The following is a 46,931-nucleotide window of genomic DNA, read 5'->3' on the forward strand; positions in this document are numbered from 1 at the left end:
AAGAAAGCAAGAAAGCAAGAAAGCAAGAAAGCAAGAAAGCAAGAAAAGTAAAACAAAAAAGATGGCATAAGCCATCTTTTAAGGAATTATTTCATAGAATCAATTGATCCTAAAACTTCATCTATTTTAGATTCTACTGTGCTTTGAACAGCATTTCTTCCAGCTCCAAGATATGCTCTTGGATCAAATTCTTTTGGTTTATCTCCAAAAGTTTTTCTTACAGCAGCTGTGAAAGCTAATCTTAAGTCTGTATCCATGTTTATTTTACATACAGCCATTCCAGAAGCTTTTCTTAACATATCAACTGGAATTCCTTTAGCTCCAGCAATGTCTCCACCATATTGGTTACAAGTTTCAACTGCTTTTGGATCAACAGCTGAAGCTCCGTGAAGAACTATTGGGAAACCTGGTAATTTAGCTTGGATTTCTTCTAATATATCAAATCTTAATTGTGGTTTGAAATCTAATGGGAATTTGAATGCTCCGTGAGATGTTCCTATAGCGATTGCTAATGAATCAACTCCAGTTCTGTTAACAAAGTCAACTGCTTGTTCTGGATCAGTGTAGATATGTTCTGCAGCAACTACATCATCTTCTACTCCTGCTAAAACTCCTAGTTCAGCTTCAACAACAACTCCTCTAGCGTGAGCGTATTCAACAACTTCTTTAGTTAATTTAACATTTTCTTCATAGTCATAGTGAGAACCATCAAACATTACTGATGTAAATCCAGCATCTATAACTTCTTTAACAGCATCTAAACTTGGACCGTGGTCTAAGTGTAATGCAACATCTATACCAGTTTCTTCTATAGCAGCATCAACCATTGCTTTAAGGTATGCAGCTCCAGCATATTTTATAGCTCCTGTAGAACATTGAAGTATAACAGCAGAATTTTTAGCTTTAGCTCCTCTTAAAACTCCTTGAATGATTTCTAGGTTGTTGATATTGAAAGCACCTATTGCGTATCCGCCTTCGTAAGCTTTTTTGAACATTTCTTTTGTAGTAACTAATGCCATGATTTTACCACCTTTCATTTATTTACTGGAGAAATATTAATATCTCTCCAAGATATCATTTTTGTTAGTGGACTTGTTACGTCCCACCGGGACTAATCCCTTTATGTTAATTATACTAAATGTACAAGCTATTTTCTATATGTAAATCAAAAAAAATGATATTTTTAGAAAATATTTTTAAGTCGTATCTCTTGAAGCTTTAACATTGTCTCAGCAGAAAACTTTATAAGGTGTATGGAGGCAAGGGAATCTTCCTCATCTGTAGTCTCTATATATTGAGTTAATTTAATTGCTTCAGAGCTTATATTATCAAATTCGGTGTGATTTATATATAAGGATAAAGGGGTGGAACTTTGAGTTACAGAGTCTATAAGCTCAATAGCTTTAGTGTATCCACCTTCCCAATCTTCGTTATTAATTAATTCTTCTAAATTTTCACTAATATCGATTATTTCCATGCAAGCCTTATTTAATTTAATGTGAGAGTAAAACATAAAACTTATTAATGCTAAAAATAGTCCTAAGGATGTTAATATATTTTTCATGTATTCTCACCATCCAATTTTTCAAATTCTCCTTTTGCTTGGTATTGAAGTTTACCAGAGCTATCCATTATTATTATAAATACTTCATCCATACTTAGATTTTTTGATGAGACTTTGTCTTGAAGCCATTTAACGTCTTTATGTAATTTTTTTAAAGAGTCTTTATTTACTTTTCCATTGTATAATAAAACTAAAGGTAAATGACTATTTTCATTATTTTCTTTAGACATTATAGACAACTGACCATTACTTTCTAATATAGCATATTTAATTGAAGATATATCAAAGTTTCCTGTTAATCTTAACTCTTCAAGAAGGTCTTCTATATGAATTCTTTGACTTTTTAATGCTTTTTCATTAATTTTACCATCTCTTATAAGAACAGAAGGGTCACCATCTATTAGTTTTCTCATAAATTTACTTCTTATCTGAAGTTCTGTAAAAAAGACTTCTAAAATAAGTAAGGTTATTATAGGAATTATTCCTAAAATTAATGGTAGTCTTACGTCTTGCATTGGAACAGTAGCCAAATCAGAAATTACAATAGTTATTACAAGTTCGTAAGGCTGTAATTCTCCTATCTGTCGTTTTCCCATTAATCGAATAACTAAAACTACTAAAATATACAATATACAAGTTCTAATTAAAACTATAAACATAAAAAAACACCTCCAAAATAATTTATCCAAATAAAGATAATTATATGTAGTAGTTATCAAGTTTAAGGTTTGTTATATAATAGTAATGAATAGTTAAATGTTTGGAGGGTTATGTGACATGAGTAAAATTCAATTAAATTTATGTAATGGTCTTAAGGTAGAAGTTGATAGAGGAATAGAATTCACTGAAATTATAAATAAATATTATAAAGAGAGTAATTTACCTATAATGCTAGGAAGATTAAATAAAAAGTATATAGAGTTAAGTAGGAAAGTTGAGGAGTCTGGAGATTTTGAGGTTATTTATAACAATAACCCTATTGGAACAATGGCTTATGGAAGAACTGTAACTTTTTTATTTATAAAAGCAGCTTTAGATATTTTCCCAGAATCAAAAATAACTATGGAACATTCAATTAGTAAGGGGATATTTGGGGAAATCCACAAGGAGGAAGTTTTAACGGAAGAGGATGTTAATAAGATTAAAATTAGAATGCAGGAACTAATTGATAGAAAAATTCCTATAAGTAAAAATAAATTTTTAAAGGAAGATGCTATAGAAATTTTTAAGGACTATGGAATGATTGACAAGGTAAAATTACTTAATCATATGAATCTAGAGACAGTTAAGTTATATGAGCTAGATGGAAGATATGATTATTTCTATGGTCATATGGCAGTTAACACTAAAGAAATAAAGGTTTTTGATGTTACTTATTATGATAAAGGTTTTATTCTAAGGTATCCAGATGATAAGAAACCATTAGAGATACAGGAGTTTAAGGAACATAAAAAACTATCAAATATATTTTATGAAAATGAAACATGGCTTGATATTTTAGGTGTTGGAGAAGTAGGCTCTTTAAATGATAAGATTGAATCTAGTGAGATTATAGATATTATACAGGTTTCAGAGGCGCTGCATGAGAAGAAGATAGCTAATATAGCAGATATGATTTCAGAAAGAAAAGATGTAAAAGTTATTTTGATAGCAGGACCAAGTTCTTCGGGAAAAACAACTTTTTCAAAGAGATTAGGAGTTCAATTAAGGGTAAATGGATTTATACCTACTCCAATATCTTTGGATGATTATTTTGTAGATAGAGAGAAAAACCCTATAGGGGAAGATGGAAAACCTGATTTTGAATCCATAAATTCTTTAGATTTAGATTTATTTAACAAGCATTTAGAGTTACTATTAAAAGGTAAAAAAGTTGAGATACCTAGTTTTAACTTTGTTAAGGGGAAAAGAGAATGGCATGGGCATGAAATTGTATTACCTCAAAATGGTTTGTTAATAATAGAAGGTATACATGGATTAAATGATCAATTAACAGCTTCTATTTCAGAGGTGAATAAATTTAAAATTTATATAAGTGCATTGACACAACTGAACCTAGATAATCATAATAGAATTGCAACCACAGATGTTAGAAAAATTAGAAGGATAGTTAGAGATTATCTAACTAGAGGGTATGGTGGAGAGGACACTCTTTTAATGTGGAATTCTATAAAAAGAGGAGAAGAAAAGAATATATTTGTATTCCAAGAAGATGCAGATGTTATGTTTAATTCAACTCTTGTATATGAGCTTTGTGTGCTTAGAAAGTATGCGCTTTTTGAACTAGATAAGATAAAGGAAGAAAGTGATGTTTATTACGAGGCTCAAAGATTAAAGTCCTTTTTAGGATTCTTTAAAGACATAGAGACAGAAATGGTGCCAGGTAATTCTATATTAAGAGAGTTTATAGGGGGAAGTTGTTTTTATAAATATTAGTTTAACAAAAAGATAAAAAGGTGGTAATTATGAAAAAATATGGAGTGTTTGATATAATTGGGCCTATTATGATAGGGCCCTCTTCCTCCCATACAGCAGGAGCTGCTAGAATTGGGAGAATTGCAAGAGTTATAGCTGGGGAGGAATTAAAGGCGGTTAAGTTTATCCTTCATGGATCTTTTGGGAAAACTTATAAAGGTCATGGAACTGATAGAGCTCTTACTGCAGGGATATTAGGAATGAATCCTGGAGATATACGTCTAAGGGATGCTTTGGGTATAGCAGAGGATTTAGGTATAAAGATAGAGTTTGAAGAAGGGGATTTAGGAGATGTACACCCTAATACTGTAAAATGTATAATGAATGGAGTAAGTGGCACTAACTATTCTATAACAGGCTCTTCTATAGGTGGGGGAAGTATAGTTATAAAAGCTATAAATGACCAAGAAGTTGATTTTACAGGAAGTTATCCTACCTTAATTGTAAATCATAAGGATGTACCAGGAGCAGTATCTAAGGTAACATCACTTTTGTATGAAGATACAATAAATATTGCTTTTATGAAGGTTTTTAGAAGCCAAAAGGGTAAGGAAGCAACTATGATATTTGAAGTTGACAATGAAATTTCAGATAAGGTTTTAAATGGAATAAAAAATATAGACTACATATCAAAAGTTATAAGGATAAATCCTATTAAGGAAGGAGAATAAAAATTGTTAGCAAAAACAGGTGAGGAACTTCTAAATATATGCACTGAAAAAGGTATTTCACTAAGTGAATATGCTATTCTTTATGAAATGGAATCCTCAGAATTAACTAGAGAAGAAGTAATTAAAATGATGGAGAAAAGTTATGATGTCATGCTGGAAGCTTGCAGACAAGGAATGGAAGAAGAAGTTTTCTCTGTAAGTGGGTTAATTGGTGGAGATGGATATAAAATAAATAAATACTTAAATAGTGGAAAATCCCTTACAGGAAATGTTATTATAAAAGCAATGGCAAGAGCTATGTCCTGTGCAGAAGTAAATGCTTCTATGGGAAAAATAGTAGCATGTCCTACAGCTGGATCTTGTGGTATATTGCCAGCTGTTATTATTACAGCCGTAGAGCAGTTAGAGCTTGATTATGAAGGTGCTATAAAGGGATTGTTTGCAGCTTCCGCTTTAGGTATTATAATAGCTCAAAATGCAACTTTAGCAGGTGCAGAGGGTGGATGTCAGGCAGAGTGTGGTTCAGCATCTGCTATGGGGGCTGCTGCGGTAGTAGAAATGATGGGTGGAACTCCAGAAATGAGCCTAAATGCTGCGGCTATAGTTTTTAAAAATATCATGGGACTAGTATGTGATCCAGTTGCTGGGTTAGTGGAGGTTCCATGTGCAAAAAGAAATGTAGCGGGAGCTGTTAGTGCACTATCAACAGCTGATTTAGTTATGGCAGGAGTAAACAGTAAGATTCCATTTGATGATGTTTTAAGTGCTATGTATGATGTTGGGAAAAATATGCCTAGTGAACTTAAGGAAACTGCTATGGGGGGAATAGCTATTACAAAAACAGGAAAAAAATTAAAAGAACAAGTTTTCGGGAAATAAGCTTAAAGGGTTTAAGGAGATATGAAAATGAATTATGTTGAAGAAGTTAAAAAGTTTGATTTAATTAAAAATACTAAGGTTTATGAATTAGCTAAGATTGAGGTTTTACTTAAGTTAGATAAGGTTTATATCTGGACTAAAGATGGGCATATAGCTGTTTTATCTTCAAATGCAGGAGAAAAATCTATATACATTTATACTGATAGAGAATTGATAACTTCAGATTATAGTAATTATGAAGAGTTTTCCTTATCTAAGTTTATAATTGTGCTTAAAAATAGAGACAATAATTTTAATAGTTGTTTTATTAATAAAGATACAGAAAGTTCTTCTATTTTATCAGAAAATATTCAATATCTTATAAATAGATATGAAGAGATATATACAAACACAAGTTTTAGAAATACTAATTCTTTAGAGCTTAAGGAAAGAACTTATATAGTTGCTAGAGAAGCTACAGATGAAAATAATATAGAGGTTTTAATAAGAAACTCAGGTAATGATAAATACATATACATATATACTGAGGCTGATTTAGCTAAAAACAAGGTACATATGGAACAATTAAGTGTGTCAAAACTTGTGGGGCTAAATAATGAAAAACTAGGGAAATTAATAACTAATCTTAATAGTAACGGTGTTAATAAGGTTATAGTTAATTTTGGAACAAACAATGGTATGGTTGTTGGTATTGAAGAGATAATTAGCTTATTAGCTTAAAACAAGGTTACAGCAATTGCACTATAAATAATTAAATGGTATATTAGATATAGATTAAATTTTAATATTTAGCTAGGGGGGCTGGTGTTGCCAGCTGAGATAGAAAACAAGATTTTCTGACTCTTATAACCTGATCTGGGTAAATCCAGCGTAGGGAAGCATTAGTTTTGTACTAAAATTAGTGTAGCTCTTGCTACACTTTTATTTTTTCTTTTTTATTTATGTACAAAAATATGGCGGATATAAGTCTCCTTGGCTAATTTTTAGGGGGATTAACAATGGAAAAAAGAATTAATGTATCAAGCACTTCAAAAATAGCAATAAGCGGAGTATTAATAGCAATAGGTACAACAACAAGTACTTTATTAACAATTCCTATATTAGGCGCTAAAATGGCTCCGGTTCAGCATTTTATAAATGTGGTTTCAGCAGTATTATTAGGTCCTTATTATGCAGTATTAAATGCTTTTTCAATATCCTTACTTAGAAATGCCCTAGGAACAGGTACCTTATTAGCATTTCCAGGAAGTATGGTTGGAGCATTTTTAGCAGCATTAATGTATAAGTACTTTAAGAATATATATGCATCAGCATTGGGAGAAGTAGTAGGTACTGGTTTATTAGGAGCATTACTAGCTTATCCAATATATGCTTATATTTTAGGTAAACAAGCTGCATTGACCTTTTTCATAGTACCTTTTTCAATTAGTTGTGTAGGAGGAGCTATAATAGCATTAATATTTTTAAATATACCTGCCATAAAAAATTTATTAATTAAAGGAAGGGAGTAAATATTATGTTTAAAGCTTTAACTATTGCAGGTTCTGATTCTTGTGGAGGAGCAGGTATTCAAGCTGATATAAAATCATTTTCTGCAAATGGAGTTTATGGAATGAGTGTAATTACGGCTATAACAGCTCAAAGCACTCAAGGAGTTTTTGGAATTCAAGATATAAGCCCAGAAATTATATCAAAGCAAATAGAGGTGCTTTTTGATGATATTCATATTGATGCTATAAAAATAGGAATGGTTTCAAAAATAGAATCTATAAAAGCTATAGCTGAGTCTTTTAGAAAAGTAGATAAACTTCCAGTAATAGTATTGGATCCAGTTATGATTTCAAAAACTGGTTTTAAACTATTATCAGAGGATGCTAAGGATACTTTAATTAAAGAATTGTTTCCTTTCGCTACATTAATAACACCTAACTTACCAGAGGCTGAAGAGATTTTAGGGGTTGAAATTAAGGATATGGAGAGCATGAAGGAAGCTGCTACTAAATTATATGAATTAGGTCCAAAATATGTTTTGGTAAAAGGTGGTCATTTAGAAAGTGAAGCTGACGATTTATTGTTTGATGGAAAGAACTTTACTATATTTAAAGGTAGAAGGGTAAATACCATACATACACATGGAACAGGATGTACCTTATCTTCTGCCATTGCAGCAAATTTAGCTAAGGGTATGAATGTAGTTGAAGCCGTTGAAGAAGGAAAAAGATATATAACGGTTGCTATAGAAAATGGATTTGAGCTTGGAAAAGGTGTAGGACCAACTCATCATTTTTACGAATTATATGAAAAAAGTGGATTAAATAAAAAATAATTAATAAATGTACCTATAAATTTAGTATTATAGGTACATTTATTTTTTCTTAAATACTAATAATAAGTTATTATAGGAGGTGAATAGTATATGGAAACTTTAAAAAATTGGAGCAAGTGGAAAGATACTCTTGGCAAAGCTGTTGACTTAGGAGAAACTGTAGGAATGTCAGATGGAACAATAACTAATATTGCTGAAAAGGTTGGAAGCTTTTTAGCAAATAATGTTGATCCCAAAACAGATGAAGAAAGACTTCTTAAAGAGTTATGGGATTCTGCAGATTCAAATGACAAAGAAGTTTTAGCAAAACTTATAGTAAGAATTACTGATAAATAATTTTTATATTTTAAGGAGCGTTACATATATAAATTGTAATTGCTCTTTTTTTGTTGATAAATTTAAGAGGATTTAAATTAAAATCTTAAAAGTCGATTTTTTTATTAAAATAAGGCAAAAATGATTTAATGAAGCACTGGGTGACGTGCTACAGGATTAATGTTAAAATAAATCTAATGAAGCCTCAGAGAGACTTCTAAAGTATAAAGGTTAAGAATGAATTTAGTGTTGGGTGAAGGTATGTTTGAGAAAAATAGGATAGAAGAAGTTTTAAATAAGGTTTACGGATATAATAGTTTTAGAACTGGGCAGTGGGAACTAATAAATAACATATTAAATGGAAGAGATACTTTTGGAATACTTCCAACGGGAGCTGGAAAGTCTATATGCTATCAGATTCCTGCGCTTATTTTTGAAGGTATAACCATAGTAATTTCTCCGCTAATATCTCTTATGAAAAATCAGGTGGACTCTTTGAGAGCTGTTGGAGTGGACAGCATTTATATAAACTCTTCTATGAGTATAGATGAAATTAGAAAAGTTGAGATAGATGTAACAAAAGGTAAATATAAAATAATATATATAGCTCCAGAAAGATTGTATTCTAACTATACTATTAAACTGTTTAATAGCCTAAAGGTTTCTCAAGTTGTGATAGATGAAGCACACTGTGTATCACAATGGGGACATGATTTTCGAAAAAGTTATAAAGACATATCACCTTTTATTAAAAGTTTAAGTTCAGATCCTGTAATATCAGCTTTTACAGCAACTGCAACAAGAGAGGTTAGGGAAGATTCAGTTAATCTTTTAGAATTAAGGAATCCATATATTTATATAGGTAGTTTCAATAGAGAAAACTTAATTATAAATATACATAAAGAAATAGATAAATTAGAGTTTATAAAAGATTGTATAAGAGATATAGACGAAAGTTCAATTATATATTGTTTAACTAAAAAAGAAGTTGATGGATTATACATATATTTAAAAGATTTAGGGTTCTCTGTTTGTAAATATCATGGTGGTATGAGTGATAGTGAAAGAAATAGGAATCAAGATGAGTTCCTGATGGATAATTATAATACTATGATAGCAACTAACGCATTTGGTATGGGGATAGATAAATCTAATATAAGGAATATAATACATTTTTCAATTCCTAAAAATATAGAAAGCTATTATCAAGAAATAGGACGAGGTGGAAGAGACGGTGAAAGATGCAATTGTAACTTACTATATTCTAGAGAGGATATTTATTCAGTAGAATATTTGATTAATACAACTAGCCTTATTAATAGGAGAGAGATTGAACTTAGAAAACTTAATGAGTTATTGTCTTTATGTGAATATGATGGATGTTATAAGTCTTTTATATTAAATTATTTTGGGGAAAAAGATATAAAAAGTTATTGTAATAGCTGTTCAAATTGTTTTAATAATGATGAGCTAATAGACTTTACCCTTGAGGCTCAAAAGATACTTTCGTGTGTGTATAGAACTAAAGAAAGTTATGGTATATCTGTACTTGTAGATATTTTAAGAGGGGTTAGGGGACCTAAAATAGTTCAAAATCAGCTGATTAATGTATCTACTTTTGGAATAATGAAGGAATATTCTAGTGGCTATATAAAAGATATAATAAATAAACTACTTGAAGAGAAATATGTTTTATTAAAAGAAGGGACTTATTCAATTTTAAAGCTTAATGACGAATCCGTAAAGATATTAAAGGGCATTCAAAAAGTAATGCTTAAAATAGAAAAAAGAGAGCTTACCGTATGTCAGGATGAAGAATTGTTTAAGGTACTTAGACTATATAGAAAAGATAAGGCTAAGTTAGAAAATGTAAAGCCATACATATTATTTAGTGATAAAACATTAATTGAAATAGCTAATAGAAAACCAAAAAGTTTTGAACAACTACTAGAAATTCAAGGTATTGGGGAGAGAAAAATAAAAAACTATGGTAGAGATATTTTAAATATTGTTAATAGAAGAGAAATTCATTAAAAAGGAGAATTTAAATGGATAAAGATTTAACAGTTGGATTTATAGGCACTGGTGTAATGGGAAGAAGTATGGCAAGTAATATTCTAAATGGAGGATATAAGCTTCTAGTTAATAATAGAACTAAAGAGAGTGCAGATACTTTAGTTGAAAAAGGTGCTGTATGGAAAGAAAGTATAGCTGATTTAGCTAAAGATGCGGATGTAATTATTACTATAGTTGGATATCCAAATGATGTAGAAAATATTTATTTTAGAGAAGATGGAATATTAAATAATTGTAAAAAAGGTACTATAGTAATTGATATGACAACCTCTAAACCAAGTTTAGCTCAAAGGATTTTTAATGAAGCTAAAGAAAAAGATATATCTGCATTAGATTCTCCAGTTTCAGGAGGAGATATAGGCGCAAGAGATGGGAAATTAACCATAATGGTAGGTGGCGAGAAAGAAGTTTTTGAAAAAGTTTCACCACTATTTAAGCTTATGGGAACTAGCGTAAACTTATTAGGTGCAGCAGGAGCTGGTCAACATACAAAGATGAGTAATCAGATAGCTATTGCATCTAATATGATAGGTGTTTGTGAAGCTATGGTTTATGCTAAAAGAGCAGGGTTAGATCCGGAAAAAGTTTTAATGACTATAGGTGGTGGAGCTGCTGCCAGTTGGTCATTAAGTAATTTAGCCCCAAGAATGATTAAAGGAGACTTTGAGCCAGGATTTTATGTTAAACATTTTGTTAAGGATATGAAGATAGCCTTAGAAGAGGCTGAAAATATGGGAATAAAGCTTTTAGGTCTTGAACTTGCAAAATCTTTATATGATGAATTGGTGGAAGATAAAAAAGAAAATAAGGGTACTCAGGTTTTATATCAGTTACTAGATAAATAAATAAAACACCTTATAAACGTTAGTTTATAAGGTGTTTTTGTTTTGTACGATTATTTTATAAAATTTTTTTGTAATAAGATGTTTATATAGGTGAATATATTTAAACAAAGGAGGGGATGTCTTATGAACTTCAAAGAAATGATACAAAGTGATAGAGAAAAGCATAATAAGAAAAAGTTTCAGGGAACATTTCTAGATTATTTGGAATTGGTTAAAGAAAATCCAGATATAGCTAAATTGGCTCATAAAAGAATGTATGATATAATCCTAAATCAAGGGTTTGAGATTTTAAAGCCAGAAGATAATCCTAGGATAAAAAAGCTATATGGTAGTGAAGGAATAAAAAGATTCAACTTTTTTAAAGATAGCTTTTTTGGAATTGATAGGGTTGTTATGAAACTTATGAATTATTTAAATTCAGCATCAATGAAAGGCGAAGAAGCAAGACAAGTGTTGTATTTAGTAGGACCAGTAGGAGCTGGTAAGTCGTCTTTGGTTGAATCTTTAAAAAATGCTTTAGAAACAGCTGATCCAATATATGTTTTAGATGGATGTCCGATGCAAGAAGAGCCACTTCATTTAATTCCTAAACATATTAGAGGGGATTTTGAGGACAATTTAGGAGTTCAAATTGAAGGGGATTTATGTCCTGTATGTAAGTATCGATTGATAAATGAATTTAAAGGTAAATATGAGGAGTTTCCTGTAGTAACTAAAGATTTTTCTATTAGAAGCAGAAAAGGTGTAGGGGTAGTACCACCAGTAGATCCAAATAATCAGGATACATCTATTTTAACAGGTTCAGTAGATATATCTAAAATGGATATGTATCCAGAAGATGACCCTAGAATATTCTCACTAAATGGAGCTTTTAATGTTGGGAATAGAGGTATGGTGGAATTTATAGAAGTATTCAAAAATGATGTTGAATATTTACACACAATTATAACAGCAACACAAGAAAAGTCTGTGCCATCACCAGGAAAGGGGTCAATGATATATTTTGATGGACTTATAATAGCTCACTCAAATGAAGCAGAGTGGAATAAGTTTAAATCAGATCATACTAATGAAGCTATACTGGATAGAATCGTAAAGATTGAAGTTCCATACTGTTTAGAACTTAATGAAGAGGTAAAGATATATGAAAAAATCTTAGGGAAGAGTAATTTTAAAGCCCATATTGCTCCACATACTATAGAAATGGCTGCGATGTTTGCTATATTATCTAGATTAACAGCATCTGCTAAAGTTGATCCTATAACAAAACTAAAAATATATAATGGTGATGACATAGTAGAAAAAGGAAGTACCAAGAGAATTGATATAGGCGAACTTAGAGAAGAAGCAGGTCCTATGGAAGGTATGAAGGGAATATCAACAAGATTTATAGTTAAAGCTATCGATAATGCTTTATCTAATTCAGAGTATAACTGTATAAACCCGTTGTCAATTATGGAAAGTATGATTAAGTCTGTAAAAGAAATGGATGTTTCTCAAGAGGAGAAAAAGAGATTATTAGGTTATATTCAAGATAATATTAGAAAGGAATATAATAAAACATTAGAAAAAGAAATAACTAAGGCATTTATCCATTCATTTAGAGAACAGGCAGAAAGCTTGTTTAATAATTATATAGATAATGCTGAGGCCTATGTTAATAAGAGTAAACTTAAAGATTTGGCAACAGGAGAGGAATTAAATCCAGATGAAGGTTTCATGAGAAATATAGAAGAACAAATATCTATATCAGATGCTTCAGCTAAGGGATTTAGATCAGATGTAACTTCTTATATGTTCTATGTAGTGAGAAATGGTGGGAAAATAGATTATACTTCTTATGAGCCATTAAAAGAAGCTATAGAAAAGAAATTGATGGCATCAGTTAAAGACTTATCTAGAATAATAACTAAATCTAGGGTTAGAGATAGGGAGCAAGATGAGAAGTATAGTTCTATGGTAGAAGAAATGAAATCCAATGGATATTGTGCACATTGCTGTGATGTTGTACTAAAATACGCAGCAAACAACCTATGGAAGGACTGATATAATGTGTGCAATATTTAGAGATAATGCTGAGACACCAGTTGAACATGATAGAGCTATAGAAGATAGAAGAAGACATCGACAATTAGTTGAGAAATCTATAAAAGAGAATTTAGGGGATATTCTATCTGAAGAAAGTATTATAGGGGAAAGTAAAAATAAGAAATTTAAAATACCTATTAGAGGGATAAAGGAATATCAATTTATATATGGAAAAAACAACAAAGGTGTAGCAACAGGGAACGGACAGGAGAAAAGGGGACAAAAAGTAGGACAGGATGATGGCTCAGGTAAAGGGAAAAGCGGAAATGGAAAAGCCGGTAATGGTGAAGGGGAAGATGTATACGAAACAGAAATCACTTTAGAAGAACTCCTTGACTATATAATAGAAGATTTAGATTTGCCAAATCTTGATAGAAAGAAATATTCAGAAATAATTACAGAAAGTGCTGGAAGAAAAAGAGGTTATCAAAGATATGGTATAAATCCTAGATTAGCTAAAAAAAAGACAGTTGTTTCTAAAATTGCTAGGCAGCAAGGGAAAAAAAGAGCACTAAGAGAATTAGGCGAAAATGGAGAAATGGAAAGATTTCCATTTAGGGAAGAGGATTTAAGATATTATAGAGTAAAGAAAAAACCTAAAAAAGAAAGTAATGCAGTATTGATATTCATAATGGATGTATCAGGGTCTATGGATGTAGCTAAAAAATACTTAGCTAGAAGTTTCTTCTTTGTTCTTTCAAGATTTATAAGAAGAAAATATAATAATATTGCATTTGAATTTATCTCTCATACCACATCTGCTAAAAGAGTTAATGAATATGAATTTTTCCATAAAGCAGAATCAGGAGGAACTTATATTTCCTCTGGACTTAACCTAGCGCTTCAGTTAATAAATGAAAAGTATCCACCAGATATGTGGAATATATATCCCTTTTATGCATCTGATGGTGATAACTGGAGTGAAGATAATGAGAGGGCTATAAAAGCAGTTAATGAATTAAGTGATATATCTAATATGGTTGGATATGCTGAATTATTACCATCCACCTATTCTACAACTATGTATTATAGATTTGAAAAGGAGATAAATAGAAAAAACTTTTTATCTGTATTAGTAAAAGAGAAAAAGGATTTATGGCAGGCTTTAAAGCTTATGTTAAAGAAGGAGCTTAAGGAGGAATCTTATGGATTATAACTTAAGAGATTTAGAAAAATGGAATGAAATTATTGAAAAGAAAGCAAGTGAATTAGGATTAGATTATTATCCACAAGAATTTGATGTAATAGGTCATAATGATATGATTGGGTATGAGGCATATGTTGGAATGCCATCTAGATACCCACATTGGAGTTTTGGAAAGTCCTATGAAAAGACAAAAACTTTATATTCATTAAACTTAACAGGTCTTGCATATGAGATGGTTATTAATTCTAATCCTTGCTTAGGATATCTTATGAGAGAAAATACTTTGCTCCTTCAAATTCTGACTATGGCTCATGTATATGGTCATAATGACTTTTTTAAGAATAACAGATTGTTTAAAGATGGAACTAAGGCCAATTATACAATAGAAATGTTTAAAATAGATGCTGAAACCATAAGAGGGTTTATTAGTCATCCATCAATAGGATATGAAAAAGTTGAAAGAATAATAGATGCGGCTCATGCTATTAGATTTCAGATTTCTAGAGTCATAGGCGAGAAAACAGTTAGTAGGCAAGAAGCTCAAAAAGCCTTAATAGATGACTATAATAAAAAAGTTGAGAATAAAGGTATATTGGATTTAGATGTAAAAATAGATGTACCTAATATAAGTAAAATTCCATTAGAACCTGAAGATGACCTAATGGGATTTTTGATACAATATGGTGATCTACAAGAATGGGAAAGAACTATATTGAAAATAATCAAGAGAGAAACAGAGTATTTTATGCCACAGATAGAAACTAAGACAATGAATGAGGGATGGGCAAGTTTTTGGCATTACAATATACTAAAAGAACTAGATTTACCTCAAGGACTACACTTAGAATTTTTAAAAAGGCATAATGATGTTGTTGCACCTATGGTAGGTGGATTAAATCCATATTATATTGGATTTAAAATGTTTCAAGCAATAGATGAAGCTTATGGTAGAGACAAGATATTTGAAGTAAGAGCATTGGAAAGAGATGCATCCTTTATAAGAAGATATTTAACTGAAGATTTATGTAGAGAATTAAATCTGTTTGAATATGGGAAAAAAGGTTTTGATTATGTTATTGAGAATGTTCCAGATGAAATAGGTTGGAAGAGTATTAGAGATCTCTTAGCACATCATACTGGCGTAGGGTCAATTCCATATATAAGAGTTTTAGATTACAATACTAAAGATGGAACATTGACCATAGAACATGTTTTTGATGGAAGAGAACTTGAAATAAGTTATGCAAAAGAAACATTAAAATATATTCAAGAACTTTGGGGAAGAAAAGTTATTTTAAATACTAAAAGTAAAGATGATAATACTATAGTTATTACTTGTGATGAGGATAAAAAAATATCTATAAGATAAGGAAAAGACCATCTAGAATTTTCTAGATGGTCTTATTTAGATAGAAGTAACAATGAATAAACAAATGAATACTTTATTATATGAAGAAATAAAAAATACATATGATTAGGAAGTAAGGATTAAGGAGTGAGACAGAAGATGTATATAAATTACTTAAAGAAAAAAAACTTATATAATATTATGATATTTACATTTCCAATCATTACATTGTTTTTGAATTTAAATAATTATATTTTAAATATAATTATATTTTCTTTAGCCATAATACCATTAGCTATAAGGCTTGGAAATATTACATCAGACCTTTCAGGTACTATTGGAGAGAAAAAAGGAGGATTAATTGCAGCAACCATAGGGAATATGCCGGAAATAATGATGGGAGTATGGTCTATAAAAGTTGGACTTATATCTATGGCAAAGGCAGCTCTTATAGGATCTATAATTAATAACATGCTTTTGGTTTTAGGTATCTCGGTTATATTAGGCGGTGTTAAATATAAAGAGCAAAATTTTAATAAAAATATTGCAAAAACTAACTTTAATATGCTCCTTTTAGCAATGGCTTCTTTCACAATTATATTTTCAATTAGTAATTATACCAGTTTAAGTGAAACTACATTAAATGCAATAGGTTTTAAAATTTCAATAATATTAATAGGCATATATCTTTTAGGATTAATATTTTCGCTATATACACATAAAAATTTATTTATATTAGGAGATGTAGATGAGGAAATAGAGGAAATCAGATGGCAGGATTCTTATAAAAATTTAGCATATATAATAATCATTTCAGTTTTGTTGTATTTCATTTCAGAAAAGTTGATAACTAACATAAGTTTGTTTACAGAAGAAAAAAATATTTCGCCTGAGTTTATAGGAATAATGCTTTTACCTATACTAGGGAACATAGGAGAGAATATTTCAGCAATAATGTGTGCCATAAAAAATAAAGTAAATGCATCATTAGAAATAGCTATAGGATCCTCGATACAAATAGCATTGTTTGCAACACCAGTATTAATTACTTTTGGATATTTTTTAGGTATAAATATGAATATGATTTTTTCATCAATACAGATGGTAATGTTATTTATAGCGGTAATAATGAGCTATATAGTTTTTGTGGATGGAAAAACATATTGGTTTGAAGGATGTATACTAGTAGCTATATATGTCATTGTTACTATTTGCTATTTTTATGTTGCATGAAACAGATAGCTTAGTAATATAATTGAATGAAAGCAGTTGTAAGGGTGATGGTATGGGATATAATAAAATTATGAGCTCATATTATTCAGAGCTAACTAATTTAGTTTTTTTATTAGAAAAATATGTTAATTCATATAGATTACTTATAGGTGGAGCAGGTGAATTAAATGGAATTGCTCTAGCAAAAAAGAAAGAAGTAAAAGATGCGTTAAAGAGAGTAGATAAAGTTGGAGATTTAATAGATGATTTAATAGATATTTTAGAATGTTGTCAAAATACTTATTTAAACTATGTTAGATTAAAAAGTGACGTATTAATAGTAAAAACTGAAAAGGACTTAATATTAACTGAAATAGATAATGAATTATTATTCCAAAATAATACAAGGGGAATTATACCTGGAGAAAATATAAGAAGAAAAGGACCAGGAAGAATAGATATTGATGTAAATGTTGAGAACAATGACAGTTTTCCACTAGGATTCCTTGAAAATATTGGAGACAATACTTAAACATATAAAAAAAATGTGTTTTTCAAAGAAAAACACATTTTTTATAACTTATTAAAGTTTTTTTAATTTAAAAGTACTAATCATTAGATAAGAAAGTGCTATCATAAAGATTATAGGTATAATCTGAGTTGTAGGTGAATTAACAGTAATTAAATCAAATAATGCAATTACTGATCCAGCTATAGTTATAGGAATTCCTGTAAACACTCCATCAAAAGTAGATAGATTATATCTTGCTAATCTAAAAGCACCACAAACCGGGAATACAATAACTAACATGTATCCAATTAAGCCAACAGGACCTAAATTTTGAAAATCATACATTACAAAAGTTAAAAATGCGGGTGCAACACCAAATGAAACTAAATCAGCTAAAGAATCTAATTCTTTACCTAATTCAGATGATACTTGAAGAAAACGAGCAATTCTTCCATCATATCTATCTACTAAGCCTGCAATGATAATAAATATAGCGGCAAAAGAATAATTATTATTATATGTAGCTAATAATGATAGTACACCAAAACCAAGATTAGCAAATGTGAATATATTAGGTATACTGCTTTTTCTCATATGATCACTCCTAAAAATTTTAAAATATCAATACCATGGATATTATACTCTATAAAGTTAGAAAAATTAAGAGGTAAATCACTATAAAAGATAAATTTAAGGCAAATATAAGGTTATTTACATAATTTGAAAGTGAATATATTAACACTTTGTAATACAATATAAATAAATGGATAAAATAAAAAGAATTATAAATTTAAAACATACAAAATATCTAATATTTGGATTTTAGAACCAGTATACTCGACAACATTTGGTAATAGTGTTATAATTCTTTTGATTCTATTGGAAATATAAGAGGAGGGAACTTCATGAAAAAGGTAAAATTTATTTATAATCCCTTTTCAGGAGAAAATATTATTCTTTCAGAATTAGACAAAGTAATTTCAATTCATCAAGAATTTGGATATCAAGTTTTGCCATTTAGAATAGAAAAAGGAGTAACTATAGAAGAAGCTTTAGATGAAATAGATGATTCCTATTACTATATATTGGTAGCTGGTGGAGACGGAACTGTCGATTCTCTAGTTAATGCAATGAAAAATAGAAATATAAATATTCCTATTGGAGTATTACCAGTAGGAACTGCAAATGACTTTGCAAAATTTTTAGGAATGCCTCATGATGTAAGCACTTGTGTAAGGCAAATATTGTCATCTGAACCTAAAGGTGTAGATATTGGTCAAATAAATGATAAGTATTTTGTCAATGTAGCAAGTACTGGATTATTTACAGATGTTTCTCAGAAAACGGATGTAAATCTAAAAAATACTATAGGTAAGTTAGCTTACTATTTAAAGGGGCTAGAGCAATTGCCTAATTTCAGAAAACTTAAAGTGAATTTGAAATCAAAAGAAGCTGAATATGATGGGCATATGTATTTATTATTGGTATTTAATGGACAAACTGCTGGTAATTTCAAGCTTGCTACTAGGGCAGATGTTATGGATGGATTTTTAGATGTTATCATGTTTAAAGCCACACCTATAAAAGAGTTAATACCACTTTTTATAAACGTGTTAAAAGGAGAACATTTAGATAACAACAATGTACTTTATTTTAAGACAAATGATTTAATGGTTTATTCTGACGAAGATATAGTTACTGATATAGATGGTGAAAAAGGTCCTGATTTTCCTTTAAGGATAAGATGTATTAATGAAGGAATAAAAGTTTTAGGCATAAAATAGAAATTAATTTAATAATTATAAGTAGCATTAATAAGTGTTAGGGGTGTTTATGAGAAGAGAGTTCTTACACTATTTCATATTGTTACTTATAATTTTTTCATTTTGTGGCATATTAACGTCTTTAAAGAAATATTGTCCTAAAAAACTCAAGAATTATGTTTTAATAGCTAGTGTTTTAGGTATGGTTTCATTTGGAGTCCAATTTTATATGTCTTTGGCTATAACTCAAGGGTATATAAATTATTTAAAACCATTAGTTTTTGTAAGTAATTTGGTGGATATATTTTTAATTCTGATAAGTCTTTATATTTTTCTAAGAAAAGAAGGATTAGAGTTTAAGTGGGCATATCTTTATATGTTTTTAATGAGCATAAGTTTTGTTATAGCCATGGTATTTATAAAATCTATTGTAAAAGTAGATAAAATATATGGATATAAGATAATATTAGCTAATGATTTCTTATATAGGATAGTTTTTATAGCAATATTAGTTATGTTATCAGTAGTTATGATAATTTATATGGGGTATAGATATACATTAAAGGTGCCGTTTATTTTATTACTATTTTCTACTCTAATAATGATTGTAGAAAATGTTGCATATATGGCAGAAATAAGTATATTTCCTTATCCATTAATATCAGAACTGATGATAGTTATTTTATTTCTTTATGCAATGTATAGAAGTCGAAAAATTAATTAGAAAAAAACAGTATGATTTAAGTATATAAAATAAGATCATACTGTTTTTTAGTTATCTTTTTATAGATTTCTTTTTTATAGGGTTTTTAGGTGGAACTGGTGGAATTAGATACTTTGGACCATTTCCTATTAAATCTTCTCTTCCAGCTTTGATTAAAGCATTTTTTACTAATTTATAATTTTTAGGAACCCTATATTGAATAAGAGCTCTTTGCATATCTTTTTCTTCTTGAGTTTTAGGTGTATAAACTTTCTCACCAGTTAATGGATTTACCCCTGTATAGTATATTGTTGTAGAAAGTGAGCCAGGAGTTGGGTAGAAATCTTGAATTTGTTCAGGGTTATATCCCATTTCTTTTACATAAAGAGCTAATTCTATAGCTGCATTTAAGTCAGAACCAGGATGAGAGCTCATTAAATAAGGAACTAAAAATTGCTTTTTACCAATAGCTTTATTTATACTAAAATATTTATTAACGAACTTGTCATAAACATCTCTGCCTGGTTTTCCCATTTGAGTTAATACTCTTGGAGATACGTGTTCAGGAGCAACTTTTAGCTGACCACTTATATGATGTTCACACAATTCTTTAAAAAACTCACCATTTTTGTCTTCTATTAAATAATCATATCTTATTCCTGAACGAATAAATACCTTTTTCATTCCAGGTAAATTTCTAACTTTTCTTAGGACTCCTAAGTATTCTTTATGATCAACAATTAAATTCTTACATGGTTTTGGGAACATACATTGTTTGTTTTTACATGTTCCATGTTCTTCTTGAAGTTTACAGGACTTATGTCTAAAATTAGCAGTAGGTCCTCCAATATCATGGATATATCCTTTGAAGTCATCTAAAGTAGTAAGAAGTTTCGCTTCATCTACAATAGAGTCTCCACTTCTGTTTTGAATGATTCTTCCTTGGTGGAAAGTTAAGGCGCAAAAGGAGCAAGAACCATAACATCCTCTATGAGAAGTTATAGAGAACTTAACCTCAGTTATAGCAGGAATACCGCCTAAAGAGTCATACATTGGATGTGGTATTCTTGTAAAAGGAAGATTATATGTTAAATCCATCTCTTCTTGAGTTAAAGGAAGCTGAGGAGGATTTTGAACTAAATATCTATCCCCGTGAGGTTGAACTATAGTTTTCCCTCTAATTGGATCTTGTTCTAGAGATTCAAGTTTGTAACTTTCCCCATAAGCAGACTTATTACTAGCACAGTCTTCAAAAGAAGGTGTTTCAACATAATTTCTTAAGTTAGAAATATCCTTAGTTAAATAGCAGGTTCCTTTAACATCATTTATTTTAGAGATATCCATTCCATAGCTAAGTAGATCTGCTATTTGAATTATAGTTTTTTCTCCCATTCCGTATATAAGAAGATTAGCCTTAGAATCTAACAATATGCTTCTTCTAACCTTATTGTCCCAATAGTCATAATGAGCAAATCTTCTAAGTGAAGCCTCAATACCACCTATTACAATTGGTATATCCTTAAAAGCCTCTCTAATTCTATTACAATAAACAATTACAGCTCTATCAGGTCTATATCCAGATTTACCACCAGGGGAATAAAAATCATCACTTCTTTTTCTTTTGGCAGCAGTATAATGATTAACCATAGAATCTATATTACCTGAATTAACTAAGAAACCATATTTAGGTCTACCTAATTTTTTAAAATCATCAGCATTATTCCATTTAGGTTGAGGGATTATCCCTACAGAGTAACCTTGGGATTCGAGGGTTCTTCCGATAATAGCAGTACCAAAAGAAGGGTGATCAACATAGGCATCTCCAGTAACTATAATAAAATCTAATTGTTTTATATTATTTTTCTTTAAATCTTCCGTAGAAACAGGTAAAAATTTCTTATGTAAATTCATTAATTAAACTACCTTTCGTTTTAAGTTTTATAATTAATATATAATAACACAAGAAGTTAAAGATTATCAACTTTAAAGCAACGAAATGAAAAGTTTTTAGTTGCTTTTTTAGAAGAAAAGAATATAATAAAGTAGGGAATTAAATATTATATTTTTGTGAGGCTCCTACATAGACACACGCTACTGCCCAGAAACATCGAGAGATGCCAACGGGTCAGGAGGTATTATCGAAAGAAGGTATTACCTAATGTAGCTAGAGAATTAACTCTTAAGCTTTGTAGTGCTAAAACTCAGAATTAAAGTTAATATCTTTAATTGAATTTTAGAGCCTTTTAGGCTCTTTTTATTTTTTAAATTTTAAGGTGGTGAAAGAAAAGATGGAGGCTGGACCTCAAGGTGATACGTATAATAATTTGATAATTTTACAAAAACTTGAAGGGATGGTTCTCTTAAATTTTCTTTAACTGAATCCATTCCTTCAAAAAGGAAAAACTAAATAAGGAGGAATGGATATGATAAAACTAAACGTATTTCTTTATAGTTCCATAATAGATAGAAAGGTTTATGATGAATTTGGAGATGTTTTAGGTGTACTAAAAGATGTTTATGTAACTGCTGAAGAGGGATATCCAAGAGCAATTGGTTATAGGGTTAAAAGAGGCAGTGTTATGTATGAATATGAATTCAGAACAATAGAATTTTATCTAAATGACTCTAACAAGGTTTTAATAAAAACTAAAGGAAGTAAGGAAATACTTCCTAGAAGTTATAGCTTTTTATTATCACAAAACTTGCTAGATAAAAGCATAGTGGATGTTAATGGTAAAAAGGTAGTTAGGGTTAATGACTTAAGAATTGCAGAGATAGCTGGAGAGTATAGAGTAATAGCTGTTGAAACTGGTTCTTCAGCCTTATATAGAAGAAAAGGATTAGAATCAGTAGCAAGGATTATTACAAAGTTTATGAAGAAAGAAATGGAAGATCAAGTCATCATGTGGGATGATGTTGAGTCTCTAGAATTAATTAAGGATTCTTTACAAATTTCTGTACCATATAAAAAACTGTCTACTCTACATCCAGCAGATTTAGCAGATATCTTAGAGACATTGGACTCTAAGAATAGAAGAAAGATATTTGAAACGTTAGATGAGGATTTAGTAGCGGATACATTGGAAGAAATGGAACCAGAATATAAAGGTACAGCAATTAAAGAACTCTCAGAGTTAAAACAAGCTGAGATCTTAGAGAATCTACCTAACGATGAAATAGCAGATATTTTAGACGAGTTAGATGATGAATCTAGAGAAAAAATCCTATTCAACCTAGAAAAAGAAGATGCAGATGAGGTTAAAGAGTTACTATCTTATGAAGATGAAACAGCAGGTAGTATAATGAATAAGGACTTTATTGCATTAAATATAGATATATCTGTAAAAGAGACTATTGAAATATTTAAAGAAACAGAACCGGATGAAGAGGTTATGTATTCAGTTTACATTATAGATAGCGAAGAAAGGCTTTTGGGGAGTGTTTCTTTAAAAGATTTAGTTATGAATGATTCTGATGTTAAATTAAAAGATATAATGAATGATAAAATTCAAACTGCAAATTATAAGGAATCTTTATCTGAACTTGTGGATAAGGTAACTAAATACGATCTTTTATCTATTCCAGTTTTGGACGAAGAAAATAGGTTGTTAGGAGTCGTATTAACTCACGATGTTGTAGATGAAATATTACTTCCAGCATGGAGAAAAAAATCAAAGAAAAATGTTTAATATATTAAAAGACTATGAAATTAATAACTTCATAGTCTTTTAAGTTTTATAAATATTAGAATAGTTTTTATAAAAACATATTGACTTTTAATTTTAATAGAATATAATTATATTATACAAACCATATCAGATTAGTGGGAATTTTAGCGATGATAAAGTAGAGTATCATAAACAGTTAGTTTAAGAGAGAAGACGGTGGTGGAAAGTCTTTACTAAAGTTTTTGAGAAGTGCACTTTTGAGCTGATACCTGAAATTTATAGTAGGGTTATCCGGGAGTCAGCCGTTATAATGACAAAACACGAGAGTGTTTAAAAGCTGAGGCATTATTGTCTAATTAGAGTGGAACCGCGGGATATCTCGTCTCTTTATTTTATAATTGAGATTGAGATTTTTTTTATTAGTAGTAAAATAAAAAGATATAAATATATATTAATATGGAGGGAAAATTATGATTTATAACAGTGCATTAGAATTAGTAGGAAATACACCTATACTAAAAGTAAATAGTTTAGTTGATGAAAATTCAGCAGAGGTTTATGTTAAATTAGAGAAATTTAACTTAGGGGGAAGTGTTAAGGACAGAGCTGCTTTAGGAATGATTGAAAAAGCAGAAGAACTAGGATTAATAAAAGCTGGTGATACTTTGGTTGAACCAACCTCTGGTAATACAGGAATAGCCTTAGCTCTAATAGGAAAATTAAAAGGATATAAAGTAGTTATTACTATGCCAGAAACAATGAGTAAAGAAAGAAGAGATCTTTTAAAAGCTTATGGTGCTGATTTAATATTAACAGAAGGCGCTAAAGGTATGAAAGGTGCTATAGCAAAAGCTACTGAATTAGTTGAAGAGTTTGGCTATTTTATGCCACAACAATTCTTAAATTTAGCAAACCCAGAAAAACACTATGCAACAACAGCTGAAGAAATATTGAAAGATCTACCTGAAATAAATGCATTTGTTTCAGGAGTAGGAACTGGTGGAACAATTACTGGAGTAGGTAAAAATATTAAAAGTAAAAAATCTGACGTTCAAATAATAGCAGTTGAACCAGCGAAATCTCCAGTTTTAGCAGGTGGAAATCCAGGACCACACAAAATCCAAGGAATTGGAGCCGGATTTATTCCAGATATATATGATAGCTCAGTTGTGGATGAAATAATTTCAGTAACAGAAGAAGACTCATTTAAAACTGCAAAAGAATTTGCTGAAAAAGAAGGCGTGTTAATTGGAATTTCTGCTGGTGGAGCCTTATATGTAGCTTTACAAGTTGCTAAAAAACTTGGCAAAGGTAAAAAAGTATTAACAGTTGCTCCAGATGGAGGAGAAAAATATATTTCTATGGGTCTTTACGAATAAAAAATAGATTAAATTAAATATGTAGAAGCAAGAGAATGCTATTGATTATTGGCATTCTCTTTTTTTTATATTAAAGTATTAAGTATATAATGTTATAATAAAATGTAAGAGTTTGCAGTTTTTAAGTTGAAATAGTAAGGAGAATAGAAAATGATATCGACCAGATTTGCAAAAATATTAAGAATTCTTCCAGAAGGGTTATTTATAGCTTTAGCAAAAAGAATTGCTTATGGATATATAAAAAAGTACGCTAATATACACATAATGGGACAGGAGAATATTGATAAAGTTAGTGGTTCAAAAATATTTGTTTGCAATCATCTAAGTAACTCAGATGGACTAATTTTAAGTAAAATACTTAAAGATAGATATGATCCGTATTTTATTGCTGGGGTAAAACTGTCAAATGATCCAGTAACAAGTTTAGGGACTAAAATAGTAAAAACTATAAACATAAAGCCCAATTCTGCAGATAAGGAAGCTTTAACTAATATAATTAAAGTTGTTAAGGAAGGGGATAATATCTTTATATTTCCAGAAGGAACTAGAAGCAGAACTGGATCAATGATAGAGGCGAAAAAAGGTATAATTTTAATAGCAAAACTAACTAAAGCACCAATAGTTCCTATTGGAATTTGGGGAAGTGAAAAACTTTTGCCTATTAATAAAGATGGGGATATGGCTAAAGAAAAATGGAATCATGCTGATGTGAATATAAAAATTGGAGAAACTATAACTATTCCAGAGAAAGAGAAAAATGAAGATAAACACCAATATGAAAATAGAATACTAAACTCTATAATGACAAGCATAGCTAAGCAGCTACCTAAAGAATATAGAGGATTTTATTCATAAAAAAGAGGCGATATAATGAAAAAGAAAACAAGAGAAATATTAGAGAAATTAAAAGAAGAATATCCAGATGCTTCATGTGAATTAAATCATAAGTCACCATTCCAACTTTTAGTAGCAACTATACTATCAGCTCAAACTACCGATAAAAAAGTGAATGAAGTAACAGAGAGTATGTTTGAAGAGTATCCGGACTTAGATAGCTTTCTTAATTTAACGCAAGAAGAAATAGAAGAAAGAATAAAAAAGATAGGTTTGTATAGAAATAAAGCTAAAAATATATACATAATGTGTAGGCAGTTAAAAGAAACCTTTAATGGAGAAGTACCTAAAACTATGGAGCAAATAGTTTCTTTAGCTGGTGCAGGGAGAAAGACTGCAAATGTAGTTTTGTCTAATGCTTTTGGTGTTCCAGCTATAGCTGTAGATACACATGTGTTTAGGGTATCAAATAGAATAGGTCTAGCTAAAGCAAAAGATGTTCAAGAAACTGAAAATCAGTTAATGAAGGAGTTACCTAAAAAAGAATGGAGTTTAGCCCACCATCTTTTGATTTTCCATGGAAGACGTTGTTGTTATGCTAGAAAACCTAATTGTTCTGAGTGTGTTATTAATGATAAGTGTAATTATTATAAAGATAATAAAAAGGTTGTGTTATAGGCACAACCTTTTTATATTTACTCAGTGAATTTTCAATAAAATTACAATTATTTGTCATAATATACATAATTGTGATTATTTATGAAGAAAAACGATTAAAAAGACTTTATTTTGTAATAAAATAAAAGATTAATGCATACAAAAAATATAGGAAATAATGTAATAAAATACTATAATATAGACTATAAGGAAAAAAGCCTAAATATTTAAAGTCAAGTTTGTATATGGGAAGGAACTGAGTATGATTACATTATTAAAAAGATTATTTCAATCGTATAAAGTGAGAAAAATATATAAAAGTGTTTACAATATAAATGAATTTAATGATTCAATAGTTATTGAATTGGATAATAATTTTTATATAACATATGCCAATGACAAAGGTATTAATGTACTAGATAATACTTGTAAAGGGCATATTAGGGATGTATTTAAAAAGAGCGATTTTGAGTTTTTGAATTTTGAGATAATAAAAAAAATTAAAAATGATTTAGAGCTTTATCATATATGGAAAGGGACGGTTTTAATTAAAAAAAAACATGAAGAGAATTCAAGGGGCTATAGTGGGATAATATATAAAATAGAGAGAGAAGATAGATATGTGGCTGTTTTTAAAGAGGATGTTATAACAATAAGTGATAGTTTTAATAAGGAAGATCAGGATTGTTTTATAAATGAAGCTAGATATTCTAAAATCTTTAATTTATGTACGGATTTAATATATATGGTTAAAGTTGAAGGACTAGAGATTGTAGATGTAAATTTAGCAACTTGTAGGTTTTTAGAGGCTGAAAAGAAAGATGTACTAGGGAATACCCTAAGTGACGTGTTTGATAAAGAATTTATGATTAATGAGAACTTAATGGAAAGTATAAAGAAAAATAGATCTCCTCAAAGACAAGCTATATGTACAATAAAAGATGGAGAAAAAGTGTACTTTGAAATTAACTACTCTCCAATTTGTGAAGATGATGGGAATATCTCCGGAATTTTATGTTTAGCTAGAGATATAACGGAAAGAAATAAGATAGTAAAATTAGAAATGGAGAAAGAAAAAAGCAAGAGATTGTTAGATGAAATAAAACAATATGATAAAATTAAGACTGAATTTTTTGCTAATATATCTCATGAGCTAAGAACCCCAATTAATGTGATTTTTTCTGCAATTCAGGTCATGGACATATATAAAAATAACCTTGATTATTCCAAAACTCAATTTATTAAGTATAGTAAAATGATGAAACAAAATTGCTATAGATTACTAAGAGTAGTAAATAATTTAATAGATATTACAAAAATTGATTCTGGTTACTTCAATGTTAATATAGGAAATTATGAAATAATAAAAATATTAGAAGATATTACATTAGCAGTTGTAGAACATGCTTCATATAAGGGAATAAGTATAACATTTGATACGTTCACGGAAGAAAAAATGATTGCTTGTGATCCAGATAAAATAGAGAGGATAATGTTGAATCTTTTATCCAATGCCATTAAGTTCACAGATTTTGGTGGGAATATATATATTAATATTAAAGAAAAAAAGGATGGATATATTTATATACATGTAAGAGACAATGGTAGAGGGATACCTAAGGAAAAAGTTGATGTTATTTTTGAGAGATTTCTTCAAGTAGACAAATCCCTAGCAAGAGACCATGAGGGGACTGGTATAGGGCTATATTTAGTTAAGCTTTTGGTTGAGTTACAAGGTGGGAAAATAGATGTTAAATCTGAACTGAATAAAGGAAGCGAGTTTATAGTTAGATTACCAGATAAAAGAGTTAAAGATGTAAAAGAAAATTTTCATAAAAAAAATATTGAAGAAAAGTATGAAAAAATAAATATGGAGTTTTCGGATATATATGATATAAATTGATTTTAATAAACTTCAAATTGCATAATTAAAGTGATATAATAAACAAAGATTTCAGTTATTATGCGGAGGGAAAATTATATGAAAGTTGGAGTTATAATGGGGGGAGTATCTTCAGAAAGAGATATTTCTTTAAAAAGTGGTAATTCGGTAGTTGAAAATTTAGATAGAAGTAAGTATGAAGTTGTTCCAATTGTCTTAGACAGTAAGGAAGATGTTATAGATAAGGTTAAAGGAATTGATTTTGCTTTACTTGCACTTCATGGAAAATTTGGTGAAGATGGAACAATACAAGGTGTTCTTGAGACTCTTGGAATCCCTTATTCAGGATGTGGACTTTTAAGCTCATCAGTTTGTATGGATAAGGATATGACTAAGAAGGTACTTAAAGCGTGTGATATAAGAACTGCAAGATGGTACACTGTAATGTCAATTGATGAGATAGATTATAAGTTAATAGAAGAGTACACTTATCCTGTAGTTGTAAAACCTAATAGTGGAGGATCATCTGTAGCAACTTTTGTAGTTAATTCAAAAGATGAGATTGAAAATTGTGTAAGTGAAGCTCTTAAATGGGACAAAGAGGTAATGATAGAAGAGTACATTAATGGAGATGAAATAACTTGTCCAGTTATTGATGGAAAACTTCTACCAATAATAGCTATTAAACCTAAGTCAGCATTTTTTGATTATACATCTAAGTACACAGATGGTGGAGCAGATGAATTTGTAATAGAGCTAGAGAAAGAACTGCATAAAGAAGTAGAAAAAATGGCTCTTGCAACCTATAAAGCTCTAAAATGCGCTGTTTACTCTAGAGTAGATATGATAATAAAAAATGGTATACCATACATTTTAGAGGTAAATACATTACCCGGAATGACTAAAAATTCATTAATTCCAAAAAGTGCAGCAGGGGTTAATATAAACTTCAGCGAGTTACTAGATATCATAATAGAAAAGTCTATTAAATTAAGAGGATAAGTTAAATTCTAAGGATAACAGAGTAAAATCTATTATCCTTTTCCTATTCTTTAGGAAAATTTAAGAATTTATTGTATATTTATAAAGATTTCAGAAGTAAAATATACACATAAGGTATATAAGGAGAGGATTTGAAATTTATGGATAAAGAAGTAGTACTTATCGTAGATGATGAAAAAGAGATAAGAGATTTAGTTGAGATATATTTAAAAGGTGAAGGATATATAACTATAAAAGCAGGAGATGGAGAAGAGGCTTTAGAGATTTTAGAAAAAAATAAGGTGGATTTAATAATTTTAGATATAATGATGCCAAAATTAGATGGAATAGAGATGTGTTTGAAAGTTAGAGAAACAAGAAACATTCCTATAATTATGTTATCAGCAAAAACACAAGATATGGATAAGATATTAGGATTAAATACAGGTGCAGATGATTATGTGTCAAAACCATTTAATCCTTTAGAGTTAATTGCTAGAGTGAAATCTCAATTAAGGAGATTTAAAAGATTAAACCAATCAAGTAATAATTCCAATCAGTCAATTGAAGCTGACAAAACTAATATATTAGAAGTTGATGAAGTTGTTATAAATCTGGAAAGTCATCAAGTTTTTTTAGCTAATGAGGAAATAAAATTTACTCCAATAGAATTTGATATTCTTGCGTTACTTTCTAAGAACAAAGGAAAGGTATTTTCTATAGAAAATATTTATGAAAGTGTTTGGAATGAGCAATTCATACAATCGGATAATACTGTAATGGTCCATATAAGAAAAATACGAGAGAAACTTGAAGAAAATCCAAGAAAACCAAAGTATATAAAAACTGTTTGGGGAGTAGGTTATAAAATTGATAAATAAGATTAAGAGATTATTTAATTGGATATTAAATCTTAAAATAATGAAACCAATAAAGATAGCTTATAGAATCTTTAACAGCAAAATGGAGAAAAGCATAAGGTTTGAGTTGGTTGTTGTATTCGGAATATGTTTTTTGATAGCATTTTTTTCTTATGGTATATTAAATAAAAAACTTTCTAGAAATGTATCTTATCAGACAATAAAATATAACTATAGATATGATGAAGATTATTATAAGCGAATAGTTTCAGATCTAAAAAAGGATAATATTAATGTTGAAAATAAGGAAAAAGTTGATGATTTTCTTGATAATTATACTATGAGCAATGCAAGTTTGATCATATGTAACATAGACGGGAAGATTTATTACAAAACTAAGGATATAGTGTATGAGAGCATAAATTTAGAAAGTATATTTACGAATTCTATAGATAGCGTTAGTAGCGAAAAAGAGAAAACTTATATTTATCCTACCAAGACAAATAATGAAAATTTATTTATTATATTTCAAATTAAGGCTGAAATTACACAATCACCAATAAGCTATGAAGAGACTAATCCGTTTTTAGCATTAATGGGATCAGTAATAATATTTGTGTTCGCATTTATGAGAATTACAAATAATAAAATGAAATACATAGAAGAAATATCAAAGGGATTAAAAGTTATAGCATCTGGTGATTTGAATTATAGAATAAATGAAAAGGGAAAAGATGAGCTTAAAAATTTAGCTTTAAATATTAACCATATGGCAGACGAGATAAATAGTAAAATAGAGAAAGAAAGACTAGTAGAAAAAACAAAAAATGAGCTTATTACTAATGTTTCTCATGACCTAAGAACACCACTAACTTCTATTATGGGATATTTAGGATTAGTTAAGGAAGAGAAATATAATAGTGAAGAGCAAAAAAAAGAGTACTTGAATATAGCATTTTCAAAGGCAGAAAGACTAAAAATACTAATAGAAGATTTATTTGAATTCACTAAACTTACTAACCAAGAAATTAAACTTAATCTAACGGAAGTAAATATTGTTGAGTTTATATCACAATTAACTGATGAAATGTTACCCCTATTTGAAGAGAAAGAATTGAAAGTTATCCAATCATATCCTCAAGAAAAAGCAATGGTCCTTTTAGATAGTGATAAGATGTTAAGAGTGTTTGAAAACTTATTAACTAATGCCATAAAATATTCATACAAAGACAGTGAAGTAAAAATTTCTTTATGGATGGTTAATAAAGAGGTATTTATTTCTGTTAAAAATAGGGGAGACCATATGGACAGAAATAAATTAAAAAATGTATTTGATAGATTCTATAGGACTGACGAGTCAAGAAACTCTAATACTGGCGGAAGTGGTTTAGGATTAGCTATAGCTAAGAATATAGTTACCATGCATAGTGGAAAAATATGGGCAGAATCAGTAGGTAATAATATAACTTTTGTGGTGAAATTAAATGTGAAATAGCTGTAACTATTTTACAATGCAGATTATATTATAGTAATAAAGTAATAAATGTGGAGGCAAAAGATGCAGGATAGAAATCCTCGTAGTCTTTTTGGACTTGATATTAATGAGTATACACAAGGTGTAAACTTTCAAGTTCTGGCTAGTACAGTTGATTTTTTGTACTTAAGGTCGTCGGGATCAGCTACAGGTAGATTTAGAGTAGATTTAAAGTTTTTACAGTTTGCAAAGGGTGCAAGGGAGTTTGGAATACCAGTAGGGGCTTATCATTACGGAGTACCATCTTATGATTTGACAACTGCTGATAATCAATGTGATGACTTTATAAATACTCTTCAACAAGGATTTGGAAATAAGGATTATGGTGATTTATTTCCAGTTTTAGATGTAGAAACGCCACAAGATGATTCAATGACCACTGCAGCAATTGTAAATTGGATAGACAGATTTAGAAAGAGATTTGAAAGCAAAACTAATCGAAGACTTATGTTTTACACAGGGTTATTTTTTATAAATATTCATGATGACTTTAAAGTTAATGGAAGATATCCATTGAGTGATATGCCGCTATGGATAGCTATGTATAAAGAAATCCCTGGAAATCCTCCTTATCCAACAGATGCTGGTGGATGGAAGAGATGGAGAATATGGCAGTGGACAGAAACTGGAACTGTAAGAGGGGCTAATCCTCCTAGTGATTTAAACTGGGGACCTGATAATATAGCATACTTAATGCAACCAGCTGTAGTACAAGGTTTGTTTGCAAGCATGGATAGAAACAATATATATGTTACTTGGACTAAAAACAGGGAACCTGATTTAGCTGGATATAATATTTTTATTAATGGAGAATACTATACTACAGTGGATAAAAATACTACAAGATTGGTTATTCCAAGAAGAAATTTAAAAATATCTCAAAGTGAGCCTATAGAAATATCAATACATGCTTTCGATACAGATAGAGAAATATCTAAGAGAAGGGCAAGATTTACAATAAACCCTAATCAAAGAAAAGAGCTTTTGGATGAAGACAGAATTTATTTTAATGATTCAGATTTATTTTTTTAAGAAACAAGGTTTGCCATTAGGTAAACCTTGTTTTGTTATTGGAATAATAAATTAAGATTTTTGTAAAACTATTTTAGTTTAATGAAAAATAAATTTGTAGTATAATGTATTGACAGGGAGAAAGGAGAGATTAAATGGAGGAAAAGAAGAAAAAGAAAAGTTCTAAAAGTAAGGCAAGAAGAAATATACTTTTTACAGTAGCCACTGTAGTTATGTTAGGAGTTTTTGCTACTTCAGCATATGCTATAGCATCTAATAACAGGGTTAAACAGTGGGAAGATAAAATCTATCCTAACATTAAAGTTAATGGAGTTGATCTTTCAGGAAAAACTAAAGAAGAAGCAGTAGAAATGCTTAAAAATAGTTTTGAAGAAAAAATAAACTCCAAGAAAATAAATGTTAAAGTTAATGATAAGATTTTTACTTTAGGATACTCAGACATTAGTCCTGAATTTAATATAGAAGAAACAATAGATAAAGCTATTTCTATAGGTAAAGGTTCTAATTTTTTCAGTAAAAAATCTTGGATTGACGGCAAACACAATGAGGACTTATCATTAGAATTTAATTATGATGAAACCAAGTTAGAACCATTTAAAACTTCAATAAAAGATAGTGTTAAAACAGGATCAAAAAATGCATCAATATCTATAAGTAATGGGAAAATATCAATTACTCCAGAAGTTGATGGCACAAAAGTAAATGAAGATGAACTTAATAATAAGTTAAAAGATGTTATAGATGGAAGTATAGATAAAGATATAGAAATAGTAGTTGCTACAGAGATAGATAAACCTGCTATTACTAAAGATGAGTTATCGAAAATAAACTCTAAGATTTCAACTGCACAGACAAATTTTTCCAGTTCAACTTCAGAAAGAGCTTCTAATGTTGAATTAGCAACAAAGTTTTGTAATGGCAAGCTTTTAATGCCAGGAGAAGTATTTAGTTACAATGAGGTTGTAGGAGAAAGAAGTGCTGCTAGAGGATTTAAAAATGCAGCTGTTTTTGTAGGCGATAGAGTTGAACAAGATGTAGGTGGTGGGATATGTCAAGTATCTACAACCTTATATAGAGCTGCTATGGAGGCGAATTTAAAATCCACAGAGAGATATAATCACTCTATGCTTCCAGGTTATTCACTTCCAGGTCTTGATGCAACTGTAGCTTGGGGACTTTTAGATTATAAATTTAAAAATTCATATGATTTTCCTGTATATATTGAATCATATACATCTAACAGAAATGTGATATTTAATATATATGGAAGTAAAGAAGGTATGGCTGGAAAGACATATAAATTAATTGCCGAGACTACAGAAACTTTACAACCTACTATCACAACAAAAGAGGATGCAACTTTAAACGAAGGAACTACTCAATGGGAGAAGAGTCCAGTAGTAGGTTATAGAGCAAAAAGTTACTTAATAACTTATGAAAATGGAAAAGAAGTAAATAGAGAAACTGTTTCAACTGACAAATATACTAAGGTTGATGGAGTAGTTATAAAGGGTACTAAAAAGGCAGTACAAAATAAAGTGCCTTCAACTGAAACTCCAGCAACTCAAACTACAAGTGAACAAAATTCTAATACGTAACAATAGAAAACAAAAAAAAATCATCGGTTTAGAGCTGATGATTTTTTTGTTTTCTAAATGCGTATAATAAATTTGCACATTAAAAATATAAAAAATATTAATTTTATAATAAATTAAGTGGATAACATATGAATTAATTATTATAATTTTAATAATGATGTAAAAAAATATGGAGTAATTAAGGGAGGATTAAATATTGGATTATAAACTTGTATGTATAGACATGGATGGAACGCTGTTAAATAGTAATAAAAAGGTGACAGAAGAAACTAAAAAGGTGTTGCTAGAAGCAAGAAATAAAGGTGTGAAAATAGCTATTTCTACAGGAAGAATATATAATAATGCAGCTTTTTATTCTAAATACATTGGATTGAATTCTCCTGTAATAGCAGCTAATGGAGCTATTATAAAAGATGTCAATGATAAAGAGATTTATAAAGGTGTAATAGGGTATGAAACTTGTAAGAAAGTCTTAGAGGTTCTAAAAAAGTATAAAATGAAACCTAATTTCCACACTCATAATTCTATTTTTTGTGGTGGAATTTTAGAGAAATTATTTATATATCTATTTATAACAAGAGGAATACCATCAGATTATAAAGTTAAATTATATTCTGTAAAAGATAATGAATGGGATAAGGTATTGCTTGATAATCAATCTGAAATTTTAAAGTGTATAAGTATACATACTAGCAAAGAGGTTGTTAAAAAGGTAAGAGAAGAGTTAAAGCAAATTAAAGGTATAGAAGTATCAAGTTCTAATATGCTTAATATAGAAATAAATGCTGAAGGTGTTTGTAAAGGAAAAGGTGTAGAAATTTTAGGAGAGAAGTTAGGTATAAAAAAAGAAGAAATAATAGCGATTGGCGATAATGAAAATGATTTAACAATGATAGAATATGCTGGATTAGGTGTAGCAATGGGAAATGCACCTCAATTTATAAAAGATAAGGCTGATTATATAACTTCTACTAACAACCAAGAAGGTGTATCAAAAGTTATAAGAAAATTTATATTAAAAGAAAATATATAATTCAATAGTAATACATACTACTACTGAGGTGATAAAAATGTTTATTCCAAGTAGAGTAATAATGGAAGAAAAGGCTCTAGAATATAAGCTAGGCGAGGAACTACTAAATAGATTTCGTAAAGAAGAGAAAGAAATAATAATATCAAAAGGACGAGTAAGTGGAATTCCAGGTAATACTCCTAGAGAAATGTATGTAGAAGGTAAAAGCACACTGGTAGTAGGCGTAAGGAAAACATTGGATTTTCAAAGCTGTAAGCCTTCTGCTCATTATCAGTTACCATTAGTAAGTGGGTGTATGGGAATGTGTGAGTATTGTTATTTAAATACTCAATTAGGTAAAAGACCATATACAAAAATTCATGTAAATTTAGATGAGATCTTTGGAAAAGCATTAAAGTATGTTGAAGACAGGAAACCAGAGGTAACAATATTTGAAGGAGCAGCAACATCTGATCCAATACCTGTAGAACAATATACTGGAGCTTTAGAGAAGGCTATAGAGTTATTTGGAAGTAACGAATACACTAAGTTTAGATTTGTAACTAAATATGGAGATGTTGACTCTTTGCTTAACCTAAAACATAATGGGAGAACTACTATAAGATTCTCAATAAATACAGATAACATTATTAGAAAGTTTGAACATAAAACAAATGGAATAAATGAAAGAATAGAAGGAGCCTATAAAATTGCAAAGGCAAACTATCCGTTAGGATTTATTATAGCGCCTGTGTTTCTTTATGATAATTGGCAAGAAGACTATAAAGAACTTATAAACAGAATTGGGGAATTATTTAAAGGTTATCAAGTGAATTTTGAAATAATATCTCATAGATTCACAAAAAGAGCAAAAGAAAATATTTTAAGCGTTTACCCAAAAAGCTTGCTCCCTATGGATGAAGAAATAAGAAAATTTAAATATGGACAATTTGGATATGGTAAATATGTTTATACTAATGAAGAAATAAATAATATGAAAAATTTCTTTTGTGAAAATATTACGAAATATTTTGATGAGAAAAATATAAATTATATAATTTAGTGTTTTGACTAATATATTTCTATAGTGTAATATAAATTTAAGATGGATTAGCTTTACCATCTTATTTTCTTGAATAATAAAATTTTATTATTCAAAATGGAGGGACAAAAGAGTGAATCTTAACATAGTTTTGTATCAACCTGAAATACCGCAAAATACAGGAAATATAGCTAGAACTTGCGTACTTACTAATTCTAAATTACACTTAATAAAACCTATGGGTTTTTCTATAGATGAGAAAAGTGTAAGGCGGGCAGGATTAGACTATTGGAAAGATCTTGATTTAGAAGTGCATGAAAGTTTTGAAGACTTTATGGCTAAGTATGGACATAATACCATATATTTATCATCTACACATGCAGATAAGTATTATAATGAAATAAAGTTTCAAGCTGGAGATTTTATTATGTTTGGAAGGGAATCATCAGGGGTTCCTAAGGAGGTTCATGAAAGAGTACAAGGTATGAGAGTGCCTATGATAAATACTAGTACTAGAAGTCTTAATTTATCTAATACAGTTTGCGTAATAGCATATGAAGCATTAAAACAGTTGGACTTTCCTCAGATGAAGTAAATTTCTTTTTGGGATTATAGATATTTATTTTGTAGAGTAATATATTAAGATGAGTGAGTGAGGGAGAGTAAATTATGAATAAAATAAAAATAGTTACTGATTCGACGGCGGATTTGCCTAATAATATTATTTTAGAGAAGAGTATTGAGTCATTGCCATTATTAATAAATTTTGGGGAAGAAAGCTATTTAGACGGAACTGAAATTACTAGAAATGTCTTATTCCAAAAAATAAGAGAAGGGAATGTATTTCCTACTACTGCTCAAGTTACACCTCAAAGATTTTATGAAACGTACAAGAAGTTATTAGAAGATGGTTATAAAATTATATCTATTCATTTATCTTCAGATATGAGTGGGACTTATCAATCAGCTTGCATAGCAAAAGAAATGTTAGGTAGTGAAGATATAGTTGTAATAGACTCTAGAAATGTTACGGCAGGACTAGGATTATTAGTTATAAAGGCTGCAGAATTAGTTGAACAAGGATTAGAAATAAAAGATATAAAGAATGAAATTGAAAGAAGAATACCTCACATAAGAAGTTCTTTAGCATTTGAATCTTTAGAATATCTAGTTAAAGGTGGACGTTTATCTAAAACAGCAGGGACTATAGGAAGTGTTTTAGGTATTAAACTTATATTAGAAGTTAAAGACGGCAAAATGGCTGTTAAGGACAAGGTTAGAGGAAGTAAGAAAGCTGTTAAAATTATTCTTGAAGAGTTAGAAGAATACGGATATGAATCTGGAGAACCATTAATGATTTTAGATGCAGAAAATAAAGAGATATATGGAGCTCTTAAAGAGAAACTAATAGAGAAAAATATTAATTTTGTTGAGGCTGAGGTAGGATGTACTGTTGGTATACATTCTGGACCAGGGGCTGCAGGAATATTTTTCATTCCAAGAGGAAGTATTAATTAAAGAAAAAGACTGCTTAGATTAAATAATAATTCTAAGTAGTCTTTTTCTTTAACTTTGATTTGAAAATAATTTAATATTTTTCGGATAAACTAACTCTAAAGGAGGTTTGTTTTAATGAAAAATAGGCGGTTAAGTTATTTTATAATTATAATTTTGATTTCTAGCAACCTATGCTCTTGTAATATAATTGAAAATACTTTTCTTCGAAAGACTACTAAAATAGGTTTCTTATCAGATAAAGGAGTATTTAAAGAAAATAATTTTAATGAACAATCCTACAAAGGTGTATTAGAAGCGGTTCAGGATTTTAATATAAAAAGTGTATCAGTAGAAAATGATAGTAAAGAAGCTATAGAAAAAAACTTAAGAAAACTTGCTAATAAAAGTGATTTAATTATTGTAACAGGAGAAGATATGAATGTGGCATTAAATAAAATATCAAAAGACTTCTCTGACAAGATTTTTGCAATAATTGATGGGAAAAGTGATAATGAAAATGTTAAAAGTGTAAAATTTAAAGAGCAAGAAGGTGCCTTTCTTGTAGGGGTATTAGCTGGAAGACTTACACAAAGTAATAAGGTTGGGTTTATAGGTGGAGATATGGATGATGTTTTGGAAAGGTTCTATACAGGATATGCAGCTGGAGTAAATAACGTAAATAAAATTGCCTCAGAATCTTTATTAAATGGAGAAACTGCAAGATATACCATGGATTTTAAGGATAAAGATAAGGCCTATAATATAGCTAAGGAACTTTATAAAGATGGATGCGATATAATTTTTCAAGCAGTAGGAGAAGCTGGTGAAGGTGTTTTTAAAGCTGCAATGGAAGAAAATAAATATGTTATAGGAGTAGATCAGGATCAAGCAGAAATATATAAGGAATATAGTTCAGTAATAATATCATCTATGATAAAAAGAGTAGATAAAGCTACCTACGAAGTATGCAAGGAAGTGGCTACTGGAACATTTAAAAGCGGCAAAAATTATATAACTACTTTAGGGTTAAAGGATGGATATATAGATATTGCACCTTCCACAGAACAAAAGATTTCAAAAAACTTAATGAATGAAATAAATGATTATAAAGATAATATAATAGAAGAAAAATTTATAGTACCTGAAAAGACAATACAAATTAAAGAATATTTAATAAAATAATAAAAACAATGAAATAAATTCCATTTACTGTAAACCTTTTATTTAAATTAATAATATTGTTGTCGTAGGTTGATTTTTTATAGTAATAACAGTTAAAATAGTTAATATATAAAGGAATTAAGGGTGATGGAATGAATATGAATTTTAATATGACTCTAACACAAGAGCAAAAGCTTATTATGACACAGCAGATGCAACTTTCAATTAAGCTCTTACAGATGTCATCAAGTGAATTATTAGAGTATATAAATAAAGAATTTGCAGAAAACCCAGTTATTGAAACCAATTATGAAAAGGATTTAGAAGAAGTAAAAATACAAGATAGATATGATTATAAAGAAATGATAAAATACTTTGAGTCAGATAACTACGGATCTCAAAGTTATGGTAGCTATGATGAAGACGAGGTGTCACCTTTTACATTCATATCAGCTCAAAAGTCATTAAAAGACTTTTTAATTGAGCAAATTATAGACTTAAACATAGATGAATTCCATAAGAGTTTATGTATTTATATAGCAGAGAGTTTGGATAATAAAGGGTATTTAGATATTTCTACACAAGATATAAGTAAGGAATTGAAAGTTCCCTTAGATACTGTTGAAAAGGCTTTAAAAACTCTACAATCTTTAGAACCAGATGGAATTGGAGCTAGAGATTTAAAAGAATGTTTAACAATACAATTAGAGAAGCAATATTTTGATGACGAAAATCTTTTTGAAATAATAGAAAATCATTTAGAAGACATTGCAGATAATAGATATAATCAAATAGCTAAAGCTTTGAATATTACGCCTAAAGAAGCTCAAGAGTATGGGGACATTATAAAGGAATTAGAACCTAAACCATCAAGAGGATTTTATACAGGGGATGATGTAAAGTTTATAATTCCTGATGCTACAATAAGAAAGATTGATGGAGAATATTTTATACTTATGAATGATGATGTATTACCTAAGTTATCAATAAATTCTATGTATAAAGAAATATTGAATAATTCTAAGGATGCATTTGCAACAGACTACGTAAAACAAAAAATTAATGGTGCAATGTTTTTGATAAAAAGTATAGAGCAAAGAAAAAGCACATTATATAGAGTTTTAGAGAAAATTTTAGAGAAGCAAATGGATTACTTTGAAAAAGGAGAAAGTTACCTAAAACCAATGACATTAAAGGAAATAGCTGAAGAATTAGGTATTCATGAATCAACAGTTAGTAGAGCTATAAAAGAAAAATTTATTTTAACCTATAGAGGAACAGTTAAAATAAAAAATTTATTCACTACAGGGCTAACAGTAACAGATGGTGGAGAAGACACAAATATATTAAACATTAAAAATGAAATAAAAAATCTCGTAGATAAAGAAAATAAAGAAAAACCAATATCTGATCAAGTTATTTGTAATGAACTTAATAACAAAGGGTATAATATATCTAGAAGAACAGTTGCAAAATACAGAGAAGAAATGGGAATTAAATCATCAAGTAAAAGAAAAAGATTTTAAAATATATAGCAATAAAATACTATAGCAATATAATATTTTATTGCTATTTGAGTAATAATAATAATTTTTTAGAAAAATTTTCACAAAATCTCTTTCAAATTTAATTATAGTGTTTTATAATAATAGATGTGGGACATAAAAGTTTCAAGTGGGACATAGGCGTACCAAAGGAGTGTTGGAATTGCAAAACATTTTAAAGTTACTTAAAAGTATTGTCCCTGAATTAGTTGAAGTTCTAGAAAAAAGGTACAATATATTAAGAACTATATATTACTATCAGCCTATAGGGCGTAGAATTTTAGCCAACAAGCTAAATTTAAGTGAAAGAATAGTTAGGACAGAAGTGAATTTTTTAAAGGCACAAAATCTTATCCAGATAAACACTCCCGGAATGAGCGTTACAGTTGAGGGAGAAACAGTAGTGGAAGAGCTAAAAGATTTTCTCCATGAAATTAAAGGCTTAGCTGAACTAGAGGATGAGATATGTAGGATTCTTAAGCTTAAAAAAGTCATCATTGTCCCAGGTGATATAGAAGCAGATGCTTCTATAATTAAAGAATTAGGTAAAGCAGCAGCTAACTACGCAAGAGAAATAATAAGAAATAAAGACGTAGTAGCCATAACTGGAGGAAGTACAATAAAGGAAGTTGTACATAACTTCCCAAAAGTAAACAATCTAAGTGATGTCTTAGTAGTTCCAGCAAGAGGTGGAATGGGTAAAAAAGTTGAAACTCAAGCTAATACCTTAGCAGCGGAACTTGCACACAAACTAAACGGAAGCTATAAAATGCTTCATATTCCAGAGAATATTAGTGGAAATGCTTTAGATACTTTACTTAAAGAAAAAGAAATAAAAGACATTATTCAAAACATTCATAAAGCTGACGTTCTTATATATGGAATAGGAATAGCAGATGAAATGGCTGAAAAAAGAGGTTTATCACAAAAGGATAAACAAAAATTAAAATCATTAGAAGCAGTAGGCGAAGCTTTTGGATGTTACTTTAATAAAGAAGGTGAAGTAGTTTTTGTATCTAATTCTATAGGTATAAATTACGATGTTGCCAAAAAGATAAAAACTCATATTTCAGTAGCTGGTGGAAATAATAAAGTTGAAGCAATACTTGCTACAGAGAATTGTAATGAATATGGGGTATTAGTAACAGATGAAGGTGCAGCGTTAGGACTGCTTGAATATTTTAGAGCTAATGAATAATACTCACTTAGCTTAAGCAAACTTAAATGGTATAAAATATTTTTTATAAATATTTTAAATAAATCTATATCTTTTAGGAGGAAATTTCAATGGCAAATGTTAAAGTAGCAATTAATGGATTTGGTCGTATTGGACGTCTTGCGTTCAGACAAATGTTCGGAGCAGAGGGATATGATGTTGTTGCAATCAACGACTTAACTGATCCTAAAATGTTAGCACACTTATTAAAATATGACTCATCTCAAGGTAGATACGAAGGAACAGTAGAAGCTAAAGAATCTTCTATCGTTGTAAATGGAAAAGAAATCGAAATATATGCAAAAGCTGATGCTTCTACACTTCCATGGGGAGAGTTAGGAGTAGACGTAGTTCTTGAATGTACTGGATTCTATGTATCTAAAGCAAAATCTCAAGCACACATCACTGCAGGTGCTAAGAAAGTTGTTATTTCAGCTCCAGCTGGTAATGACCTTCCAACAGTTGTATACAATGTAAACCATGATATATTAACTGCAGAAGATAACATAATTTCTGCTGCTTCATGTACAACTAACTGCTTAGCTCCAATGGCTAAAGCACTTAACGAATATGCAGAAATCCAAAGTGGTATAATGTCAACAATCCACGCTTACACTGGAGACCAAATGTTATTAGATGGTCCACACAGAGGTGGAGATTTCAGACGTGCTAGAGCTGGAGCTGTAAACATAGTTCCTAACTCAACTGGTGCTGCAAAAGCAATCGGATTAGTTATTCCAGAATTAAACGGAAAATTAATCGGTTCAGCACAAAGAGTTCCAGTTCCAACTGGTTCTACAACAATCTTAATATCAGTTGTTAAAGGAAAAGATGTTACAGTTGAAGGAATTAACGCTGCAATGAAAGCTGCTACAACTGAATCTTTCGGATACACTGAAGATCAATTAGTATCTTCTGATATAATCGGAATCAGATTTGGATCATTATTTGATGCAACTCAAACAATGGTTTCAAAAATTGGAGAAGATTTATATCAAGTTCAAACAGTTGCTTGGTATGACAATGAAAATTCATACACTAGCCAAATGGTTAGAACTATAAAACATTTCGCTAACTTCTTAAAATAATTTAAGTATTTAGTTTTAAGTTTTTAAAGTTAAAAATAAGTCTGGTTTTGTAGTATAAGGCTATAAACCAGACTGTTTTAAAATAAAGAAATATTATGAGGTGAAAAGAATGAGTTTTAACAAAAAAACTATTGAAGATATCCAAGTTAAAGGTAAAAGAGTATTAGTAAGATGCGATTTTAACGTTCCACTAAAAGATGGCGTTATAACTGATGAAAATAGATTAGTTGGAGCACTACCAACAATAAAATATTTAATAGAAAATGGTGCAAAAGTTATTCTTTGCTCACATTTAGGAAAAGACGCTTCTAAATCATTAGCACCAGTTGCTGTAAGATTAAGCGAAATGTTAGGAAAAGAAGTAGTATTTGCAAGAGATGAAGAAGTAGTAGGAGAAAATGCTAAAGCTGCTGTTGCAAAAATGAATGAAGGAGACGTTGTTCTTCTTGAAAACACAAGATGCAGAAAAGAAGAAACTAAAAACGTTGAAACTTTCTCAAAAGAATTAGCTTCATTAGCTGACGTATTTGTAAATGATGCATTTGGAACTGCACATAGAGCTCACTGCTCAACAGTTGGAGTTACTGAATTTGTACCAGTTTCAGCTTGTGGATACTTAATTCAAAAAGAATTAAAATTCTTAGGAGAAACAGTTAATGCTCCAGTTAGACCTTTTGTTGCTATATTAGGTGGAGCTAAGGTTTCAGATAAAATAGCTGTTATTAACAATCTTTTAGATAAAGTTAATACACTAATAATCGGTGGAGGAATGGCATATACATTCTTAAAAGCTCAAGGATATGAAATCGGAACATCTTTAGTAGAAGTTGATAGAGTTGAATATGCTAAAGAAATGATAGATAAAGCTGCTGCTAAGGGAGTTAATCTATTATTACCAGTAGATAACATAGTTGCAGATAAATTCTCAGCAGATGCTACACCAGTAGTAACTGAAGATCAAAATATTCCAGAAGGACATATGGGATTAGATATCGGACCTAAGACTGCAGCGATATATGCTGATGCTGTTAGAGAAGCTAAAACAGTTATCTGGAATGGACCAATGGGAGTTTTTGAATTTGAAAACTTTGCAAAAGGTACAGTTGAAGTAGCTAAAGCTATGGCTGAATCAGATGCTACTACAGTTATAGGTGGAGGAGACTCAGCTGCTGCTGTAAATATATTAGGATTTGGAGATAAGATGACTCACATATCTACAGGTGGTGGAGCTTCTTTAGAATTCTTAGAAGGTAAAGAATTACCAGGAATAGTTGCTTTAAACGATAAATAATTAAATATTTAGAGGTGAATAGAATGAGAAAAGCTATAATAGCAGGAAACTGGAAAATGCACTACACTCCAGCTGAGGCTGTAAAAGTTGTAGAAGAATTAAAACCATTAGTAAAGGATGCTACTTGTGATGTAGTAATCTGCCCTACTTTTGTTTGTTTAGATGCTGTATTAAAAGCAGTAGAAGGTTCAAACATCAAAGTTGCTGCACAAAACATGCACTTTGAAGAAAAAGGAGCTTTCACAGGAGAAATAGCTCCAGGAATGTTAGAAGCTATGGGAGTTAGCTATGTTGTTTTAGGACACAGCGAAAGAAGAGAATACTTCAATGAAACTGATGAAGCTTTAAACAAAAAAGTTAAAGCTGCATTTGCTCACAACTTAACTCCAATTCTTTGTTGTGGAGAAACTTTAGAACAAAGAGAAAATGGAACAACTAATGCAGTAGTTGGAGCTCAAATAAAAGCTGACTTAGAAGGTTTATCAGCTGATTTAGCAGAAAAAGTTGTTATAGCTTACGAGCCAATCTGGGCTATAGGAACTGGTAAAACTGCTACAGATGAACAAGCAAACGAAACAATAAGTGCTGTAAGAGGCGTTGTTGCTGAAATGTTTGGAAAAGAAATTGCTGATAAAGTTAGAATACAATACGGTGGATCCGTTAAACCTAATACAATAAAAGCTCAAATGGCTCAATCAGATATAGATGGTGCTTTAGTAGGTGGAGCTAGTTTAGTAGCTACAGATTTTGCAGCAATAGTAAACTACTAATCTGCAAATGAAAATAACAATGGCGACAATCAATCTTATGAAAGAGTGGTTGTTGCTATTGTTTTTTTAATATCAGTAGAATATAATTAATTTAGAAAAAATAAAGAGAATATTTGTTTCTTTTTATAATAATAAGTACTATTTTGGAGGTAGTTATGGCAAAGAAACCTGTTTTATTAATGATATTAGATGGTTTTGGAATCGCACCAAAGTCAGATGGAAATGCTGTTGAGATTGCTAATAAACCAAATTATGATAGATTGTTTAGCAAATATCCACATACTACTATACAAGCATCAGGATTAGATGTTGGTCTTCCTAGTGGACAAATGGGAAACTCAGAAGTTGGACATTTAAATATTGGTGCTGGAAGAATAATTTATCAAGAATTAACAAGAATAACAAAAGAAATAGAAGAAGGTAACTTATTCAAAAATGAAGCTTTATTAAAAGCAGTAGAAAATGCTAAGAAAAATGATTCTGCATTACATCTTTTAGGATTATTATCAGATGGTGGAGTTCATTCACATATAGATCATTTAAAAGGTCTTTTAAAATTAGCTAAAGATAATGGATTAACAAAAGTTTACCTACATGGATTTATGGATGGTAGAGATGTACCTCCATCATCAGGAAAAGGCTTTGTAGAAGAAATTGAAAGCTACATGAAAGAAAACTCTATTGGTAAAATAGCTACTATAAGCGGTAGATATTATGCTATGGATAGAGATAATAGATGGGAAAGAGTTCAATTAGCGTATGATGCTATGGTTAACGGTAAAGGTGAAACTGCAAAATCAGCAGTAGAAGCTATGGAAAACTCATATCATGATAACAAAACTGATGAGTTTGTTTTACCAACTGTTGTATTAGAAGATGGACACCCAACTGCTAGCATAAAAAATGGAGACTCAGTTATATTCTTTAACTTTAGACCAGATAGAGCTAGAGAAATAACTAGAGCTATAAATGATAAACAGTTTGATGGATTCCAAAGAGAAACATTAGACTTAACATTTGTAACTATGACTCAATATGATAAAACTCTTGAAGGCGTAGATGTTGCATATAGAGCTGATGGAATTAATAATACATTAGGTGAATATGTAAGCAATAAAGGATTAAATCAATTAAGAATTGCAGAAACTGAAAAGTATGCACACGTAACATTCTTCTTTAATGGTGGAGTAGAAAAGCCATATGAAGGTGAAGACAGAGCTCTTATTGCATCACCTAAGGTTGCAACTTATGATTTAAAACCAGAAATGAGTGCTTATGAAGTAACAGATGAATTACTTAATAGACTAGATACTGATAAATATGATATGGTAATTCTAAACTTTGCTAATCCAGACATGGTAGGTCATACAGGGGTAATAGCAGCTGCTGAAAAAGCTGTTGAAACTGTAGATACATGCCTAGGTAAAATTGTTGATAAAGTTTTATCTAAAGATGGAACTGTATTTATAACTGCGGACCATGGAAACTCAGAAAAGATGATAGATTTTTCAACAGGAACACCATATACAGCACATACAACAAATCCAGTACCATACCTTTGGGTAAGCAATGAGTCAGAAGGAAAAGAGCTTAGAGAAGGCGGAAGACTTTCAGATATAGCTCCAACTATCCTTCAAGCAATGGGATTAGAAAAACCTTCAGAAATGACTGGAACAAGTTTAATAAAATAATATACAAAAAAGCCATTACGATTTAAAGTGATGGCTTTTTTCTTTATATAAACTCCCATCTAATCTCACTAACCTAATTTAATAAAAGCAGTACTCTATATAATATTTAAATACTAGGAATATTGCTACTATCTGATAAAAAAATAAAAATTTAAGCAGAAAGTGAATAAAGAGTAGGCAAAAAAAGTAGACTACCTATTGAATGTCTGAATGTCTGAATGTCTGAATGTCTGAATGTCTGAATGTCTGAATGTCTGAATGTCTGAATGTC

The 46,931-nt window shown here is 29.8% G+C and carries 42 protein-coding genes, 2 riboswitches and 1 other annotated feature; of the genes, 37 read left to right on the forward strand and 5 right to left on the reverse strand.

The annotated features are described in order from the left end of the window. Nucleotides 1-86: 86 nt before the first annotated feature. The 3 genes from fba to BUA92_RS14945 all read right to left on the reverse strand — a co-directional run bounded on the left by fba (nt 87) and on the right by BUA92_RS14945 (nt 2,223). Nucleotides 87-1,019, reverse strand: a complete 933-nt coding sequence (fba, locus tag BUA92_RS14935; RefSeq protein WP_073020772.1) for a class II fructose-1,6-bisphosphate aldolase — start codon at nt 1,017-1,019, stop codon at nt 87-89. Nucleotides 1,020-1,183: 164 nt separating this feature from the next. Further along, the gene (locus BUA92_RS14940) at nt 1,184-1,564 is read right to left on the reverse strand and encodes a DUF4363 family protein (RefSeq protein WP_073020774.1); all 381 of its coding nucleotides are present in this window, start codon (nt 1,562-1,564) and stop codon (nt 1,184-1,186) included. Then, nucleotides 1,561-2,223: a DUF421 domain-containing protein gene (locus tag BUA92_RS14945; RefSeq protein WP_073020777.1), complete on the reverse strand. Its 663-nt coding sequence runs from the start codon at nt 2,221-2,223 to the stop codon at nt 1,561-1,563. Before BUA92_RS14945 ends, BUA92_RS14940 begins: the two co-directional genes overlap by 4 nt. 118 nt (nt 2,224-2,341) lie before the next feature. Between BUA92_RS14945 and BUA92_RS14950 the strand changes: the two genes are divergently transcribed. From BUA92_RS14950 to BUA92_RS15015, 14 genes are all read left to right on the forward strand, one after another. Further along, complete coding sequence (locus tag BUA92_RS14950; RefSeq protein ID WP_073020780.1) at nt 2,342-4,000, forward strand: nucleoside kinase; 1,659 nt, start codon at nt 2,342-2,344, stop codon at nt 3,998-4,000. Nucleotides 4,001-4,029: 29 nt separating this feature from the next. Beyond that, nucleotides 4,030-4,710, forward strand: a complete 681-nt coding sequence (gene sdaAB, locus BUA92_RS14955) for an L-serine ammonia-lyase, iron-sulfur-dependent subunit beta (RefSeq protein ID WP_073020782.1) — start codon at nt 4,030-4,032, stop codon at nt 4,708-4,710. 3 nt (nt 4,711-4,713) lie between these two features. After that, nucleotides 4,714-5,589 carry an L-serine ammonia-lyase, iron-sulfur-dependent, subunit alpha gene (sdaAA, locus tag BUA92_RS14960; RefSeq protein ID WP_073020785.1) on the forward strand — a complete coding sequence of 292 codons (876 nt, stop codon included), beginning with the start codon at nt 4,714-4,716 and terminating at the stop codon, nt 5,587-5,589. 27 nt (nt 5,590-5,616) lie between these two features. Next, a complete protein-coding gene (locus BUA92_RS14965; protein ID WP_073020787.1) occupies nt 5,617-6,309 on the forward strand; it encodes a hypothetical protein in 693 nt (230 codons plus the stop codon). A gap of 64 nt (nt 6,310-6,373) precedes the next feature. Next, nucleotides 6,374-6,483, forward strand: a riboswitch (TPP riboswitch). 104 nt (nt 6,484-6,587) lie between these two features. After that, nucleotides 6,588-7,100 (forward strand): energy coupling factor transporter S component ThiW, encoded by a 513-nt coding sequence (thiW, locus tag BUA92_RS14970; protein ID WP_073020789.1) that lies wholly within the window; start codon nt 6,588-6,590, stop codon nt 7,098-7,100. Between the two features lie 5 nt (nt 7,101-7,105). Further along, on the forward strand, nt 7,106-7,915 hold the full coding sequence (gene thiD, locus BUA92_RS14975) for a bifunctional hydroxymethylpyrimidine kinase/phosphomethylpyrimidine kinase (protein WP_073020791.1): 810 nt from the start codon (nt 7,106-7,108) through the stop codon (nt 7,913-7,915). A 90-nt stretch (nt 7,916-8,005) separates the two neighbouring features. After that, nucleotides 8,006-8,251 (forward strand): DUF3243 domain-containing protein, encoded by a 246-nt coding sequence (locus tag BUA92_RS14980; protein ID WP_073020793.1) that lies wholly within the window; start codon nt 8,006-8,008, stop codon nt 8,249-8,251. A gap of 240 nt (nt 8,252-8,491) precedes the next feature. Continuing rightward, a complete protein-coding gene (gene recQ / locus BUA92_RS14985; RefSeq protein WP_073021008.1) occupies nt 8,492-10,264 on the forward strand; it encodes a DNA helicase RecQ in 1,773 nt (590 codons plus the stop codon). Between the two features lie 14 nt (nt 10,265-10,278). Then, the gene (locus BUA92_RS14990) at nt 10,279-11,151 is read left to right on the forward strand and encodes an NAD(P)-dependent oxidoreductase (protein ID WP_073020795.1); all 873 of its coding nucleotides are present in this window, start codon (nt 10,279-10,281) and stop codon (nt 11,149-11,151) included. 123 nt (nt 11,152-11,274) lie between these two features. Continuing rightward, nucleotides 11,275-13,197, forward strand: a complete 1,923-nt coding sequence (locus tag BUA92_RS14995) for a PrkA family serine protein kinase (RefSeq protein WP_073020798.1) — start codon at nt 11,275-11,277, stop codon at nt 13,195-13,197. Nucleotides 13,198-13,201: 4 nt separating this feature from the next. Then, complete coding sequence (yhbH, locus tag BUA92_RS15000; RefSeq protein ID WP_073020799.1) at nt 13,202-14,395, forward strand: sporulation protein YhbH; 1,194 nt, start codon at nt 13,202-13,204, stop codon at nt 14,393-14,395. Then, complete coding sequence (locus tag BUA92_RS15005) at nt 14,385-15,755, forward strand: SpoVR family protein (RefSeq protein WP_073020800.1); 1,371 nt, start codon at nt 14,385-14,387, stop codon at nt 15,753-15,755. The genes yhbH and BUA92_RS15005 overlap by 11 nt, the downstream gene beginning before the upstream one ends. Nucleotides 15,756-15,893: 138 nt before the next feature. Then, entirely contained in the window at nt 15,894-16,967 is a 1,074-nt protein-coding gene (gene cax / locus BUA92_RS15010; protein ID WP_073020801.1) for a calcium/proton exchanger, read from the forward strand. A gap of 70 nt (nt 16,968-17,037) precedes the next feature. After that, nucleotides 17,038-17,478, forward strand: coding sequence for a hypothetical protein (locus BUA92_RS15015; RefSeq protein ID WP_341413066.1), 441 nt, complete (start codon nt 17,038-17,040; stop codon nt 17,476-17,478). A 51-nt stretch (nt 17,479-17,529) separates the two neighbouring features. Here the strand turns inward: BUA92_RS15015 and pssA are convergent, their stop codons facing one another. Next, the gene (gene pssA / locus BUA92_RS15020; protein WP_073020803.1) at nt 17,530-18,051 is read right to left on the reverse strand and encodes a CDP-diacylglycerol--serine O-phosphatidyltransferase; all 522 of its coding nucleotides are present in this window, start codon (nt 18,049-18,051) and stop codon (nt 17,530-17,532) included. A 311-nt stretch (nt 18,052-18,362) separates the two neighbouring features. Here pssA and BUA92_RS15025 point away from each other — a divergent pair, with 311 nt between their 5' ends. Together BUA92_RS15025 and BUA92_RS15030 are read left to right on the forward strand one after the other, a co-directional pair. Beyond that, the gene (locus BUA92_RS15025) at nt 18,363-19,241 is read left to right on the forward strand and encodes a YegS/Rv2252/BmrU family lipid kinase (RefSeq protein ID WP_073020804.1); all 879 of its coding nucleotides are present in this window, start codon (nt 18,363-18,365) and stop codon (nt 19,239-19,241) included. Nucleotides 19,242-19,320: 79 nt separating this feature from the next. Beyond that, complete coding sequence (locus tag BUA92_RS15030) at nt 19,321-19,944, forward strand: hypothetical protein (RefSeq protein ID WP_139259352.1); 624 nt, start codon at nt 19,321-19,323, stop codon at nt 19,942-19,944. Between the two features lie 51 nt (nt 19,945-19,995). On the opposite strand, the gene BUA92_RS15035 is transcribed toward BUA92_RS15030, so the two are convergent. Beyond that, nucleotides 19,996-21,834, reverse strand: coding sequence for a YgiQ family radical SAM protein (locus tag BUA92_RS15035; protein WP_073020806.1), 1,839 nt, complete (start codon nt 21,832-21,834; stop codon nt 19,996-19,998). Nucleotides 21,835-21,975: 141 nt separating this feature from the next. Then, a riboswitch (M-box (ykoK) riboswitch) is annotated at nt 21,976-22,141 on the forward strand. Nucleotides 22,142-22,346: 205 nt separating this feature from the next. Between BUA92_RS15035 and BUA92_RS15040 the strand changes: the two genes are divergently transcribed. The 21 genes from BUA92_RS15040 (at nt 22,347) to gpmI (ending at nt 46,660) form a co-directional block, all read left to right on the forward strand. Next, nucleotides 22,347-23,612: a magnesium transporter gene (locus tag BUA92_RS15040; protein ID WP_073020807.1), complete on the forward strand. Its 1,266-nt coding sequence runs from the start codon at nt 22,347-22,349 to the stop codon at nt 23,610-23,612. 140 nt (nt 23,613-23,752) lie between these two features. Then, nucleotides 23,753-23,981 (forward strand) — a binding site (T-box leader). A gap of 80 nt (nt 23,982-24,061) precedes the next feature. Further along, on the forward strand, nt 24,062-24,970 hold the full coding sequence (gene cysK, locus BUA92_RS15045) for a cysteine synthase A (RefSeq protein ID WP_073020808.1): 909 nt from the start codon (nt 24,062-24,064) through the stop codon (nt 24,968-24,970). Nucleotides 24,971-25,120: 150 nt separating this feature from the next. After that, entirely contained in the window at nt 25,121-25,825 is a 705-nt protein-coding gene (locus tag BUA92_RS15050) for a lysophospholipid acyltransferase family protein (RefSeq protein WP_073020810.1), read from the forward strand. A gap of 15 nt (nt 25,826-25,840) precedes the next feature. Beyond that, the gene (gene nth / locus BUA92_RS15055; protein WP_073020812.1) at nt 25,841-26,482 is read left to right on the forward strand and encodes an endonuclease III; all 642 of its coding nucleotides are present in this window, start codon (nt 25,841-25,843) and stop codon (nt 26,480-26,482) included. Nucleotides 26,483-26,723: 241 nt separating this feature from the next. Continuing rightward, complete coding sequence (locus BUA92_RS15060; RefSeq protein WP_073020814.1) at nt 26,724-28,364, forward strand: sensor histidine kinase; 1,641 nt, start codon at nt 26,724-26,726, stop codon at nt 28,362-28,364. A gap of 78 nt (nt 28,365-28,442) precedes the next feature. Further along, nucleotides 28,443-29,345 (forward strand): D-alanine--D-alanine ligase, encoded by a 903-nt coding sequence (locus tag BUA92_RS15065; RefSeq protein ID WP_073020816.1) that lies wholly within the window; start codon nt 28,443-28,445, stop codon nt 29,343-29,345. A 140-nt stretch (nt 29,346-29,485) separates the two neighbouring features. After that, a complete protein-coding gene (locus BUA92_RS15070; protein WP_073020818.1) occupies nt 29,486-30,205 on the forward strand; it encodes a response regulator transcription factor in 720 nt (239 codons plus the stop codon). Next, entirely contained in the window at nt 30,195-31,679 is a 1,485-nt protein-coding gene (locus BUA92_RS15075) for a sensor histidine kinase (protein ID WP_073020820.1), read from the forward strand. Before BUA92_RS15070 ends, BUA92_RS15075 begins: the two co-directional genes overlap by 11 nt. A gap of 63 nt (nt 31,680-31,742) precedes the next feature. Continuing rightward, entirely contained in the window at nt 31,743-32,750 is a 1,008-nt protein-coding gene (locus BUA92_RS15080; RefSeq protein WP_073020823.1) for a glycoside hydrolase family 25 protein, read from the forward strand. A 134-nt stretch (nt 32,751-32,884) separates the two neighbouring features. Then, nucleotides 32,885-34,348 (forward strand): VanW family protein, encoded by a 1,464-nt coding sequence (locus BUA92_RS15085; RefSeq protein WP_073020825.1) that lies wholly within the window; start codon nt 32,885-32,887, stop codon nt 34,346-34,348. A 196-nt stretch (nt 34,349-34,544) separates the two neighbouring features. After that, nucleotides 34,545-35,381, forward strand: coding sequence for a Cof-type HAD-IIB family hydrolase (locus BUA92_RS15090; protein WP_073020827.1), 837 nt, complete (start codon nt 34,545-34,547; stop codon nt 35,379-35,381). Between the two features lie 37 nt (nt 35,382-35,418). After that, on the forward strand, nt 35,419-36,423 hold the full coding sequence (gene splB, locus BUA92_RS15095) for a spore photoproduct lyase (protein ID WP_073020829.1): 1,005 nt from the start codon (nt 35,419-35,421) through the stop codon (nt 36,421-36,423). Between the two features lie 112 nt (nt 36,424-36,535). Continuing rightward, nucleotides 36,536-36,997 carry a tRNA (cytidine(34)-2'-O)-methyltransferase gene (locus tag BUA92_RS15100; protein WP_073020831.1) on the forward strand — a complete coding sequence of 154 codons (462 nt, stop codon included), beginning with the start codon at nt 36,536-36,538 and terminating at the stop codon, nt 36,995-36,997. A gap of 74 nt (nt 36,998-37,071) precedes the next feature. Next, complete coding sequence (locus tag BUA92_RS15105; RefSeq protein WP_073020833.1) at nt 37,072-37,920, forward strand: DegV family protein; 849 nt, start codon at nt 37,072-37,074, stop codon at nt 37,918-37,920. 114 nt (nt 37,921-38,034) lie between these two features. After that, nucleotides 38,035-39,081: a BMP family lipoprotein gene (locus BUA92_RS15110; protein WP_073020835.1), complete on the forward strand. Its 1,047-nt coding sequence runs from the start codon at nt 38,035-38,037 to the stop codon at nt 39,079-39,081. Nucleotides 39,082-39,218: 137 nt separating this feature from the next. After that, a complete protein-coding gene (gene rpoN / locus BUA92_RS15115) occupies nt 39,219-40,586 on the forward strand; it encodes an RNA polymerase factor sigma-54 (RefSeq protein ID WP_175550915.1) in 1,368 nt (455 codons plus the stop codon). A gap of 181 nt (nt 40,587-40,767) precedes the next feature. Then, the gene (locus BUA92_RS15120; protein WP_073020840.1) at nt 40,768-41,802 is read left to right on the forward strand and encodes a sugar-binding transcriptional regulator; all 1,035 of its coding nucleotides are present in this window, start codon (nt 40,768-40,770) and stop codon (nt 41,800-41,802) included. Between the two features lie 89 nt (nt 41,803-41,891). After that, the gene (gap, locus tag BUA92_RS15125; protein ID WP_073020842.1) at nt 41,892-42,908 is read left to right on the forward strand and encodes a type I glyceraldehyde-3-phosphate dehydrogenase; all 1,017 of its coding nucleotides are present in this window, start codon (nt 41,892-41,894) and stop codon (nt 42,906-42,908) included. A gap of 109 nt (nt 42,909-43,017) precedes the next feature. Next, on the forward strand, nt 43,018-44,199 hold the full coding sequence (locus tag BUA92_RS15130) for a phosphoglycerate kinase (protein WP_021803041.1): 1,182 nt from the start codon (nt 43,018-43,020) through the stop codon (nt 44,197-44,199). A 23-nt stretch (nt 44,200-44,222) separates the two neighbouring features. Beyond that, on the forward strand, nt 44,223-44,969 hold the full coding sequence (gene tpiA, locus BUA92_RS15135; protein ID WP_073020844.1) for a triose-phosphate isomerase: 747 nt from the start codon (nt 44,223-44,225) through the stop codon (nt 44,967-44,969). A 155-nt stretch (nt 44,970-45,124) separates the two neighbouring features. Next, nucleotides 45,125-46,660, forward strand: coding sequence for a 2,3-bisphosphoglycerate-independent phosphoglycerate mutase (gene gpmI / locus BUA92_RS15140; RefSeq protein ID WP_073020846.1), 1,536 nt, complete (start codon nt 45,125-45,127; stop codon nt 46,658-46,660). Nucleotides 46,661-46,931: the final 271 nt, after the last annotated feature.

The organism is Clostridium intestinale DSM 6191, assembly GCF_900130055.1.
GTDB classification, from domain to species: Bacteria; Bacillota; Clostridia; order Clostridiales; family Clostridiaceae; genus Clostridium_T; species Clostridium_T intestinale.

Bases quoted from the DNA above. Each gene is read 5' to 3' on its own strand.
- fba (WP_073020772.1), bottom strand. From the start codon at position 1,019: ATGGCATTAGTTACTACAAAAGAAATGTTCAAAAAAGCTTACGAAGGC.
- BUA92_RS14940 (WP_073020774.1), bottom strand. From the start codon at position 1,564: ATGAAAAATATATTAACATCCTTAGGACTATTTTTAGCATTAATAAGT.
- BUA92_RS14945 (WP_073020777.1), bottom strand. From the start codon at position 2,223: ATGTTTATAGTTTTAATTAGAACTTGTATATTGTATATTTTAGTAGTT.
- BUA92_RS14950 (WP_073020780.1), top strand. From the start codon at position 2,342: ATGAGTAAAATTCAATTAAATTTATGTAATGGTCTTAAGGTAGAAGTT.
- sdaAB (WP_073020782.1), top strand. From the start codon at position 4,030: ATGAAAAAATATGGAGTGTTTGATATAATTGGGCCTATTATGATAGGG.
- BUA92_RS14965 (WP_073020787.1), top strand. From the start codon at position 5,617: ATGAATTATGTTGAAGAAGTTAAAAAGTTTGATTTAATTAAAAATACT.
- thiW (WP_073020789.1), top strand. From the start codon at position 6,588: ATGGAAAAAAGAATTAATGTATCAAGCACTTCAAAAATAGCAATAAGC.
- thiD (WP_073020791.1), top strand. From the start codon at position 7,106: ATGTTTAAAGCTTTAACTATTGCAGGTTCTGATTCTTGTGGAGGAGCA.
- BUA92_RS14980 (WP_073020793.1), top strand. From the start codon at position 8,006: ATGGAAACTTTAAAAAATTGGAGCAAGTGGAAAGATACTCTTGGCAAA.
- recQ (WP_073021008.1), top strand. From the start codon at position 8,492: ATGTTTGAGAAAAATAGGATAGAAGAAGTTTTAAATAAGGTTTACGGA.
- BUA92_RS14990 (WP_073020795.1), top strand. From the start codon at position 10,279: ATGGATAAAGATTTAACAGTTGGATTTATAGGCACTGGTGTAATGGGA.
- BUA92_RS14995 (WP_073020798.1), top strand. From the start codon at position 11,275: ATGAACTTCAAAGAAATGATACAAAGTGATAGAGAAAAGCATAATAAG.
- yhbH (WP_073020799.1), top strand. From the start codon at position 13,202: ATGTGTGCAATATTTAGAGATAATGCTGAGACACCAGTTGAACATGAT.
- BUA92_RS15005 (WP_073020800.1), top strand. From the start codon at position 14,385: ATGGATTATAACTTAAGAGATTTAGAAAAATGGAATGAAATTATTGAA.
- cax (WP_073020801.1), top strand. From the start codon at position 15,894: ATGTATATAAATTACTTAAAGAAAAAAAACTTATATAATATTATGATA.
- BUA92_RS15015 (WP_341413066.1), top strand. From the start codon at position 17,038: ATGAGCTCATATTATTCAGAGCTAACTAATTTAGTTTTTTTATTAGAA.
- pssA (WP_073020803.1), bottom strand. From the start codon at position 18,051: ATGAGAAAAAGCAGTATACCTAATATATTCACATTTGCTAATCTTGGT.
- BUA92_RS15025 (WP_073020804.1), top strand. From the start codon at position 18,363: ATGAAAAAGGTAAAATTTATTTATAATCCCTTTTCAGGAGAAAATATT.
- BUA92_RS15035 (WP_073020806.1), bottom strand. From the start codon at position 21,834: ATGAATTTACATAAGAAATTTTTACCTGTTTCTACGGAAGATTTAAAG.
- BUA92_RS15040 (WP_073020807.1), top strand. From the start codon at position 22,347: ATGATAAAACTAAACGTATTTCTTTATAGTTCCATAATAGATAGAAAG.
- cysK (WP_073020808.1), top strand. From the start codon at position 24,062: ATGATTTATAACAGTGCATTAGAATTAGTAGGAAATACACCTATACTA.
- BUA92_RS15050 (WP_073020810.1), top strand. From the start codon at position 25,121: ATGATATCGACCAGATTTGCAAAAATATTAAGAATTCTTCCAGAAGGG.
- nth (WP_073020812.1), top strand. From the start codon at position 25,841: ATGAAAAAGAAAACAAGAGAAATATTAGAGAAATTAAAAGAAGAATAT.
- BUA92_RS15060 (WP_073020814.1), top strand. From the start codon at position 26,724: ATGATTACATTATTAAAAAGATTATTTCAATCGTATAAAGTGAGAAAA.
- BUA92_RS15065 (WP_073020816.1), top strand. From the start codon at position 28,443: ATGAAAGTTGGAGTTATAATGGGGGGAGTATCTTCAGAAAGAGATATT.
- BUA92_RS15070 (WP_073020818.1), top strand. From the start codon at position 29,486: ATGGATAAAGAAGTAGTACTTATCGTAGATGATGAAAAAGAGATAAGA.
- BUA92_RS15080 (WP_073020823.1), top strand. From the start codon at position 31,743: ATGCAGGATAGAAATCCTCGTAGTCTTTTTGGACTTGATATTAATGAG.
- BUA92_RS15085 (WP_073020825.1), top strand. From the start codon at position 32,885: ATGGAGGAAAAGAAGAAAAAGAAAAGTTCTAAAAGTAAGGCAAGAAGA.
- splB (WP_073020829.1), top strand. From the start codon at position 35,419: ATGTTTATTCCAAGTAGAGTAATAATGGAAGAAAAGGCTCTAGAATAT.
- BUA92_RS15105 (WP_073020833.1), top strand. From the start codon at position 37,072: ATGAATAAAATAAAAATAGTTACTGATTCGACGGCGGATTTGCCTAAT.
- BUA92_RS15110 (WP_073020835.1), top strand. From the start codon at position 38,035: ATGAAAAATAGGCGGTTAAGTTATTTTATAATTATAATTTTGATTTCT.
- rpoN (WP_175550915.1), top strand. From the start codon at position 39,219: ATGAATTTTAATATGACTCTAACACAAGAGCAAAAGCTTATTATGACA.
- gap (WP_073020842.1), top strand. From the start codon at position 41,892: ATGGCAAATGTTAAAGTAGCAATTAATGGATTTGGTCGTATTGGACGT.
- BUA92_RS15130 (WP_021803041.1), top strand. From the start codon at position 43,018: ATGAGTTTTAACAAAAAAACTATTGAAGATATCCAAGTTAAAGGTAAA.
- tpiA (WP_073020844.1), top strand. From the start codon at position 44,223: ATGAGAAAAGCTATAATAGCAGGAAACTGGAAAATGCACTACACTCCA.
- gpmI (WP_073020846.1), top strand. From the start codon at position 45,125: ATGGCAAAGAAACCTGTTTTATTAATGATATTAGATGGTTTTGGAATC.